Consider the following 57,671-nt stretch of genomic DNA (forward strand, 5'->3'; position numbering starts at 1 on the left):
TAAGATAATCAGAGCAGAAAGTAGACTTATTCGGAGAGATATGTTACCAGAACTGAAAGCACATATAAAAAATTTTTTATCAATCTTAGCGAAGTATTTTAGAAAATCTTAGAGCTCTTGATATGGTTAAAAGCCTAAATGGCTTTTAACGAGCGACTTATCAATGACAATTGATAAGTTGGTCTGTGCCTGAGGCACGAGTTTATCAAGAGTTCTTAGATTTTCAAAATACTGAGCTTTAGATTGATTAAAATTTTTTATAGTGCCGAAGTCTGGTAACATAGCTCGCAGAATAAGTCTACTTTCTGCCGTACTTACCTAAGTGCGACAGCCCCTTAGAACTTGCTTTTTTATAAATTGCCAATGTATCTTCAAGTCTTCGGATGACTTCTAATCTAATATTTTCTGGTTCTAGGCATTCACATTTATTACCAAAGTGAAGCAGAATGCTATACCAATAATCATCTTCTACAAATGGAAGGTAAGCTATAAATTTATTGTTTTTGAAAGGCTCAACATTTTCTTTGCCACAAAATTCTATCATTAAATCCTTTATTGATTCATCAATAAGAAGTTTAATTCTAATAATTTCTCTACCTGTCCATAGTGACTCTTGGATTGATTGATAATCAAACTCTCTTGAAGAAAATTTCTCATTAAGTAGTTCAAGTGATGACATATGGGATAGTCTAAAAATACTAAAATCTTCCCTAGTAGTGCAGTACCCATGAAGAAACCAATTTGAATTTTTAAAGAATAATTTATAGGGTTCGATTTTTTTTTGACTCTTGTTACCTACACGATCAAAATAATTAAAAGATATAAATTTATTTTCACGAATAGCAATTTTGATTTTTTGAACATATAGTTTTGTTGTTTTATTTTCAAACCAAGAGGTATGATCAATATCAATTTGATTTGATTTTGATTCAATATCTTTAATTTGTTCTACTGGAACTAGACCTTTCACTTTTGCAATTGTATTAATAATTTCTTCACTTGGAAGGAGTGAATGAACACTCCCGAGTCCTATTAATAATTCCGTGATATCTGAAATTGTAAAAATCTTTTTTTCTATCTTATATTCTTCCATAATACTAATACCGCCGTTAATACCAGGATAAGAAATAATCGGAATACCTGCTAAGTTTATTGTTTCTATATCTCTGTATATTGTTCGTGGTGTTACTTCAAACATCTCAGCAAGTTTTGTAGCACTGAGTTTTCTATGTTCAAGTAATACCATAATAATTGATATTAATCTGGCAATTTTCAATTATACCACCTCAAATAAGATATTTTTAATATCAATATAAAACCATGACATACTGTTGTCAAGGTTTTGTGTGTTATTATAAGCTTGACAAGATGATAATAAAAAATATTTAAATAGATGCTTATGCTTACCAAATTCAGCAGGCATCTACGAATAATAATCTTAGAAGGAGGAATAGATTAATTCAGTAGCCATAAACTCAAAGGTAATTTTTTTATATTAGTTTAATTAGATGATTGCAAAAATTCGCAAATTACTAACTTATATTTAAGCAAAAAAGGAGAAATGTTATACATGGAAATAAAAACAATTGCTCTTGAAGAGCATTATGCTACCCCTGATTTTATGAAAGGCCCTGGTAAGAAAGAAGGGGATATGGTTCTGGCTGCAAATGGGGCTGCGCAAGTAAAACCAAATTTAATTGATAAGTTATGTGATTTAGATAATATCAGAATCTCTGATATGGATACAGAAGGTGTTGATATACAAGTATTATCTCTAACTTCTCCTGGTACTGAACAGCTTGGTCCAGATGAAGCAATCGCACTATCACGTGAAACGAATGATTATCTTGCAGCAGCAATTAGAAAAAATCCTAAGCGATTTCTTGGACTTGCAACCTTACCAACCTCAGCGCCTGATGCTGCAGTCGATGAGCTGGAGCGTATGGTCTTGAAACACGGATTCAAAGGAGCAGTAATTAACGGACATGTCGGTGGACACTATCTAGACGATGAATTCTTTTGGCCAATACTTGAATGTGCAGAGAAACTTCGAGTTCCGATTTACTTGCATCCAACTCCACCACCACAATCAGTGATTGACACATATTATACAGGAAATTTTTCATCTCAGGTAACGACTGCTTTATCAGCTTTTGCTTGGGGATGGCATATTGAAACAGCTGTAAATGCGCTTCGCCTCATACTAAGCGGTGCATTGGATAGATATCCTAAACTTCAGATTGTAATTGGACATATGGGTGAAACTCTTCCGTTTATGATATCTAGGTTAGATCGCGGTTTACCAAAGGAAATGACAAAACTTAATCGATCCTTAAGTTCTTACCTCCGCGAGAACTTTTACTATACTTTTAGTGGCTTTAATTACACACAGACATTTCTTGACTTATTACTTCAGGTAGGTGTAGATAGAATTATGTTCTCAGCAGATTACCCATATGGATCAATGGCTGCAGCACGCACCTTCTTGGATCAGCTTCCAATAAGTCCAGCAGATAAAGAGCGTATCGCACATGGCAATGCAGAACATCTCCTTAGATTGTAATTTGTAAAACTGAAAAGAAAAAAGTGAATATTGATGTGTGTTTTATGTTCCCTCAGACTAAGTTTGGGGGATTTTTGTTTATGGGAGTTTTCACTTCTGGTTATATTTGATACTTTGGATTTAGTGTTTGAACTTGATTATAAATTATTTAGTTCTATATGGTCTGAAGAAGGCTCTAATTTCTTCAGCTAGAAGTTCAGGTTCTTCCATGGCAGTAAAATGTCCTCCGCTAAGCATTTTAGTAAAGCGGGTGATATTCAGATTGCGTTCAGCCCATTCTTTGGGTGGTAATAGTATATCAGCCGGGAAAAGAGCCATACCTGTTGGTACCTCTATACGCCCCATTGGTGGCAAAGAATGTATGTTTTCATAATATATACGCGCTGATGATCCTATGGAATTTGTAACCCAATAAATCATTATATTAGTTAGTAATTCATCCTCGCTAAATCTTTGCTGTAAATCACCACCACAATCGCTCCATGCACGAAATTTTTCAATAATCCAAGCAGCCAAACCCACTGGTGAGTCAGAAAGTCCATATGCAAGAGTTTGTGGCTTTGTCGATTGAATAGACATATAACCTCCCTCATTGGCAATCCATAAAGAGGCACTTTTCTTGTATTGCAATTCTTCTTCTGAAAGTCCTACATTATCCTGCGAAGTCATGAGATCTCTAATAATACCGATATCAGTTAGATGGATTCCAATTAGAAGCTCTGGATGGTTTAACGCCAGATATCTTGTAACACCGGAACCAACATCCCCGCCTGCTGCAGCAAATTTACTATAGCCAAGTTTTTCAGTCATTAGTTTTGTCCAAAGCTCAGAAACACGATAATTATTGACATCACTATGTTTAGGACGGCTAGAGAAGCCAAATCCGGGTAGTGAAGGGACAATTACGTCAAAAGAGTCTTCGAGATCGCCGCCGTGATTGGCAGGATCAGTAAGAAGGGGAATAATCTTTTGGTAGCGTATGTAACTATCAGGCCATCCATGAGTAAGAATAATTGGTATAGGACTAGGCCCATTACCACGCTCATGTACGAAGTGAATATCTATTCCATCCACGTTACAGCGAAACTGAGAAAAGCGGTTTAACTCAGTTTCTTGTGCACGCCAGTCAAATTGTTCCCGCCAATACGAAGCCAGCAATTGCAAATAATTTATATCAGTACCTCGTTTCCAAGTTGAGCCTTCTAACTGATCAGGCCAGCGGACATGTTCTAGCCTGTATTTTAAATCATCAAGTACTTCATCAGACACTTGGATATTGAAACGTTCAATAGACATAATGGTTCTCCTTTCAATAAGTTATAGCAAAATTTGTTAACCATAACTTTTCTTCAGTAATTATTAACAGTATATCATTTAAAAATTATGATACAATGTTATAAATGAAGCTTTAAACTATACTATTTGTTAATGGAGGAATATTTATGTCCCAGGTGGACCGTCATAAGAATAGAATTGTATATATTGAATTTATTGCAGATGAAAGTTTTAGTAATCTCCCATATAAAGAGAGATTCACTATAATTTTTGTTACAAGTGGAAGTATGAATTTACAGCTGAATGACTATCCTATAAAAGTTGTTGCTCCAAGTATTCTTTGTTTGTCTATGGAGGATACCATACAAGTTTCCGAAAAGCAAAATATATCTGCACAGAGCGATTCGCTTTGGGTGTGTAGAATAAAAAAGTATCTAATACAAATATTGGGATTGCTTGAAGAAATAAATCACCATATAGAGCAATCACCTGTTGGTTTAGTTTTGGAATACATGTATACAAATTATTCTGATAAAATAAGCTTAGAAGACTTAACAAGATGTGCTCATTTGAATCGTGTATCACTAAATAAAATGTTTCAGGATTTATGTGGATGTACAGCGATGGGATACTTGTTGTCATATCGTTTGAAAGTTGCAGAGAATCTTCTTACGCATACAGGTATGAGCTTGAACGAAATTGCACGTGCTGCTGGATTTGAGTATGATACGTACTTTATAAAACAATTTACTGTCAAAAGGGGCATGACTCCAACGGAATTTCGAAATACCTCCCGTGAGTTTGCATATTGCCAATAAAAATCAAAGTATCTGAGGTACAATCACCATTGAAGTATTCATTTTATACTGTCAAGCAGATTTATTTAATAGGGTCAGGAATATAATATATTTTAAAATCATATCTTATTTTTTATAAAAAATATAATTGAGAAAGAGGTATAAAGCATGATAAAACCAATTGTAAAAGATATATTGTTTTTAGGGCAAAAATCAAAAGAGGCAACTAAAAATGATATAGTAGTAATTGATGACTTAATAGATACATTAAGAGCAAACTTAGAACATTGTGTTGGATTGGCGGGTAATATGATTGGAGTAAAAAAGCGTATATTGGTATTTACTGTAGGCAACCTTATTGTGCCTATGATAAATCCAGTTATATTAAAGAAAGAAAAGCTTTATGAAACAAAAGAGAGTTGTTTATCTTTAATTGGCTTTAGAAAAACAAAGAGATATGAAATGATAGAGGTGGAATATCTTGATAGAGATTTTAAGAAGCAAAAGCAAGTGTTTACTGGATTTACAGCACAAATAATTCAACATGAAATGGATCATTTTGAAGGTATAATAATCTAGATACGTACCATTTGAACATCAATCAGGACTAACCTTTGTGAGTCCAGCAGTAAATAAAGGAATCTATGAAAAATTCCTATACGATGATCTAAAACAAAAGGGCATTTCAATAAAATTTGTAATTGCGGACATAGATGAAATTGAAAACCATGCTGCAAAAGGCATCAACGATGAAAATCTGCGATTTTTCCTTGGAAAAGAGGCCTTGAAAATAGGAGAGTACCTGTTAGAAGCAGGAGAAACAAAAGCTGATGTGATTTTTGACATAAAAGGAAGTTTGTGGTATTCGCTTAGAAGTGAGAAACTTATACTGGCTTTCTACTAAATAAGAACAAGAAAAAGAATATGATATGATAGGTAAAATAGATTTAGAGTTAAATCTAAAATTGTTTTGCGCCCCCTCTATAAAAACAACCCTCTTAAACCTAAAGGGGGTCTTGGGGGGGGCTAATCTCAATATTTCTGCGATTTAGTAGCATTATAAGTAGTTTAATAATTTAAATTTGTTACATATAATGCTTTTTTAAATCTGGGTAGAGGGAAAATTTCTTGCGCAAATTAATAAGATTTTTGCCAAAACTTTCTTCTAATAGTTCTCTATGTTCTTTCATGATTTCCAGTATATACAAATCATGAATTATAACTTCTGTAATAGGCATGACCAATCCCTGATGCATTGTCCACGCTGCTCTACTATCCTTGTCAAGTGATACAATACCTGCTACAACTTCTGAATTATCAGCACTAAATACAATCCAACGGCCACCGTACTCATCTGTAATTTCACTGTTCATATCATGTAAGTAAATATTGCCAAAATCAGATTCTATTTCTCCATAAGCAATAATAGTAATTAAGACACCTTTATCTGCAGCTTTTCTTAGTTCGGATTCAAACTCTTTAAACTCTTCTTTCCAAACTTCTATAAGGATTCTGTGTTTTGCTAAAAGTATACATTCCTTTACTTTATCCAATATTTCATTGCGACCGGTAATATTCCAGATATTCTCACGGTTCTTTGCAGAATTACTAAAATTTTTTAAAGATTCTTCTGCAAGTTGAAAATTTTCCTCAGCTTTTATTCGACGAGTTCTAATTAGTTCTTTTGCTGGAATAGGCGTATACTGTTGTGTGTTTCCGGGGCTAACCAGAATATCTCCACGTGTAACAAGGCTGTCTAAAACTTCATATATTTTCGAACGCGGTACACCAGAATTTTTTGCTACTGCATAGCCTGTAAGCGGAGATTCTTCTAATAAGGCAAGATATGCCTTAGCTTCATATTCTGTAAAATTCAGATTTTTTAATATTTCTAAAATATTTTCTTTCATAAATCCTCCAACGATAATTAGTTGCTACTTTAGTAACTAATATTATAGCTAAATCTCTTGACATATGCAAGCAAAGCTGATAATATTCTAATTATAGTAGATACAATAGTAGTCACTAATTTAAAAAATATTATTTGAGGCTCTATTCGGAAAGGAGAAAATTGAATGTATAACGAAAATAATGAATTCTTGACGGTTTTAGATGAAATTCCAACACGCTGTACTATTATAATGGACAGTGCTTTATCGGGTGGCTTACTTGCTAATGCAATTGCTGTTATTTCCCTCACAGCAGGTAAACGTCATCCTGTACTTCTTGGAGCAGATCTTGTGGATGCATCTGGTGAAACACATCCAGGACTCATTCCAACAGGTATACCAATGCTTTGCACCGATGGGGACAGTCTAAAAGAATTGAGAATTAAGGCAAAAGAAAAAGGCTGTGATGTGGTTGATTTTAGTGTAGAGGGTCAAAAAACAAAGAACTACCAGGAATATTTAGAGGTGACTTGCAGCATTCCTGCAGAACAAATGCAATATCTCGGCATTGCATTGATTGGTTCCAGGAATGTTATCAATAAATTAACAAAAAATTGTGAAATGATTAAATAGGGGGATATGCTTCAGTATCTAAGGAGTTAGAAGATAAAATAACCTCAAAGGGCATTAAAGTTACGCGACTTCAAGGGGAGGACAGATATGAACAGCTTAGCAGCAGAAAGTTGACTGTAGAAAGTCATATGTCCTATTATAATATTAGATTTTGTGCTAATATGTTGTTTGTATATTTATTTGTGGAGGGATAAAAAACAAATGAAAAAGCTTTTTCTTGATTTTGATTGTACTATCGCTGATTCAGTAAAAACATATTGTAATGTATACAATTCTATTTATAAAGATCAAGATGGATTCAAAGTGGCTGATCACAATAAAGTTAACAGGTATGATTTAAAGGATCAATGTCATTTGGTAGACCATCAAGAGACTATTTTTTCAAACGAAGAATTTTTTAAACATCTTGAATTCATGCCTGATGCTTTAAATGTGATTGAAAGGCTTGGAAGTAAATATGAATTGATAATCTGCTCTATAGGAACTTTAGATAACATTTCATATAAAGCTAAATGGATTAAAAATAATCTGTCTTGCATAAAGAATGTTATTTTAATTACTGCCGCTGTGGGCACTAATGGTATAAAAACGGACAAGAGTAGTATTAATATGAAAGAATCAATATTTATTGATGATCATTCAGATAATCTTTTAAGCACTAATGCTGAACATAAAATATGTTTTGGCAAGAAATATGCTTGGAATAAGAGTTGGACAGGACAAAGGTGTTTCAGCTGGAAAGAAGTTGAAAAGTTATTGCTATAATTCTGCAAAAGCATTTTATTTAAAGAGGTAATTACTAAAAAGTAACTACCTCTTTTATTTTGAATAAGTATAATATACCAAGTCAACTTTTTCTTGGATTATATCTGAGATTTCAAATTCAGTTAAAAGTATTTGTATCATATTTGTATCGTATTTGTAAAATCTATGTATCAAAGCTTTATTTAAGTATGATGTAAGTTATAATAAGGTGAAAAGGAGGGTGAAATATGGCTCAAAGAAGAATCTTAATTATTGAGGATGAAGAGTCTATATCGGATTTGATTTCATTTTATCTTGAAAAAGAAGGCTTTATTACTAAAGTATCTAATAGTGGTCAGAGCGGTATTGATCTTGTAGAGAAATTCAATCCGGATTTAATATTGCTCGATTTAATGCTTCCTGATATAAATGGTTTTGATGTATGCAAAAAAATATCAGGCAAATATAGTATTCCTATTATTATGCTTACAGCTAAATCTGACACCATAGACAAAATATTAGGTATGGAGCTTGGAGCGGATGACTATATAACAAAGCCTTTTGATATAAGAGAAGTAATTGTTAGAATAAAGACTATTTTTAGAAGGATAGAGCTAACATCAGATGCTGCTTGCGATAGTGATTCAAAGGTAATAAAATTGGATAACGGCACTGAAATATATGAAGAAAAACATGAAGTATTAAAAAATAATGAGAAGATAGAACTTACCAATAGGGAATATGAGTTATTGTTATTCTTGGCGAAAAACAAAGGTAGGGTAATTTCCAGGCAAGAACTTCTAGATAAGGTATGGGGATATGATTATATGGGAGACAGCAGAACAGTAGATATTCATGTCCAAAGGATAAGAAAAAAATTAGATGAAACCAAAGGGGAATCTCTTATTGAGACTGTCTTTGGAGTTGGATATAAACTTTTAGGATAAGGAAACAGTTATGAAGAATTCAATACAATCAAAAATCTTAATTTCATTTTCAATTATTATATATATTGGTCTTTCTGCACTACTTGTTGTTTCTTATAAGCTTACAGAACAAAATAATAATAATATAATTTATTCAGATATGGTTGAAGCTAAAAAAAACATGGATCAGTATTTAAAACAATATTTTTTAATTAATAATATTGTTTTAAATGAGGCCTCTCTCATAACAAATGCTGATGATATATCGAGGCAATTAAGTTCATCTTTTGAGGATAATGTAGATATTTATAATTTAAATGGAAATAAAATATCACATAACCTAGAACAAAATACTGCAGAGGATAAAAAAGAGGATTTAGCAAATGCAATGAAAGGCAAAATCAGCTATGCTACAACTTTTTACGGAAACAAAACTAAGATCAGTCTATCCTATCCTATAGAGGTAAACTCAAATTATATTGGAATTTTAAGATACACAAAAGATTATACACAGCTTTTTAATAATAGTAAAAGGTTCAGGGATGTTATAAGCATTTTTGCTATAGTTATTTTTAGCTTAGTATTCATAGTAGCCTCAATACTGTCAAGACAAATTACAAAGCCTATTAAAAGGCTTGAGGAGACTTCAGAAGAGGTGGCAAGTGGTAATTTTGATATTAGTATAGATGTAAATTCAGACGACGAAATAGGCGATTTGGCAAAAAGATTTGAAATGATGATAAAGAAAATAAAAGAGCAGATAAAAATAATTGAGGAAGATAGAGATATGCTAAAGGAGTCTGAGGCTCAGAATAAAATCTTCTTTGATAATGTAACGCACGAACTCAAGACCCCGATCACTGTAATTATGGGATATGCTCAAGCTATACAAGAAAATGATATCACTGATAAGAAATTATTTGATAAGTCCATTTCTTATATTTTTAATGAAAGTAAGAGGCTTAACAATATGGTGGTGGAGCTTCTGGAGCTTTCGAAAACTTCTTCAATGAATTTTACTTATAACTTTGAAAAAGTAGATATTGGTGAGCTTGTAAAAATGACTTCCGATGAAATGAATATTAAAGGAAAAAAATATAACATTGATATATGCTGCAATGCAATGGAAGGTCTTTACTTAAAAGGTGATAGAGATAGATTAAAGGAAGTTATAATCAACCTCATTGATAACTCGATAAAATATGGAAGTGTAAATTCTAAAATAGAGGTAAGCGTATATAAAGAGAATAATACTATTTTTATAAAGGTTAAAGATGAAGGAGAAGGAATTTTAGAGGAAAATATAAAGAAGCTCTTTGATCCTTTTTATAGAGCATCGAAAAAGGTTTCCAGAGAGTTAGGAAGTGCGGGACTTGGACTTACTATAGTAAAAAATATTGTTGAAAAACATGGAGGGAGCATTAAAATTAAGAGCAAGATAAACGAAGGAACGGAAGTAATTATCAGTTTTGAGGAGAACTATCTATGTTAAAGTTCAAGGATTTTAAAAAGTTTTTTACATTACTTGTAGCTTTATGTATTTTTATATCTGGCTTTTATATATTAGGGTATATTTGCCTAAAGAATAATAATACAGGTAATACAGTGATAATAGAAAAAGAAGTATTTGAGGATTCGAATTTAAAGAAGAGAGTGAAGGACTTTATAATAAGCCATGTTGAACAAATAAAAGTTTCTGATATTTATTATAACAAGTATGATTATATAGATAACCATTTAATAGAGGCTATGGTGTATAATCCCAAAACAGAAATGCCTGTATTAGGTATTTTCGATAAAAATAATAATGAGATTTCTTATTTGAACAAGGATTCAAGTCTTTCTTATATGGGGAAGATGAATGCTAGCTATCCTCAGCAGAAAATCCTGATGAACCTATATAGTAATACTAAAAGCAACTATGATGAATTTCATCAGGATATATCTCCTGATGGAAAGAAGATATTAGAAATATTTTCAGTTAGTGATTATTCTATTGGAAGCAAACTATATGATATTGATCTCCAAAAGGAAACAGCATCTTATAATGAAGCTTTTCCTGTGTGCTGGCTTCCTGACAGCAGTGGGTTTGTGGGGATGGATGATTACTTATTTATACAAAGTGTAAGAAGTGTAGAAAGAAAAAACTTACTAAAGACAGATGAAATTATAGGTAAGCTTTCTTTGAAGGAAGCGGAAAAGGAAGGCTTTGCTTTGCAAAATTTGATAAGTGGCATTGACCTTAAGGTGTCCAAAGATGGCCAGCAGGCATATATTTCTTATCAAAATACGGATAACAATGGTTTAACTACTCTATTCATTGTAAATCTGAAAGATGGAACTTTTACAAAAAATACTGTACAAGGGATCATTAACAATATGATGCCGCTATATCCGGATGTTCTGCTCATACAGGGCAAAATGAATGGGAAAACGGGAGGCTTTTTATATAATATTAAGAAAAATAACTTTAAAAATATTATCGATGAAAAAGCATTAAGTTTTCAGGTATCTCCTGATGGAGAAAAAATAGCTTATACCCTGCAGAACGGAAATGCATGTGATGTACATGTAGCTTATATAAATTCTGATAATATTAGTAATGATGAAGTGATTTATACGGATCGTAATAATATATCTACAGTAAGGTGGACGCGAGACAGCAGAAGGCTATCCTGTATAGTTAATGGTGTAATATATGAATTTTCCTTCAAAAATATGTGATACAGTAACAGGTAATAAAAAATTATACATTTTGTTTACAAGATCGAGATAACTTATGATTAATTTTGAAATATTTGAAGTTTATAATAAAAGTATAGAATAAATCTTAGCTTTTGGTCAAACAAAGTTAAAGAAAGATATCTTACATGTAAGAATTATATAAGGAAAATTAAGTTAAGATTATTCTAATAATAATATGAATATGAAGGAGACTATTATCATGAAAAGAACTATAATAGGAGCCGCTGTTATTGCGGTAATGGTTACTTCGATTACAACCTATGCAGCAACCAATTTTCAACAAGGAAATGCTTCAAATCAAGGTACACAGAACTTAGTAGCAGCAGGTACGAAACAGCAGGTAGCAGCTAAAGCTAATCAAGAAGAAGGAAGCATAGAATATTCAAAAATGACATATAGTACGGATAATGGTAGTTCAAAATCTATTACTGAAACCTGGTTAAATACAAAGACTCTTGATCTAAGAGAGGATATAAATAATTTTGGAGTTGCTGAAAGTGCAGACAAAGTTAAAAAAACTGGTGATCCGAAAAAAGATGAGAAAATTGCGGCAGCTATGAAGAATAGTCCCAAATATACAAGTACTTATAAAGAAGACATGGGAAAACATATTGTAAATATAATAAGAGATGATAAAGGTAATGCAGTAAATGGTAATGAATATGATGTAGCACAAGAAAATGCAAAGTCTGATGTACAAGACATACAGAAAAACCGAACTTTCGCAGCTATCAAAGCATCATATGCTGATCCATCAGTTTGGAAGGATGCAGGTACAGAGATCACATCAGATGGTAAAAAATTAAAGAAGGTACAATCCGGTGACATGAATGGAGAAGAAATGCATCTTCTTTATCTTAATGAAGATGGGCTTCCAGTTAAATCAGAAGTATATGTAAATGGAAAACTTTTTGGAGTAGCTACTACAGAGTACAAGAGTCTTCAAGATGATGGAAAGATTTTTGATACAAGTGGAGTAAAATTGCAGAAGCTTGAAATAAAATAGGGTAAATAATAGTGAGTATAATGAATTATGAACTGTTAAGTGATAATTATTCTATAATATTTATTAAGGGAAGTCTAAAAATGGCTTCCCTAAAAAATGCTTAAATATCAAAACTAATCTTATTAATATATCTTTTGTTTAAGCTTTTCTGCGGTAGAAGGCGAGGCAGTAAAAATCGATAATTTCAAATCAGGATAGTTTGATAGTTGAAGATTCACATGTTCAAACTCCAATTCTCCAATTCGAGAGTCATTCAATAACTTGTGACAATCATTAATAGTCTTAACTTCATGACGAGGCCACCATAAATTGAAGAATTCACTTTCTTGCCTAAATTTTTCAACCATTGCTGTTAACTTCTCATCTTGAGGATGCCGAGCGCAATCTGCCCTAAATGCCGCAATCATGCCTTTAGCTCGTTCTTCCCAATCTGCTTCAATTTCTTTTATATATGGATTAATTATAAAATGGTGTAATATATTTGTTTTTGGATTTATGCTTTCGGAATAGGGAGGGAATTGAAATAAAAATTCTGCTGCACGATTCCATAATAGTAAATCCCAGTATTTATCCATTATATATGCAGGATGAGGTTCCAGTGCGAAAACAGTTCTTTCTAATCCCGTACTAATTTCTTTATAAATTTTGGATTCTTCTATTTCATCTGACTTAGATAATAAAAAAAGATATTGGCGTTCATCATCAGATAATCTTAGCGCATCAGCCAAACTTTTCAATACTTGATGAGAAGGGTTTACGCTTTTTCCTTGTTCTATAGATGTATACCAAGAAACGCCGATATTTGCAAGCTGAGCGACTTCTTCGCGGCGAAGTCCAGGTGTGCGGCGGCGTCCATGTGAAGGCAATCCAACTTGTTCTGGTGTAAGGCGTTCTCTAGTTGCACGCAAAAATTCACCAAGTGACTGTTGTAATGTAATGTCTTTCATTTTTTTCCTCCTAATATATCCTACTACTCTCAATCGTATGATAACCACAATATGGTTGGACTATTTTAACTCTGATATATTAGAATATATCATAAAAATAAATGGCAAACAAAACTATTTGGATTGGAGTGAATTAATTATGGTATATTTAGGTGAAAACATTCCGAAATTAGGTTTCGGGTTTATGCGTCTTCCTATGATAGGTGAAGAAATTGATATTGAACAGACAAAGGAAATGGTTGATTTGTTTATATCTAAAGGATTTAGTTATTTTGATTCCTCATGGGGCTATAACGGTGGTAAATCAGAAGAAGCAATGAAAGCTGCAATCGTTGATCGTTATCCCCGTGAAAGCTTTCAAATTGCAACCAAATGCCCTGCTTGGATTGTTAAAACCGCAGAGGAGGCCAAGAATATGATCTGGACTTCACTGAAGCGCACCGGCTTGGAATATATAGATTTTTACTTGCTTCATAACTTGGGAGGAAGCCGTACAAAAGTATTTGATGACTTCGGTATGTGGGATTATCTTAAGGAGTTAAAGGAAAAAGGAATTGTACGACATATAGGTTTTTCAATCCATGACAATGCGGAGGCGTTGGATAAAGTTTTGACGGAGCACCCAGAGACGGAATTTGTTCAATTCCAGTTGAATTACGACGACTGGGAAAGTCCTACTATTCAGGCTCGAAAATGCTATGAAGTGGCACTGAAGCATCACAAACCCATCGTCGTAATGGAACCGGTAAAGGGTGGACTCTTGGCCAATCCTGTAAGTGGTGTCAGGAAAATATTCGAGGATGCAAATACTGATGTTTCCTTAGCTTCTTGGGCAATACGGTATGCGGCATCGCTGGATAATATCATTACAGTTCTGAGTGGTATGTCTACGCTTGATCAGGTTAGTGATAACGTTTCTTACATGGACAATTTTAAGCCATTGAGTCAAGAAGAGCGTGCTGTTATAGAAAAGGCTAGGAAAGTGCTGGGCGAAATTCCGAACATTCCGTGTACGGCCTGCGAATACTGTATTAAGGGCTGTCCGCAAAATATACGTATTCCACATATTTTCGCTGCATATAACCGAAAGATGACTTATAATGATGTAAAAGGTGCGAAGCTTAACTACTCGCTTGAAACCATGACAAGCGGTAAAGCCTCAGATTGCATTGCCTGTGGAAACTGCGAGAGGGTATGTCCTCAGCATATTAATATTATTGAGAACTTAAAAACTATAGCTGAAGAATTGGAAAAATAATATATATGAAGAAAAAAGTCGAGCCATTCCAAATAAAAAGGGTGTATACTTTTTAACCCAAAATCTTCTGCCATACCTTGCCGACAATGGTAGAATTATTAATTTTTCTTCCGGTCTGGCACGTTTTACTACACCTGGATGGAGTGCCTATGCGTCAATGAAAGGCGCAGTTGAAGTTATGACAAGATATATGGCAAAAGAACTTTGTAGCGATGAAATGGGGTGGATTACTGGAGAAAGAATTGAGGCTTCTGGCGGTATGCTATTGTAATTAACAAGTTATTATCATAGAAATTAATCTTTTTTGCTAAAATGGGGGCTGTTGCACTATAAAAATTATGCGAAGCAATAATTTTTATGAGAGGACAATAGACAGAGGACAGTGAAGGTTGCTTTTCTTCCGCTGACGCTACAGAAAATCCTCCTTAACTGTCCTCTGTCTATTGTCCTCTGTCCTCTAAAAAAATGATATTAGTAAGTTAGCTATTAGAATCTATAATTTCTTTTAAAGTTATATTTTCATTTTTAAACCGAGCATCAGGATTTTTTTCCTTTTTTAGTTTTATTGCTTTCTGCGGACATAGATTAATGCAGGCAAGGCAATACTCACAAGTATCCCCATATGTGGGCTTACTATTTTTAAGCTCTTTGTTTATAGAAAGGTTATTTCGAGGACAGACCTTGACACAGGTTCCACAACTAGTACATTTATCGTTAATTGAAAAGTTTTCTACCGAATTAAAGTTAGGAATTATCTTTAATAGACCCTGAAGTCCATTGGTCATAAAGGAATCTAGTAATGAGCCTTTATGAATATACTTTTTATTTTCAGAAACATCTATCAATAAACGATTCAAGTTTTCTTCTATATTTTTTTGTTTTAATTTCTGCTGTTCAATATCAAATACTGGTAAGTAATTGTCAATCATAAGTAAACTGTTTGCATAGTGTATAGTTATGTTATTCTTTTTCGCATATTCTGTAAACCATCCAACACCGTTTGCTATCGTATTTCCATATGTTAAGATAGCAAAGATATAAGGACTTTTTAAGGTTACCTTCTCCATAAATTCACGGACAATGCCTGGAGCAGCAAATCCATAGCAAGGGAATATGATACCTATTTTTTCGTCTTCATAACTGAGCTCATTAGTATTTAAAACCTTTGGTATGGAGTAAAGTTCACCTCCAAATCTTTTAGCAACATATAGACTATTTCCAGTAGCAGTAAAATAAAATATTTTCATAATGAACCTCCTTGATAATTAATTAGATTTAAAGTTTTATATTTCGAAAACTATCGAATTGTTGGATGAAAATTTAATAACATAATTATTATTTATTATAATTTAAACAACTTGCTGACTTCTTTGGCCAATTCCTGATTTGCTCTGCAAATTAGAAATTTACCTTTTTTTTCAGTAGTTATTAAACCAGCATTTGCTAGTTCCTTAATATGATGAGAGATAGTAGGTGCACCTATATTTAGGGAATGGATAATATCAGTAATAAAGCATTCGTTATTATTACAATAACCATCATCAGAAGCCTCTACTATTTTTAAGTATAATTCTAATCTGTTTTCATTAGATAGTGCCTTAAATATTTTTGCCATTTTTTGAGTATCCATAAGCAATCTCCAATTTCATGATATCAAATTTTGATAACTATCGAATTGATATTAACAAATAAATCGACTACTGTCAATATGCATTTAAATGAAAGGACTGGAGCAGAATAGTTTTGGACAAAAATATAGGAAATTATCACATGGTTATTTCTTAGCTTACAAGTTCATAATAAACAAGAATAGAATATTACACCATATGTTCATGCCTTCAGTCTATGGAAAGATACTAAAAGCAAAAAAGAATATAAAGCTGCACAGTATGTTGATAAACAAGTTATAAATGATATTTTTAACTGGATTCTTTGAAAAAAGAAGTATAGTTATTATGAATAACGGAGAGGTGATCAATTCATGATAGAGCTTAAGAATGTTAAGAAAAGCTATGAAAAAAATGTGGCTCTAAATCAAGTCAGTTTTACTATTAATGATGGAATTTGTTTTGGACTAATTGGACCAAATGGTGCCGGGAAATCAACACTAATGAAAGTTATAGCTGGGATAACCAGAAAATATGAAGGCAAAATCTTTTTTAATGGAAAATCAATTGAGAAAAGCCGAAATGAGGTGAAAAAGTCTATAGGCTATGTGCCTCAAGATCTTGTTCTCGAAAATACTTTGACGGCAAGAGATAACCTTGAGTTTTTTGGTGGTGTTTACGGAATACAAAGGAATGAGATAAAGGAAAAAGTTAATAAGACTTTGCAGGATATAGGCTTAGAGGACAGAGGGGATGAAGCTGTTAAAAATTACTCTGGCGGTATGAAGAGAAGGTTAAATATAGGCTGTGCTCTTATGCACAATCCACAGCTTGTAATTATGGATGAGCCAACAGTGGGTATTGACCCTCAATCCCGTAATTATATTTACTCTATAATCAAGAGATTAAAAAGCGAAGGGAAAACCGTAATTTATTCAAGCCATTACATGGAAGAAGTACAAAATTTATGCGAAGAAATGGTACTCATTGATCATGGTAATATTTTAGAAAGTGGAAGCGTCAATAAAATTATAGATAAACATTCAAAGCCTTCAATTTACATAGCAGGAGAAGATATTAAGTCAGAAGAGCTGCAGCAGTTTGGAAAAGTTAAAAAACTTGAAAATGGATATCAGATACTAAGTGAAGATGTATTAATGACAATAAAAAGCATAAGTAAATATTTACTTTCAAATAATAAACATGTAAGTCAGCTGGAGATTTACCGCATGAATCTGGAAGATATTTTCTTTATGCTAACAGGCAAAAATCTAAGAGATAAGTAGTAAGTCTAAGCAATTAGGGGTCTTTATGATAGCTAGATTGTAGTAATGGTTAAGATCAGGCTATATGCTATGACAAATTAAGTGAGGTGGAAGTATGTTTTCATTAATAATAAAGGAGTTTAAATTGAGAATAAAAGAAAGAAGAACTTACATGCTTATGTTTATAATGCCAATGGTTTTCATTTTATTGATTGGCAGTGTAAGCAGTACAAAGAATATAGCATTTAATATTCATTATACAGATTTGGATCAGACTCAAATGTCAAAGCAGCTTATTAGCTCATTTGGGAATTCTAAAGGGTTCAGGATGATAAATGAAAGTGATGTGCAGAGTGCCATTAACTATGTTGAAAATAATAAATACCCGATTTACTTTATAATTCCAAAGGGATTTCAAAAAGAAACTCAAGCTGGAAAGCAGCCTCAGATAGATGTACATTTTGATCCATCTTCGGATATAAGCAAAGCATTCTTATCAGCCCTGGAGGGTACAGCACAAAGTATAGAGCAACAGCAGATAAAGCAATATATTAAGGCAAAGGCTGGAAATAGTGCTGATAAAATTCTCACGCCACCTTTTTCAGTGAAGAGAAATGAGATAGCTTCTTCACAAAGCATGGGAATTGCTCAGGTACTTCCTGGTTATACAGTAATGTTTGCATTTTTTATAATAACAATAATGGCCCAGTCGTTCTTTAGAGATAAAGAATCCGGTATGCTTGCTAGGCTTATGGCCACACCTATCGAAAAATATGGATATATGATTGGAATGTGGATACCTAATTTTATAGTTGTTTTAATTCAAGTTACGGCATTATATACCTTCGGACATTTATATTTTAAATTTTCCCTAGGAAACGTACCTGCACTGATTATAGTTACACTTTTGCTGGCTTTTGTAGGAACGGCGCTGGGATTGTTTCTTACTTTCATATCTGATAATCAACAGACAGTTATGATATTTGTTCAACTTATAGTAATAGGAGGGTCTGCCCTGGGAGGATTATGGTTTCCAATAGAAATATTACCTTCGGTAATACAAAAGTTAGCTATGATTTTTCCTCAATATTGGATACAAAGGAGTTATGTTTCGATTTTTGGACACGGAGGTACCTTGATGAGCATATGGCCAAATGTTGTAGTTCTGTGTGGCATGGGGATAGTCTTTTTTATTCTGGCATATTTTAGATACAACAAATTTTACGATAAAGCAACCAATTAAAAGCATGGATATCTAAAATGAAAATTGAGACAGCCTCATCAGTTATGACTTACCTTTGTACACTCTATTACTCCAGTTATGCAAACAGAAATGGGAATGACAGATTAAAAGAACTGTGCTCGTTGTATAATTACAATTAACGTAACTTGAAACCTAAAACTAGCAGTGGTATAATTAAAAAATCAAATAAGAAATAATCTCAATTAAATTCAAGACTATAATAATTTTTTTAATATTGTTATTAAAGTATTCTATGAATATTAGAACTTTGAACGATGAATTGCATATTGATGTCTTTACAAGAGACTAGAAAAAACTGTTCTTGGGTATAGATTTTAAAAACTACTACTGCTTTGTATAAGAGGTGATGACTTTGGATAAGATTTCGTTAGATAAAGAAATAATACTCAATGCAACAGAAGAAGTTATTCGCCGTTTCGGACCAGAAAAAGCGAATATTTCTGACGTAGCAAAATCATTAAAAGTTAGCCATGCTGCACTTTATAGATATTATAATGGAAAAGCTGACCTTTGGAATGCTGTTACAGAACGATGGCTTTCAAATTTGCATGCTTCTTCAAAGGATATTTTAAAGGAAGATAATTCTGCTGATATTAAACTTTTTCGTTTACTTGAGGATTTTGCAGAAGCAAAGCGTCGAAGCTCCGTTAATGATCCTGAAATGTTTGCTAATTATCTTAAACTTGCTCAAAGCTCAATGGATGTAATAGAAAAAAGTATAGAAGATGGAATTAATAGCATTAAAGAGATTATAGTTCAAGGAATCACAGAGGGTATATTTTTTGAAGAATTTCCTCATAAAGCTGCAATAGCTGTATATCTTGCAACTAGTGCTTTTATACATCCAAACTCATTTGAAGCCGTTAATCGAAAGCAAAATATAGAATCTGTTATAAATCTTTTGATAAGAGGACTTAAAAATCCTAATAAATGAATCAAAAACTCCAAATACGATGAGCTAAAATTTTTTAGCCCTTGACTTTCTTAATAGGATTGTTGAGGGCGTTATTTATTTGTATTCTAAGACTCTGGCTAGACATTAAAAAAGCATTATCAAACTGAAAGAGGGAACAACATTTTTATAAAATTAATGACAAGTTACATATTTAATATATTGTAATTTGTAGTGTGATGTGATATTATTTATGTTACAAGTTACAAATTATAATAAATGTAATTTATAATATTAGTTCAGAACTTTTAAGGAGGATTTTTTATGCGTGTTTTTGTAACAGGAGCAACAGGGTATATCGGTTCTGAGGTTGTCCGGGAACTCATCCATGCTGGACATAAAGTTATTGGTTTAACACGTTCGGATGATGGTGCGTTAAAATTAAAGGAAGCTGGAGCGGTCGTGCACCAAGGTTCACTTGATAACCTGGATAGCCTTCGTAGTGGTGCTGCTATTGCAGATGGCGTTATTCATCTGGCATTTAAGCACGATTTCTCGGATTTTGCTGGTTCACTTGTCACAGATTTACAAGCAATCGAGGCCATGGGGGAAGTACTTGAGGGCACTGGCAAGCCATTTTTGACTACAGCTCATGCAAATGGTACAGCATCAGATAACGCCACTTTGGCGCTTGCAAAGCGTGGCGTACGGGCATCGGTTGTGGCGCTTTCAACGTCTGTGCATGGGGATGACGATAAGGGTTTTGTTCCACGATTAATCAATATCGCCCGTGAAAAAGGTTTCTCGGCATACATCGGCAATGGGTCAAATCGCTGGCCGGCTGTACATCGTATCGATGCGGCACGCCTTTTCCGTTTGGCGCTGGAGAATGCTCCAGCAGGATCAAAGCTGGACGGAGTTGGAGATGAGGGTATACCGTTCCGTGATATCGCTAATGTAATCGGCCGTCATCTGAACTTACCTGTAGTCAGTATTACACGCGAAGAGGCAGAGGCTCACTTTGGTTTTCTAGGTCCTATTGCAGCTCTTGACATACCAAGATCGAGTTCACAGACTCAAGAGCTCCTGAACTGGAGGCCAGTGCATCCTACCCTGATCTTGGATCTCGAACAGGGGGATTACTTTAAAAAATGATTTTAGTGTTGATTTTATCAAAAACTTTCAAGCTTGAAACAGTAAAATATTAATTATCATAGTATAAGTCTACTTTCGGCTGTTAAGTGCGACAGCCCCGTTTTTTATACTTAATAAAAAATGAGCATAGACCTGATTTTTCAGAAATCCATGCTCTTCTTTTTTAATAGTATTTAAGGCTAGAGATTTTCCAAGTATTATCTGTCCAGCTTAAAGTTACTGATATATTATCCATTACCTTATCTAGGTCATGCCTAGTATAACTAACTTGAATAGTATTATTATCAATATTTTCCCTAGAGTTAAGGGTCCATACACCCTCACTGAAGGATACTCCCAAATTACCGCCAGGAGGAGATACTAGTTTTCCATCTACAGTTGTTAACTGTGAAAAATCCTTCATAATAGTTGTAACACAATCATCTGTATAATAATTTGAAAGAAAATCCTTAATTTTTTCATAGCTATCATACTGCTTAGGCATAGGGATTTTTTCATCCTTTGATGATTTGCACTCTACTGATAGGATAATATCTTCTTCTGCTAATCGAGAATTTTCTAATAGTTGATAAATTTGATTATCAGAAATATCTTTAGTGTTTCCCAGGTTCTTTATATAATTCTCTATTGAATCACTTACAGCACCTGTTCCACCAAATATGAATGCATGTTTTACATTGTTATTTATAGTATAATTAAATTCATCGCCTACAAGTAACATGTTATATCCATTTTTAGCAGTTAATATGGAGGCGGAGAGTGCATCTGGAAACATCTTATCACTTACAACGGATATTCCTTTATTATTGATTCCACTAATATTAACAAAATTAGAGGCTATACTTTGAGGTGTATTTCCATTTACTCTAAAAGGCTTAATACCTAAATCACTTAGCTGCTCAGATACACTATATGCAATTATGCCAGATGAGCCTACTATTGATACATCTTTAACTCCTAATTTTACAATTTCATTTTTAGTTGTACTATCAAGATTTTTTCCGTCTGTAAATAGTATTACAGCTCTTTCGCTGGCTGCATAGGGTGCTGCAATTAAAGGATATTGAAATGTATATCCAGAGGCAATATATATTTTAGTTACCTTAGAATTAGAATTTAGAATATCAGCTGCTTTACATGCTGTATCAAATCTATCCATCCCGGCTATTCGTACTGTGTTATAGCCCTTAGCTTTAAAAGCATCTTCCTGAGATTTTGAAATAACCCCAGTTCCTCCTAATATATAAATATTTTTTACTCCTAATTTGCTAATTTCATCTTTTACTATATCAGGTGTACTATTTATTTTAGTTAAAAGTATCGGACAATCTAAATAATAGGCAAGAGATGTACCTGTTATAGCATCCGCAAAATCGTTATCTCCTTCAGCTTCTGCTATTACAATGTCTTTTGAATTAGTCCAACCATGCTTTGCTACTTCCACAGATGTTTCAAATCTGTCGGCGCCGCCTATTCTTAATACATCCTGAATTTGATTTTCACTAGCTTTAACTTTATCAAATTGTAATATACCAAATGGAGATAGCGAAATAAACAATGCTAAAGCCGCAGTTAATAATTTTCTAGTTCTCATAAGCCAATATTTCCTCCTTATTATTTACATTTAACAAATTTATTGGGTATAAAAACTTGAGAAATAGCTTTACTTGTTTAAATTATTTTTTAGTTTATGAAGAGCACCTAAATGGATTTTATTTGTTTAAATCCCTCATTGGTAATTATATCATAAAATTCTAGTGTGTTACAACTATTGCAAAAAATAGAGTTGAATTTGCATTTTAGATTGCATAGTTCTATCCTTAATAAGTACCATTTATATTTTTATTTTTTTAAGCTATTTTGTAAATAATTAATTTAGTGCAATAAATAAATTGGATGGTATTTTAAAAGCTTAAATTGGAGGTTTATTATTTAAATTAAAATGATATAATACATTAAGGACAAACTTAGCTAAGTGAGTGATTATATGAGGATTAATATTAATAGAAATGATAAAGTTGCTTTATATATTCAGATAAAAAATCAAATAAGAGACATGATTTATTCTAAGAGACTTCCTCTAGATTATGTGCTGCCATCTGAAAGAGAACTTGCAAAGATGTTAAAGGTTAACAGAAGTACAGTTAACAAAGCTTATGAAGAACTTAAGGCTGAAGGCCTTATTAATTCAGATGTTGGCAGGGGAACTTATGTTGCTTTTTGTAATGAAGACGAATTGATTGACAAATCAAATAATTGCAAAAAGCATTTGTATTGGGATGAGATATATAATGAAAGCTCTAAAAACAATTATGATGACGTTATGAGTAAAATAATGAAAACTAAGGATAATGGTAAAATGATTTCTTTTGCGGGTGGAATTCCTTCACCTAGTTCATTTCCAAAGGATGAATTTGAAAGGGTTCAGATTAATTTATCCAAAAGTAAATTGGAAGATATGTTTTTACATAGTCCAGTTGATGGAAATATTGAGCTAAAAAAAGAAATCAAAAAGCTAATGTTAAATAGAGAAGTTAGAGTAGCAACTAGTAATATAATGATTACTTCAGGTTCTCAACAGGGTTTAGACTTAGTTGCAAGAACTTTTGTAAATTCTAATGATGTAATTTTAGTGGAAGAACCTACATTTTTTGGCGCTATTCAATTATTTCAAACCTTAGGGGCTAAGGTTGTAGGAGTACCTATTGATGAAGCTGGAATTCGTGTTGATGTATTAGAATACTTAATAAATAAACTTAAACCTAAGTTTATTTATAGCATTCCTAATTTTCAAAATCCAACTGGAATTACAATGAGCTTAGAAAGAAGATACGAGCTTATGAAAATTGTTGAAAAGCATGGTATACCTATAATTGAGGATGATCCTTATGGTGAAATAAGATATGAGGGAGATGAATTACCCTCCTTAAAAGCCTTAGATAAAAATGGGTATGTGGTCTATTTAAGTACCTTTTCAAAGGTTATTTCCTTAGGTCTAAGAGTTGGATGGATAGTTGCACCAGAAAGAGTAATTAATAAATTGAGTTTATTTAAACAACTAACGGATTTACATGTAAATACTCTAAGTCAGCATATGATATGTGAATTTTTAAGGCAAGGTTATTATGAAAGTCATATTAAAAAAATTAGAAAAGAATATCTTTTGAAAAGAGATTTAATGATAAAAGAATTAGAAAAAAATTTTAAAGAGATAGAATTTTATAAACCGCAAGGAGGCTTTTACTTGTGGTGTAAATTTCCAGATAGTATTGATTTGAATTTATTATTAGAAAAATCAATTAAAAATGGAGTGAATTATATCCCATCAAATTTCTTTTTTACTAAAAATGATATGAAAAGTAAATTTATTAGGTTAAATTTCACTTACCCTGGAAATGAAGAGATAATTATAGGCATGAATAGACTAAGAAAAAGTCTAGATGAAATATATAGATTATAATCAAACTTTAGGAGGAATAGTTCATGGATAGAAATGATGCACGTTATCAAGCATTTTTGCAAATATTAAAGGAAGAATTGGTTCCAGCAATGGGATGTACTGAGCCTATAGCTATAGCTTATGGTGCTGCTAAGGCAAGAGAAATATTAGGTGAAATTCCAGACAAAGTAATAGTTGAAGCTAGCGCAAATATTATTAAAAATGTAAAAAGCGTAGTTGTTCCTAATACAAATGGGTTAAAGGGAATAGAAGCAGCAGCTGCAGTTGGTATTATAGCAGGTAAAGCAGACAAAGTATTAGAGGTTGTTTCAAAGGTAAGTGAAGAAGAGAAAAAGCTTACAAAGGAATATTTGGACAGAGGCTGCATAGAAGTAAAATTAGCAGATACAGGTATAGTATTTGATATTATAATCACTATGCATTATAAAGAAGCCTATGTAAAATTACGTATATCAGAATATCATGTGAATATTGTACACGTAGAGAAAAATGGAGAAGTTTTACTTAGTCAAGGAAGCGTAGTAGAAGGTAAAGAAAAAGGCCTTACTGACAGAAGCTTATTGAATGTAAAAGATATTATTGAATTTGCTGACACTGTGCTTATAGAAGATGTGAAGGAAACTTTATCAAGACAAATAGAATATAATTCAGCTATAGCAAAGGCAGGAATTGAAGGAAACTATGGTGCAAATGTAGGAAGTGTTCTTTTAAAGACTTATGGAAATGATGTAAAGATTCGTGCAAAGGCTATGGCAGCAGCAGGTTCTGATGCAAGAATGAGTGGTTGTGAATTACCAGTTATTATTAACTCAGGAAGTGGTAATCAAGGCATGACAACATCGCTGCCAGTTATAGAATATGCAAAAGAATTAAAGGTTAGCGAAGAAAAGCTATATAGAGCCTTAGTTATATCTAATCTTATAACTCTTCATTTAAAAACAGGTATCGGACGTTTATCTGCATTTTGTGGAGTAATATGTGCAGGTTGTGGAAGTGGAGCAGGTATTGCATATTTATATGGTGATGGTTATGAAGAAATTGCACATACAATAGTAAATGCAGTTGCAATTGTTTCAGGGATTGTTTGTGATGGAGCTAAACCATCTTGTGCAGGAAAAATAGCTTCAGCTGTTGATGCCGGTATTTTAGGTTATTTCATGTATAAAGAAGGACAACAATTCAGGGGCGGAGATGGTATTATTGCAAAGGGAGTAGAAAATACAATTGCAAATATAGGTCATCTGGGAAAAGTTGGTATGAAGGAAACAGACAAAGAAATAATTAATATCATGCTTACTAGATGTTAATTTTAAGATAGATGGGGCTGTCGCACTATAGAGAAGAACCACCGAAAGTTAACTTATACTCCGTGAGATGTTTCCAAGCTTCAGCACTATAAAAACTTTTAGTCAATCTAAAACTCAACATTTTGAAAATCTAAGAAGCTTTTATAAACTCGTACCTCAAACATATAAAAACTCCTAAGATTTTCTAAAATGTTTTGTTAAGATTGACTAAAAAGTTTTTATATGTGCTTTCAGCTTAGGAAACATCTCCCTGCGTATAAGTTAACTTTCTGGTGTAGTTCTTTATAGTGCTATAGCCCCTTAATAATTGTTTTGCCAATTTATTGTGCAGGAGTAAACCAAGTTGATAGATCATAAAGTCCAGATTCAATAAGCTCTCCATGAGGTGAGGATAACTTAATATAGCAAGTAGCGCCTGGATACATCATTGTTGCAAAGGATGTTACTCCGTTGTACTTAGCTGGAGTACTGTATATAGTTTTGCCATTGACATCCATTAAAGTTACCACAGCGTTCTTACCTATGCTAGGGGAAACAAATGTAATGTTTAAATAACCTGAAGTGCTAGCTGTAATCTTAAAGAAATCCACATCATCTTTTTCAAGTCGGCCTCGTATTGGAGCTGCATTACCGTAGTTTTGTGAAGAATTAAGTTCCATAGCTGAAGCAAATGTATCATTTGATTCCTTTTCACTGATTATGGTTGATATAAATCTAGAATTTGAAGTACCATCCAGTCTTATCATAAAATTTCCGTCACTATAATCCATAGCCTGGTAGAAAACTAGTCCTCCAATTATTGAGATTACCTCAGACCTAATACTTGTCAGTTGAGTTTTATTAGAACCATCTACTCGTATTTTATATAGGTTATCTCCATCTAAACGGCTTCTATAATAAATCCATCCATTATAGACAATCATACTTGCAGGAAAGTCATCAGAAATTTTGGTTCTTTCTGTTCCATCAGTTTTAATTTTGTAAAGTTTATATCCAGGGCCTTTCTCAGTGAAGGTGCCATCAGCAGCTTCATAGTATATCCAGCCATCTTCAAGGTTAATAGAAGTTGATGAATCACTGCATAGTTTAGTTTTTCCACTTCCATCAATTTTCATCTTGTAGATAGAGTCGTTATCATTTGAGTTAGCATAATAAATATAATTGTCTGCTATACTCATGGAGTAATAAGTGTAATCATTGCTTAATTTAGTATTGTTAGAGCCATCGGTATTTATTCTGTAAAATCCAGATTCTTGCTGGTTTTTATAACTATAATATATATAGTTTTTAACTACAGTAAAAACAGAATACTTATCTATTATTTTTGTTTTATCCGATCCATCAAGATTCATCCTGTATATTTTACCTGAATCTGATGAATTACTGTAATAAATATGATTATCTGCAATATTAATATTTAAGGCATAGTCATCACTTATCTTTGTAAGTTCAGTGCCATCATCTTTAATTCTATATACCTTGTTGCCGTCTTTTGAAGTAGAATAATACAGATAACCTTTATAATAGGCAACATTTGTACCATTACCAATATTACGAGTTGAACCATCAGTGTCTGCTACTACGTTTAAGTTCAATTTGACTTTTCCATCATAGCCTGATACAGTACCTTCAAACTGATAGGCAGCTGCTTTGGAGGTATCTACTTTTTTTGAATTCCACAATACAGGAACAAACTTTGTAGATCCATCCTCAAAGCTTGCAATTGCCTTAGGTGGAAAGTGATAGTCTTCATTAATAAAGGCTATATCTGATATATCATCAACTCTAACAATATTTGAATATTTAACCATGTTCGTTAAATTATATTCTGCAATAGCATCTACTGCTCCAGTGCCGCCAAGAATGTTAACTGTCTTGCAGTTTTGTTGTTTTAGGAAATCATAAGTTGCCTGTCCAAATGCATTGTCTACAAGTACTATTGGAGCATTATAGTTGGAAGCAAGAACACTACCAGACAAAGCATCTGGAAAGTTATTAGCGGAGGCAACAAACATTGAAGTAAGATCTAAGGAGTCTTGGAATTCATTTAAAACCCTTATATTTGTTTCATACCTATCCATACCGCTTAAACGCTTTGGATTCTTTAAAGATGATTTTATATCAGAACTTAGAACACCTACACCGCCAACAACATAGGAAACTGGTATATTTTTATCCTCTAGATATGTGCTAACTTTGTTAGGCAGCGAGTCTTTTGAGGATAACAAAATAGGCATGTCCATCTTAGCTGCTATAGGGGCAATGCTTAATGCATCTGGAAAATTCTCTCCTGAAGCTATTGCAATGCCATTCTCTGTAGTCAGCTGTTCTGCAACTTTTACAGAGGTTTCAAATCTATCTTCACCAGCAAGTCTTGTACAAGTTATACCAAGCTCTTTTAGCTGATTTTCTATACTAGAAGATATTACTCCAGTTCCCCCTATTATATACACATTCTTAGTTTTAAGCTTGGCAAGTTCCTCCAAGGCTGAACTATTGAGTTTGTCTTTGGATGTAAGAATTATTGGGGCATTCTTAGATTTTGCTAGTGGTGCAGCACAAAGTGCATCAGGAAAGTTTTCACCGTTAGCTATTATTACATTGGGTGCTTCTGCCCAACCTTTTTTTACTATTGATAGGTTTGTTTCATACCTATCTAAGCCAGATATTCTAGTGACATCAGGAGAAGCTGCTTGAGTTTTGCTTGTAAAGGTTAAGGTAGCCAATAGTATCGTAAATAAACACAATATAGATGAAGCTTTTCTATTTTCCATATTTTCCTCCAAATATTAATAAGTTGTTAACACCATTTTAACTTTTTTGATACTAGTAAGCTACTGGAAATGTATTCAATGCTTCTGCAAATTCTTTTTTATAGAATATTATAAAAAAGTTCTGTAAAATAGAAAAAGAGGTGAGAGTATGCTATATAAAAATATTAATAATTCAGAGTTAAAAGTTTCATCCATATGTTTAGGTTCTGCTTTTATGGGAAGTTCAACAATCCCTAAGAAAGAGTCCCACGGGCTTTTAGATCTTTTTGAAGCTGAAGGTGGCAACTTCATTGACACTGCTCATATATATTCAGATTGGCTTCCGGGGGAAAAGAGTATAAGTGAAAAGACTATAGGAGAATGGCTTAAAATAAAGAAAAATAGACATAACATGATTATTGGAACGAAAGGTGCTCATCCTGACTTTGGAGCTATGAATGTATCTCGTTTATCAAAAAAAGAAGTTTTGTCAGATTTGGAAGGAAGTCTGCAAGCTCTTAAAACTGACTATATAGATATTTATTGGCTTCATCGTGATGATGAAAACCGCCCAGTGGAAGAAATAATTGACTATTTAAATGAATTTGTTAAAAGTGGTAAAATATTAAACTTTGGATGTTCTAATTGGAAGGCATATAGAATGAAAGAAGCTTTAGACTATGCAGCAAAGAAAAAAATTAATGGGTTTGTAGCTAATCAAAATATGTGGAGTTATGCAGAACTCAACGTTGAAAATCTAGAAGATAAAACCTTAGTAGTCATGGATAAGGAAGCTAGAGAAATTCATAATACATATTCTTTAGCAGCCATACCCTACTCTTCACAAGCTAATGGCTTTTTCACTAAGTTAAGCCAGAATAGATTGTCTGATGCTGTGAAAAAGTTGTATTTTAATAATGAGAATTTGGATGGCTATGAAAGAGTAAAAAAAGTTGCAAAGGAGAAGGGGATGACCATAAGTGATGTGGTTCTAACATATTTAACTTCTCAGCCTTTTGTAACTGTTCCGGTAGTAGGCTGTAGAAATGAGGAGCAGCTTAAGGATAGTTTAAAGGCTTCAGACCTTAAATTTAATAGAGAGATTTTAGAGTATCTGGAGTATAGAGAAAACAAATAATATATTTTATTAAATAGATTGGATGCTTTTATAAAAAGTTGAATTGGAGGTTTTTTAAATTAATCCAATTGGTATAATTTAATTATCCTATAAAATAATTATAGGAATAAAAAGATTAAAAGATAATTTAAAAAGGAGATGTCTTAAGTGAAAAAAATTGGGTTAATAGGTGGAATGAGCTGGGAATCGTCACTTGAATATTATAGAATTATAAATGAAACTGCTAAATTAAAATTAGGAGGACTTCATTCTGCAGAGTGTATTATGTATTCAGTGGATTTTGAAGAAATAGAAGCATTGCAGCACCAAAATAAGTGGAAAGAACTAACTAAGATCATGGTTAATACTGCTGAAAGTCTTAAAAAAGCAGGTGCTGATTTTATTGTAATATGTACAAATACAATGCATAAAATGGCAAGTGATATAGAAAATGAAGTAGGAATAAAAGTTTTGCATATAGCGGAAGTAACAGGTGAAAAAATAATTAAAAAAGAAATGAAGAAGGTTGGATTGCTTGGAACTAAATTTACTATGGAAGGAGATTTCTATAAAAAAGTATTGAAAGATAAATTTAATATTGATGTGGTTATTCCAGATGAAGCTGATAGAGATATTGTCCACCAGGTTATTTATGAGGAACTATGTAAAGGAATTATAAATGAGGCTTCAAGAGAAAAATATAAAAGAATAATAGAGCAGTTAGCATCAAAGGGTGCAGAGGGAATAGTACTTGGATGTACAGAAATACCTTTATTAATAAAGCAAGAGGATGTTAATATTCCAATTTTTGATACAACAACAATACATGCTGTTTCTGCTGTTGAATTTGCTTTGGATAAAGTAAGTAGCAAGTGATTTAGATTTAAAGAATTTTATGTTTTTTTATTAGGAATGTTCTCTAAATTTCTAATTATAATAAATCATAAGCGATTTTAAATAACTTCTTTTCAAGCAGTTTCTGGTGGCTTCCACTATAGGTTTATTATAATTTGCTCTCTTAAAAATATAATGCAATAGTATAAGACTAATATTTTACTTGTTAGTTTACAAATAATCAATAGGTATTGTGAAAAATAGCAAACTCAACCTTTTCAAGTTTCGCAAGTATCCCAGAAGTGTAAAATTTGATGATAATTAAAACAAAATGAGCTTGAGGATATATTACAATAAAAGTTGTCAATTAATTTATCCTATGCTATGCTACTTTTATCGAAATACACAGAGATTTGTATTAAATTTACACTTTCAAAGGGAGAATTAGAACTATGAATTTATTAATTGTTGGTCATCCCCTTCGTTTCGATAAAATTAAAAACGAGCTAAAAAATAACTTTAATGAAATTGAAGCGGAATATATAGAGTATTGGAATTATTCTAGTACAGATGATTTATTAAAATATATTAGAAACAATGAAGGTTCTATAGATGCTTTGCTATTTACAGGAGAACTAGCTTTTAACTGGTTTAATGCTAGTATGTTCCCTGATATTATTTCAGATTATATATATAAGGATTCTGGTTCTCTTTTAAAAATGTTATTACATGCTTTGTTTAAAGGACTTGATATTTCTAAGATTAGCATTGACAGCTATAGTAAGGATTTAATATATGAAGCATATGAAGAAATTGAATTGAATAAAGATAGCCAAAACATATATATTTGTCCTAAATATACATATCAGGAAAATACTTACTCAGAAGAGGTATATTTTTTTCACAAGAAAAATTTTTACGAAAAGAAAGTTTCTTGCTGCTTTACAGCAATATCCCCTGTTTATGAAAAACTTTCTAATGATAATATTCCTTGTTTTTTGTTTCAACCTACAAGAGACGTTATAAGAAACACATTATTAAAACTTCAATTAAAACATTCAATAAAAGTTAATGAATACAGCCAAATAGTTGCTATTTCTCTAGAAATAGATTTACCAGATGAAGAATCTATAATTAATAAAGATGAGTATCAAATAATTCTAGAAAATATGAACGTTTCTAAACAAGTCTATATATTTGCTCAAAAAATTGAAGCTGCAGTACAAGAAGTTAACTTTAGAGGATTTATGCTATTTTCTACAAAGAAAATTTTAGAAACTGAAACAGATAACCTCCAAAAATTTGATATATTTAAAATGGTAAATGAAAATACTTTGAGTACAATAAGCGTAGGTGTAGGATATGGCAAAACAGCAAGAGAATCTAGATATTATGCCAACTTAGGTTTGATAAAAGCTAAAAAACATGGTGGAAATAAAGCATTTATTTTATACGATATAAAAACAATAGTTGGACCTATCGATTATTTAAAAAAATCTAAAGCTAAGATAAGTTCTAATAAAATTGATGGAAAGCTTTTAAAAATTGCCGAAAAATGTGAAATAAGCATAAATACAATATTCAAGCTGTATACTATTGTGCAGCAGCAAAAAAAAGATTGTTTCACTTCTCACGAATTAGCTAAATATTTTGGTACCACACCAAGAACAATGTACAGAATAGTTAATAAATTAGAACAAAATGGTTTTGCTGAATTTGTTGGTAAAAAAATAGTATCTGATACAGGTAGACCAAGCAGATTAATAAAAATATGTATTTATTAAAATTTTAAAGTCTCTGGATTTATAAAAATTATTAATCCAGAGACTTATTTTTATGTGTTTTAACAATATAATTTTGATCTACTGAACAATGTTTTAGATTAAATATATCTTAATTTTAAAAATAATAAGTATATTTAGGTTAATGACAACTTAAAGACAATATACAGTCAAAAACATAATTAGTATAATTACATTAACCTAAATAGCTATTATGGTATAAATATACAAAATTTAGAAGTTTAAAACTTAGCTTAATTATAATGAATGTAAAATTTATTATAACTTAAATGAGCATAAATGGAGGAATTTAGATGATACTAGAACAAAAAAAGAAAGCTTTTGAATTTATAGATTTTCATAAAAATGAAATGTTAGCTTTATGGGAAGAGCTTGTAAATACAGAAAGTGGTGCTAGAGATAAGGAATCAGTAGATAATTTGGCTGTGAAATTAAAAAATATAATTGAAAATATAGGAATGAATACAAAAATAGTTGAGTACAAAAATGCGGGAAATTCTATCGTAGCAGAATTTGGAACAGATAGGCGTAAAAAAGGAATTGTTTTTTCAGGTCATATGGATACTGTTTTCAAAAAAGATACAGCTAAAAATAATCCTTTTAGAATTGAAAATGGTAAAGCTTATGGTCCAGGAGTTTTAGATATGAAAGGTGGTATTGTTATTGCTCTTTATGCCATTAAAGCTCTAAATTCAGTGGGATACAATGAAAGACCTATAAAATTAATTATTTCTGGGGATGAAGAAACAGGTCATAGCAATAATCCAGCAGGTGCTGAGTTATTTATTAATGAAGCTAAAGGTTTCACAGCTGCATTCAATTTTGAAACTGGTTTTACTGATAACGGAATTATAGTAGGACGTAAAGGAGTTGCTCAATATACTTTAGAAGTGGAAGGAGTTTCTGCTCACGCAGGTAATGCACCAGAAAAAGGAAGAAGTGCAATAGAAGAAATCGCTCATAAAGTACTTGATATACAAAACTTAACTAATTGGGAAGAAGGTATTAACTTTAACGCAGGAACTATTCAAGGTGGTACTGTATCAAATGCAATTCCAGACTATGCTAAGGTAGAAATTGATGTACGATATACAAAGGTTAGTAAAAAAGCTGAAATCACAAAGAGCCTGGAAGAAATTGCAGCTAAAACATACGTAGAAGGTACAAAAACTAAGCTGACAGTTAAAAATTTTATGTATCCTATGGAAACTACTGATGGCGTGATGAATCTATTTGAACTTGCTAAAAATACTTCTATAGAAATAGGCTTTGGAGAAGTGTATCCAAAAACAACTGGAGGCGGATCAGATGCATCCAACACTGTTATTGCAGGTGTCCCAACAATTTGTGCTGTGGGAGTTAAGGGTGAGTGGAATCATACGTCTAGAGAATATGCTGAGGTAGAATCTTTATTTGAAAGAACAAAATTTGTAATTGCTTGTGTAATGAATCTAAAAGATGATTTAGTATAAACTTTATGAGGAGGAGTAAAAATGTCTAATGAAAATAAAAAGGTAACATTAAAAGGCTGGATATCCTTAGCAGTGCTAATAATAGTATTTTCTGGTGTATTTAAAGACTTTAACGGCCCACTTAAAGCACTTGATTTTGAAAACCTCTGCGGCAACTTTGGCTTAATTGCTGGAAAAATGAATTTTCGTGGCCAAAATGGAACTGGAATTAGGGAAGGGTTTTTATTCGCATTAACTCTTATACCTTCAGTAATGTTTGCAATGGGTCTCATTAATGTAGCTGAAGCTACAGGTGCATTCAAAGCTGCTGAAAAATTATTCACACCGCTTCTAAGGCCAATACTTGGAGTTCCCGGTTCTGCAGGATTAGCTTTTGTAAGCTCCTTCACAAGCTCAGATGTTTGTGCTGTATTAACAAAGGAATTAGCAGAAGAGAAGTTAATTACTGATAATGAACGTACAATCTTTGTATCCTTCCAATATGCGGCTTCAGCAGTAATAATGAACACAATTACCTGCGGCGCTCCATTAATCCCTATATCAAAACTATCAATTGGGATAATATTAGCAATTCAAATTATTGTTAAAATATTTGGAGCAAATATAGTAAGATTTGTATTATACTATACAGCTAAAAAGAATAATGGAAATAGCGAAAGGAGTGTTGAAAATGCAGTCTAATGTCCAACAAAATTCAAATAATCTTGCAGCTAAAAAAAATATTATAGAAACTTTTATGGCAGGCGCTAAAAAAGGTTTTTACATTGGAGTAGAACTCATTACTCCTGCAATGATATTAGGCTATGCAATAATTCAATTCCTTCAAATAACTGGTTTATTAGATATAGTTGGTAAATTGCTTAATCCTGTAATGATGGTATTTGGTTTACCAGGTAAAGCAAGTGTAGCTTTAATAGCAGCATTCTTTGCAAAAACTGCTGGAGCAGCGGCAGCGGCAACATTGTATACAAATGGCGCAATCAATGCTGTACAAGCAACTATACTATTCCCAGCAACAATTCTTATGGGAACCTTAGTTGGCCATTATGTTAGAATTGTTATTGTTGCCAATACAAATAAAAAGTGGCATCCCTTACTCATTGCAGTTCCTATTATTGATGCAGTAATAGCTATGCTGATAACAAGAGCTATTTTAAGCTTTATGTAATAATTTTATAAATATGATTTTAACCTTCTTTAACCTTTAGGTGATACAAAAAAGGAGATGCTTAAAACTAAGTTAGTTTCATTATATCTAGTTCTTTTTTCATCAACATTAACACTTGCTGTGCTTTTAGGAATGAGTAATTTCTACGTTATTTCTTTAAGGGTTATTAATGAAGAAGAATATATGGTATTTAAAATTCCAAACTCAACTAAAAATATGTAGACAACCCACATGTTCTTATGATATACTGATAAAGTTACATAAGAATGCGCCTTATGGTGTGAAACAATTTTATCAATAAAATTAAGATATTATTCGACTTTTGTGATTTTTATTGCGAAAGTCTTTTGTTTTTTTATGGAAACGGAAATTAGGAGGAAAAATGGAAATTTTAATAGTATTTTTACTGAAACTGATCGACAACACTCTGGGCACAATGAAGAACATATATATAACTCGTGAGAAGTTCTTTTTTTCAAGCTTACTAGCAGCGTTGTCTACAACTGTATACATGATTGCTGTTGTGAGGATGGCAAAGTCAGACGGCATACTCAGCATCATGGCGATATGTGCCGCAACATTTATTGGGACTCTGGTTCCGGGACTTGTCGTTAAAAAGTCTGAGAAGGAGAAGCTTTATATCTTTGATATCACAGCAGACAACATGGACAATGGTAAAGAGTTTGCAGATATTTTAAGAAACGCGAATATTGCTACAAAAACCAGCGTTGTCTATGATACGATGATGATAAAGACACTTTCCATAAAGGCATACTGTGCCAATAAGGCGGAAAGCAAAATGGTAAATGAAGTCATATACCCGACTTTCAAATATAATGTTTATGCACCAATGAGCTTGGATTAAACTTGCCTCTGGTACATCTTGGAAAAATATATATAAAGCAATTTTTTAAAAAAAGTTATCACAGGGAAATCTTTCTGTGATAACTTTTTTACTTTTGACTACCTACATTTCCTTGAGCTGTATATATATTAAGTGAAAGGGGTTGATAAATATGGCTGCAACAGCAACAAAACTGCAGACTGCACTAGTAATTAAATATAAGGATGGTGTGGATGCCAAAGGTAAGGAAAAAATTAAATCAATGAAGTTTTCAAAGGTGAAAACTTCAGCAAAAGATCAAGACATATATGATGTGTCTATTGAGCTTGGCAAGCTTCTTGGAAAAACTTTAGACGAAGTAGTAAGAGAAGACCAAAGCGGAATAGTTAACGCGTAAGGGGGGGAAGATAAATGAGTAAAACATTAGTAATGAATTTTTTAAACGAAGCAGGTAAAAAGGCTGCTATAAGGGTGAACAATGTGAAGGAGGATGTGACTGAAGCAGAAGTAAAGAATGCTATGGATGTAATACTCGCTAAGGGTATATTTACAACTAGCGGGGGAGACTTAAAGGCAAAGGATTCGGCAGAAGTTACTGATAAAAACAGCACTGATTTATCAGTTAAATAAGCTTAAAGGAAGATAGCTTATGAATGATCTGTTAAACATTATAGGTAATGTTGGCTTTCCCATAGCAGTCTCTGTATATCTGCTTGTACGGCTAGAAGGCAAGCTTGAGGTGTTAACACAGAGCATAAATAATCTTTCCAATGTTATAAATAAATCTAATCCAGCTTAAAAAGGGGCAGTCGCACTCAGATAATCAAAGCAGAAAGTAGACTTATTCGGAGAGATATGTTACCAGAACTGAAAGCATTTTCATAGTGCCGAAGTCTGGTAACATAGCTCGCAGAATAAGTCTACTTTTTGCCGTACTTACCTAAGTGCGACAGCCTCTTTTTTATTTGAATTAGATTTATTTATTACATTGGAAAGATTTTATAAGTTACAACTTTGAAACAACTGGATAAAATTTTGAAATAATTTTATGTTAAACTATAAAATAGAATTTATAGTTTTAAAGAGTATTAGGTTGTGGTAGAAAGTTCTATTGATTTTACAACTCTGTGACAACTGAAAGATAGTCTGTACATATTTCTAGTATATACTAAAGGAGTAGTAAGGTTTAGTGCACAAACCAATTAAATACAATTTGGAGGAGTTTGGTATGAATAGAAAAAGAATATTAGTTTTTACATTAGCATTATTAGTAGTAGGCTCTGCTTCAATAACTACCTATGCAGCCAGTAAAAGTACATCAGTTTTAAATAAAAATGTGGTTGTAACAGTAGATAGTAAAGATGGTAATACTAATGTGGTTACCAAAGATAATATAAGTGATGAAGAAGCAGTTAAAATGGCTACTAAAGCTATGAAAGATTATTTAGGACTAGATGCAAATTATTTTGGTGAAGCTCATGTTACTAGAACTAATGCTAAGGATGATTTTGAATTCTTTAAAGATATATATCCCCAAAAAGATGCAGAAGTTTTAGCGGAAAATTCCAAAAAGTCTACAGCAAATGTTATAGATGTTCAGTTTATTCCTGCATCAGACTTAAAACAACCTGGTCCTGCTCGAGACTTGGTTGTAATAGATGAAGAGAATGGTGAAATAGTCTCCATAACTGGAATGAGCAACATAGATCAGAATTTTAAGGCAGAGATTGACGATACAAAAGTTAAAGAATCTATTTTAAATTTTTTTAGTAAGGTAGGAAAAAATATTCAGAGTAATACTATAAAAGTTAGTAAAACTGCTAATTCCGGTGTAATAAGAATATTATGCAATCTGGAAGATGGAAGAGATGCAAAAATGATGATTAATTTAAAGGATTATTCTGTAATGAACTACGAAGTAAACTATGATAACCTTATAACGTTACCTTCAGTTCAGAAAGATCATGAGGAGAATTTCAGAGATCTGCAGATTAAACAATAAAATAAAAGTAAAAGGTTTTTATGAAAAATGTTGAGTCAGATGGGTTTTTTATCCCATCTGACAAATATAAACGGAGGAGGAAGAATTGCACAAAATGATAAATATACTAGTTGTTGAAGATGATTTACCTATTTCAAATTTAATAAAATTAAATCTGAAGATGGCTAATTATAGAAGTGAAGTAGTTTTTGATGGAGAAGATGCACTAAGAGTACTTGAAGAAAGTAGTTTTGATTTGATACTTTTAGATGTGATGTTACCTAAAATTGATGGATTTGCTTTGTTTGAGAAGATTAAACATTTAGGTATTCCAGTAATTTTTTTGACTGCTAGAAGTTCAGTTTCAGATAAAGTTTATGGTTTAAGATCAGGGGCAGACGACTACATAACAAAACCTTTTGAAGGAGTAGAATTACTGGCTAGGATTGACAATGTACTAAGGCACTACAACAAAAAGACTAATATAATAAATTTTGAAGATTTAGAAATACATTTAGAAGAAATGGTTGTTAAAAAAGGTGGAGAAAACATTGAACTTACTTTAAAAGAATTTGAATTGTTAATATTTTTGGTACAAAATAAAAATGTTGTGCTAACGAGAGATAAGTTAATAGAGAAAATTTGGGGATATGATTATATTGGAGAAAGTAGGACTATAGATAATCATATACAAAAGCTAAGAAAGAAGCTTGATTTGAAAGATAAAATTAAAACTGTGTTTAAACTAGGATACAGGTTGGAGGAATAAATGAAATTTTGGGAAAAGATATTTTTGTGCATATTAATTATATTTGAAATATTTTTTATTCCTGCATCTATATATTTGATAAATAGTAATTTTAAATTAAATTTTAATACAGAAGTTGATTCTGGAATAAGTGAACAAGGCAGACTTTGCTCAGCTATAGAATCAAATCTATTTTTACTTAGAATCCAAAAAGCTTCAAATGCCTATAAAACTGAGATTGATAAGCAAAATATAGATTCAATGATTAATACATATTTAAATAACTTTGGAGAACATGAAATATATTTAGAGGTAATAGATGAAAGTAATAAGGTCATTTTTAGTAATTTAAAAATTGGTATATCTGATAAAAGGAAGGAATTAAATATATCACAAGGTAAAGTGAATTATATAATACGGGATGTAAATAAAAAAAGCTATCTATTTATAACAAAAAAAATTAATTTAGATAACAATTACTATAAGGTTTCTTATGTTAAGGATATTTCAAAGGTTTACAACAATAGTAAATATCTATTTAATCTTCTTCTGAAGTTAAATATATTTATATCTGTAATTATAGTTATAGTGGCCATAACATTAAGTAAATTTATAGTAAATCCTATAAATAAACTAATGAAGTCTACTAAAATAATATCTTCTGGAAATTTTAGTGAGAGAGTAAAGCTGGTATCAGATGATGAAATTGGTCAATTGTCAAAAAATTTTAATGAGATGGCTGATGTAATAGAAGATAAAATAAAGGAACTTGAAAGAAGCTCAGAGGATAAACAGAGATTTATTGATAATTTGGCTCATGAACTTAGAACTCCATTAACTTCAATAATAGGTTATGCTGAATTTCTTAGAACTAATAAGTATGAGGAAGAAACTTTTATAGATTCATTAAGTTATATATATGAAGAAGGGAAAAGATTAGAGAAATTATCTACTAAGTTAATGGATTTAATTATTTTGAGAAAAGAAGACTTTAATATGAGACTGGAAAGAATTGAAGATCTTTTAACAGATATTAAAAATTCCTTAGCTCCCAAATTAAAATCGAAAAATATTCATTTAGAAATTTCAGCAGAAAATTTAAGTTTATTAATGGATAGAGATTTAATAAAAGTACTAATTATAAATCTTATTGATAATTCTATTAAAGCATCGAAATATGGTGATAAGGTTTTTTTAAATGTATATCGAGACATGCAATCAAATTTAATAATAGAAGTTAAAGATAATGGGCATGGTATTCCGAAAGAAGATATACCTAAGGTATTTGAACCATTCTTTATGGCTGATAAATCTAGAGCAAGAGATAATAATGGGGTAGGACTTGGACTTTCTTTATGTGCTGAAATTGCTAAAATTCACAATGCCGAAATTTATATACAAAGTGAAATAAATAAAGGTACGACACTTAAAGTACTGTTTAGTAATAGCTGTGTTTAAACTTTTTTTAAGGGGGACATAAATAATAGAAGTAAAAGATATATTAGATAATAAAGGGAAAAATGATGGGGAAAAAATAGTTTTTCTTACTTTTGATGATGGTCCATCTGTAACGGTGACACCCAAAATATTAGATGTATTAAAGAATTATAATGTTAAAGCTACCTTTTGTTTAATTGGGAAAGAGATAAATGCTAGTGAGGGAAGTAAGAATTTGGTGAAGAGAATTTTCAAAGAAGGACATGCATTGGCCAATCATACTTATTCTCACAATTTAAAAAGCCTATATCCTCAAAATAAGACGGATGTAGAATATTTTATGGAAGAAGTAGAGAAAACTAACTCTGCAATTAAAAGTATAGTTGGACAAGACTTTAATACAAGGGTATTAAGAATGCCGGGAGGTTATATGTCAAGAAAATATTATAGCGATCCTAATTTAGAAGAATTTAATGCTAAGTTAGAGGAAAAAGGAATGTACAGCATAGATTGGAATGCTTACGATTTTGATTCAGAAGGCAGTAAAAAGTATGCAGCGGAACTTTTGAATGAAGTGATAAAAAGCGTTGGAGCAAAAGAGAAGGTGGTACTATTAATGCATGATACATATGGTAAAGAGGAAACCGCTAAAGCACTGCCTCAAATAATAGAGTACTTAAAAAGGCAAGGGTATGAATTTAGAACGTTGTCTTAGACTAATCTTAAAAAATATCATATGAGCTATAGGAGTAAATAATTTTGCTAAAGTAATAATATAGTTTAGAAGTGTTGATATTAACCTTAGATAACTAGCCTTGATTTATATTTTAGGGTAATTAATATTTAAACGATAGAGAAGAAATGTCGGAAGGTAATGAATGTTGATTGAATTGTTTTTCTGCTCATAGTAATATTAATATATGTCTGATTTATAGACAAGAATAATTAAGAGAGGTTTTACATAAGGAAAAATAAGTGCCATACAAGACGCTCGAGCGGTTAGTGAGCAAAAATTGAAATAGAATTCTAAAAAGAAGGAGGGCAATATTGTGCAAAAGATAATTCCACATTTATGGTTTGACAAGGAAGCTGCTCAGGCAGCCCAATGGTACGTCAGTTTGTTTGAGAATTCGAGAATAATTAACGTCGCTACGATTCCAGATACCCCATCGGGAGATGCGGAGCTTATTGATTTTCAACTTGCTAATCTTAGATTTTCAGCAATCAGTGCAGGGCCGTATTTTACATTTACCCCATCGGTTTCTTTAATGGTAGCTTGTGATACTATCGAAGAGGTGAATAGATTACATGCTAATCTGTCTTCTGGTGGCACAGAACTTATGGCTTTAGGCGAGTATCCCTTCAGTAAACGATATGCATGGGTACAGGATAGGTATGGCTTAAGCTGGCAGCTCATGCTAGTTGAAAATATGGAAGAGTATCAGAAAATACGTCCAACATTACTATTTGCTGGAGATGCATGTGGTAAGGCTGAAGATGCCATTGACTATTATGTTTCGACTTTTGAAGAATCCAAAAAAGGGTTTATAAACCATTATGCAGCAGAAGAAGCAATGGATGCAAGGGCAAAAATAAACTATGGAGAGGTAAATATCTGGGAAACCCAGTTAATAGCTATGGATCATGGCTTTGGCGGGGACTTTACCTTTAATGAAGCTTTTTCTTTCATGGTACTTTGTGAAAATCAAGAGGAAATAGATTATTTTTGGCATAAACTTTCTTTTGTATCAGAGGCTGAACAGTGTGGATGGGTCAAAGATCAATTTGGAGTATCCTGGCAGATTGTACCTGCTAGTATGAATGAAATGCTCATGAAAGGCACAAAAGAAGAAGTAAAACGTGTAACAGAGGCATTTCTAAAAATGAAGAAGTTTGATATAGCTACCCTTGAAAAGGCGCGATTAGGGTAAATGTTAATCTATATAAAGATATAATATATACTTCTATAGATAAATTTTTATTATTGACATAATGTTGTCAACAATAATGTGTTATATGGCAGAGGGACTTATTGAAGCTTATGTAAATAATTTTGCTTATAGAATTTTATAAAAAACTCCTCCTTAGTAAGAGCTTTAAATAGTGCTAAGGAGGAGTTTTTTACGGGGGTAGTATGAAAATTACTTACGGACTTCCTTATTTTCATACATTAACAAATGGAAAGTAAGCTATAAACTTATTATTTAGAATCAGTGGCATTCATTCTTCTGTATGTTTCAAATATCGAACCAACTCTATCCTTTAGATCAAAGTACCCTGAACCCATCATTATTGTTGGTTTAACTTTCAGAGCATTGGGTTTTTCATCTTCCAAGCAGTCTTCATTTGCATATACTGCAATAATTTCTCCAATAAACATCGTAAAATCAAATATAGGAATTGTCTGTATTACCTTACAAAGATAATTTACAGGACATTCTTTTATCATTGGCGCATTTCCAGCATCATCATAAAAGGAATCAAAAACATTCGATTTATCTTCTTTATTACCAGAGACGCACCCACAAAAATCAGTCTTATCAATAGATTTAGAGGATGGTATGTTTACACTAAAGAATCCATTTTCCACTACGCCCGCAGTTGTATAGTGGGAATTTTTCAATGAAATATACAATACAGGCTTCTCACTTACAACACCATATGCACCTAGTGTGGCATAGTTTGGCTTTCCATTAACCATTGCCCCTGCTAAAACTGTAATAAATGGTCCAAAAGGGATATTTGCTATTTTCTTCTTTATCATATTCTTTCTCCAATCAAATTGTTTATTTGTTGCAACAATAATAATTATATGGATAAATTGAAAAAAATATAGACTGTTTCTTTTCTATGAGTTATCATATAGATAGATCACGCCCCAAAATAAATAATCTTAATCTTGAAAACCAGCTAAGACATCTGATGTGAACTCTTTTATTTTTTCTATTTGATCATCAGTTAGATGACCACCTTCGCGCCCAAACGTTCCATGACCCTGCATTCCTAATTTTAGGCATAGTTGTTTATCATTTACCTTTATTCCGGCTTTGTAAGCGTATTCAGTTATTCTGCTTATTGCTTTCTTCATAGCGCCAGTTGTAGAAAAAGCTACAATTTCACCGATTTTCTTAGAGTCCAATTTCCCTAAATATTCTTTTAGTTGCGGGTCAGCATCCCATCCATAAACAGCGCCGCCTAAAAATAGTAAATCAACCGTTTCATCTAACGGGCTATCAATCGGCGCTGATTTTATTTCCAAAGTTTTAGCAATGACCTCTGCCACTGCACGCGTATTGCCACCTCTGGACTGATATCTAACGGCTATTTTCATTCTAATTCCACCTTTCTAAAGCACCATTTCTAATATTATCTTGACTATAAGAACGTGTTGTATAATTATTATATAGACTTAATTTGTCTTTATCAACCAACTAGTTTATAAATTTAATCTTGTATCTTGCTTAAGAGTAATGAATTAGAAGATTCTTAATTATATAATACAGTATGAAAAAAAGACGACATAACTACTGAAACTGAAAATTGAATAAATGCGGTGCTTGAAAAAAAGAAATACTTATTTCTTTATTACAAATTTTCGTGTAATAATATTACAAATATGCTATAATTTATACAAGTTTAGGCCGAAGTTGTAATTGATTATGACAAAATTTGTATTATGGTGGTGATTAAAATTTGAAAAGGAAATGTATAGTAATCATATTAATATGCTTTGTTCTTATAATACTTAATATTGGATTTGATATCTTTACTCATTCAACTGTTGAAAGAGTTATAAGAGCGGACTTGTTCTTTCGAGGTTATTTTGTAAAAGCATTTAAAACAGAGATTTCTAAAAGGCCAATTCCTGATTCACAATATGGTACTATGTACATTTGTAGAAATCCTGGCATTGGTCCAGACTCGTATCACCTTGAAAAGAAGTATAAGTATTTTGGAGAATTTGAATATTGGTATGTTGATATTAATGGTACTGGTGGTGGCTAAATATAATGATAAAAAATATTCTTATGAAGTGACGCAACTGTAAAAAACGAATAATTTACTGGAACACCGCATTATTCAGGTTAGAATTTTGGGGTGTTTTTAGTTAATTTTTCAAGGAATTAAATTTGATTATCTGTATATAAAATATATAGATGGATACGTAATCCCAAAAGATGGTTTATACCAGTGGATTTGCGAAAAGGCAGGCAAGCTTGGTGTACTAGGTATATGTAAGGATTTCGGCAAAGATGAGTTTAATTATATGATAGGAGTCGAGGAAATCAAAGATAACCTTCCGGAAGGATACGTTTCGGCAATTATACCAGCAGCAACTTGGGCTGTATTTGAATCAGTTGGGGCACTGCCAGAAGCTATACAAGATCTTACAAGAAGAATATTTACAGAGTGGTTGCCGTCTACAGGATATCAGCATGATTGCGCACCAGAACTTGAGGTTTATCCTTTAGGAGATTCGACTTTGCCCGATTACAGATGTTAAATTTGGATTCCTATTAAGAAGTAAAAGGAATTAAAATAACAAATGATATAAAATCAGAAGAAGTAGAAACATTAGATAATTTACCAGATTTCGAGATAAATGAAATTAAATTATTTGATAATATTCCAGATGATTTAACTTATCCCTTAATTCAACCATTTTTATATAAGAAAGTATTAGAATATCTTAAAAAAGGTGGGTGCAAGAATTAAAAAATTCTTGTACCCACCTTTTGCTTAATTTTAATACGAAATTTTCGAGTAATAATTTTTATTAATAAACGATTTTATTACGGCCAGTTTTTTTGGCAGAATACATCCTTAAATCCGCAGTTTCAATTATATCTTCAATGATTGGATTTGTATCCTGTACTTCAGATGCGTCCGAAATTCCACAGCTAAATGTAAAATTAATTTGTTTTTTATTATAAATAAATACTTTTTTCCTTATATCGTTTAATATTCTTTGTATAATTACAGAGGCCTGTTCCTTATTAATATCTGTGAATATTAATATAAATTCTTCTCCGCCATATCTACCAAGCAAATCATAGACTCTAATGCTGTTTTCAAGAATAGTAACAAATTCCTTAAGTATATAATCACCGCCAAGATGTCCATAGGTATCGTTTATTTTTTTAAAGTGATCTATGTCTACAATTGCGACTGAAAATATACTTCCGTCTCTAATGTGTTTACTCATCATATCTTGCAGTCTTTCAAAGATATATCGTCTATTATAAATGTTTGTTAATGGATCCCGGATACAAGTTTCTTGTATCTTTTCTTCTAGTAATTTTCGTCTCGTTATATCTTCAGCAATTCCAACCCTACGAATTAAAGTGTTATCTTTATCTTTTACAACAAATGAACGAGACCATATCCAGCGAATATTTTCATCGTCACGTATTATTCTGTATTCTAAGTTGAAATTGTCAGCATTATTTTTAAGTTCCTCTAATACTAGTTCCTTATCATCAGGATAGATACTGTCAAGAAATGAATTAGGATTCTCATATAGACTTTCACAGCTGCGATTCCATATACTTTCATATCCAGGGCTTATATAAAGCATTTCTTTATCAGTACGTATCCAAAATACTTCATCGATATTTTCTGCAAGTTGTCTAAACTTTTCTTCACTTTCTTCCAATGCCTGATGTTGTAATACTTGCTCCGTTACATCAATAAAAATAAGCATTACATGAGGTTTATTATGAATTGTAATTGGAACAAAAGCTGTATCAAGCCATATTGATTTATTGAACGATGATATCACATTTATATTTTTATAGATTGTTGTCCAATTTTTTAAAGCAGCTTCAGCAGAATCCACAAGTCCACTTCTATGCCAACTTGGAATCAGTTTGAAATTTTGATTTAACACATTTTCAATATTCGGAGCTCCAATAATTGAGACACTAGATTGATTTGCCATGACTGCCTTGCCATTTTCCTCATAAACTATAATACCAAAGGGGGAATTATTTATAATTAAATTGTTGAAATTATTGAGATCTTTTAATTCCTCTTGTAATTTTATTTGATTAGTGATATCTCTTGCTGCAGCATAAATAAAATTTCCAGAAGTATCTGCTATGCAGAGTAAATCAAGATTCACCGTGAAAAATTTGTCCAGCAGAGATAGTTGCTCCATTTCTTTGGTTATATCAGTAAAAAAAGTTATAAAAAACTTTTCTTTAGGTGAATAAACATTTATTCTGTACCAGCGTTGAAATCGTTCAGAAAATCGTTCTATTTCCTTCTCACCGCCGTTTAAGGCAATATCACCATAGAAACTAATCCAATCAAATAAATCATTATGGATCTCAGGTAGTGCATGTGTGATTCTTTTATTTAGTATATCCGAGCTATTTAATCCAGTAAATTTTTCAAAGGCCTTATTTACTTCTATAAATTTGTAATCACAAGGTTTTCCACTCTCGTCAAGAATAATTTCATGGTAGGCATATCCAAAAGGAGAATTCATTAAAACACTCTTATACAAATCAAAATTCATTTGTTTGACCTCCTTTTAAATGTTGTAGAGTTTTAGAATGGAGAAAATTTCTGTTCTGACCACCATTCTTCCAATAAGTTTTCATATTCTTTAGAAAATTTTTCTACATGGTTTCTTTCCCAATTTGCTAAAATACTATATAATTCTTTAGCCTTTTTCAATTCAGTATTCTTTGCAGCATCTTCATAGAATTCAACGGCGGTCTTCTCAGACTGTAGTGCAATACCTAAAACTGCTACAGCAATATTAGCACTTTTTCTATCTAGCTTATCCCAAGTAAAAATCTTAGGTGAAGGTAGTGGGTCAATCATAGCTAGGTTAAATTCATCTTCTTTATCATTCTTAATTTTATCAAATAGCGCTTTAAGCCATTCGATATGTTTCAGTTCCTCTTCTGATAAGTGTAAAAATTCATTTTTAACTTCTTCTGAAACTCCTTCTTTTTCGGCTGCTAGTTTGTAAAATTCAGCACCTTCAATTTCATTGATGATAGCTTGTTTTATCAATTGAATTTCTTTTTTATTCATATAAAAACCTCCTAAACAATAAGAATTATTTTAAAAAAATTATTATTGTTTAGATTATATCATTATATGTTGGAATTTTCAAATAATTTTATAATAAATAAAAATGCAACTACCTATATCCACAAGAACTGTATATATATTAAGTGAAAGGGGTTGATAAGTATGGCTGCAACAGCAACAAAACTGCAGACTGCACTAGTAATTAAATATAAGGATGGTGTGGATGCCAAGGGAAAAGAAATAATAAAATCACAGAGGTTTTCAAAGGTGAAAACCACAGCAACAGAACAGGACATATATGATGTATCTGTAGAGGTTGGCAAGCTTCTTGGAAAAACTTTAGATGAAGTTGTAAGAGAAGATCAAAGCGGAATAGTTAACGCGTAATTTAGAATTGGTGATTATAGGGGAGCACCACCGATATTTAACTTATGCTCCGGTATATGTTAAATATCTGGTGCAGTTCTCTATATAGATCATTAATTTTAGAGCTAGATTTAGGCAGTTTACTATTTGAGTAAGTTAATGATCCATATGTAGATAAGTATGAGCAAAAGATATCTATATATGTAAATTCCAGGTTAAAATAAGGGGGAGAAAAGATGAGTAAAACATTAGTAATGAATTTTTTAAACGAGTCCGGTAAAAAGACTGCTATAAGGGTGAACAATGTGAAGGAGGATGTGACTGAAGCAGAAGTAAAGAATGCTATGGATGTAATACTCGCTAAGGGTATATTTACAACCAGCGGGGGAGACTTAAAGGCAAAGGATTCAGCAGAAGTTACTGATAAGAACAGCACTGATTTATCAGTTAAATAAGCTTAAAGGAAGATAGCTTATGAATGATCTGTTAAACATTATAGGTAATGTTGGATTTCCGATAGCAGTTTCTGTATATCTGCTTGTAAGATTAGAGGGCAGACTTGAAGTGTTAACGCAGAGTATAAACAATCTTTCCAATGTAATAAATAGATCCAGTGAAAATTAAGAATCAGGCATAGGAACAAGATTATTCCTATGCCTGTATTTTTTAAAAATTTAGTCCATGTATTGTTTGGCTTTTTCAAGCCTTTCTTTTAATTGTTGGATTTTTTCACTTTCACTTCTACCCGTTGTGAGCTGTCAATAATACTGTTAGTATACTTACTCATATCCTGGATAGATTTTTGAATCTGACTTTTATGCAAATTGTAGTCTCTCATTTTGTTATTTTACTCTAAAATTAAGTATCAATCTGTACTTTTGTTGCTCCGTTTGCTCCATAGTAGTAAACCCATCCAGGAACAACGAAAACATAACCTGCATTTTCACCAGAAATCTTTGTTATATTACTGCCATCCAAATTCATTCTATACATTCCAGTGTTAGCTGCATCCCCAGGAGCCGTAACTGTGTAATATATATGATCGTTAAATACATTGATGCTGTAAACTCCGCCATTCGTATAGCTGATTGAAGCTAGCAAAGTATCTTCACTTCCATCATCTTTCATTCTATGAATACCACTAGGATCACTATAGTAAATATAATTGTCTACCGGTTGGAATTTCTGCAGAGAAGTTTTTAACATAATAGGCAGTATTTCCAACTACATTTAAGGCTTTAGCTGAGGTTTCAGCGACTTTTTTTACAGTTCCATTAGTACTTAACTGATTAAATGCAGCTTTCTTTACATTGTAATAATATGTGTTGCCGTTATCATAGATTACAGTTCCACCATTAATTACGTTGCCGGTGAAATCAAGATCCTTTGTTGTAAGTTGCTTTACAACATTGTCTGATACTACACCTGTTCCCCCTAAAATTATTACATTGTTTGTATCTGGAGTCTTCTTAGAAACATTGTAAACAAGGCTTCTTGCTGCCTTTTCAGGAGAAGTTGAAGTTAGAACAATGAAGGAAGAATCTTTTCCCGCAAGAGCCGCACCAGATAGAGCATCTGGGAAGTTCTCACCAGAGGCTACATAAACTTTATTGGCTTCAGTTCCATTAAACCGATTTATAACGTTTAGGTTTGTTTCATATCTATCTATTCCCCAAACTCTTTCTGGAGAAGGGTAGTTCTTAGCAACATTGTCACTTATAACCCCTGAACCACCTATAATATAAGCTTTTTCAATGCTATTATCACTTAAGAATTTCTTAGTATCCTCTGAGAAAGTATCTTTATCTGTTAGTAGAATTGGCATATTCTTTTGAGCTGCTATTGGAGCAATGGATATTGAATCTGCAAAGCCTAAACCTATAGATTATGCCCCAAAATAAATGCTCTTGTGATTTAGATTTATTACTTACTTTTTATAAAAAAGCTATTTAAGCAATGGAATACATTTTAAGCAGTTATCTATTTCACACTGTATTGTCCATAACTTAGAGTCCAATATTATTCTTTCTACCTCCTCTGAGGTCATATGATGTGTGCTAATAAATAAAGTACCATCTTTCTTAATAAGGCGATATAATTCTTTTAGAAATACATTTTTATCCTGAACCATATGAAACATGTCTATAGCAATTATTACATCTGATGCAGTATCTCTTATTTCATTAATATTCTTTACTAACACTGTTTCTACATTTGTAAGTTGGTATTTATTAATTTTCTTCTTTACTGATTCTATTGCTAGCTCATGAATATCAACAGCATAAACCTTGCCATTTTCACCAAGCAATTCTGATATTTTTTTAGTGTACCCACCTGATCCGCAGCCATAGTCAATTACAATATCTCCGGTTTTAATATTAAATTTATTACACTCTTCGTTGATTGGAGCAGTTATATCTCGCTGTTCCAGCATAGAAATCATAGTTTCCACTGTGAAATTATTTTCATGCATAAAGTTAATCCTCCTTATTTAATTTAAGTTTCTTAAGTTCTTAGATAGTAAATATTTTCTTTTCTTATAAAGTACATTAAGGATGTTTTATATCCTTAATTAGAATAACAAACCCTATTAAGATTAATTTCTGAGTTTTTAGATAGTGAATATTTTACTTTTTTATAAAATACATTAAAGATGTTTTATGTCTGTAATTAAAGTATCAAGCCCTATTAGGACTTAATCGAAGTAATATAAATGACTATTCTTCATTAATTTCAAAGTTTTCTTCGTGAGCTAGTTCATATATTTTTTTGCTTTGCAGATAACCTTCCATTAGTTTCTCAGCATCTGCCATTACTTTATGAATAGGACATTTACTTTCGTTAAATTCACATTTAAATAAAGCAAAGTTTCCTTCCACTGCATTGATAATATCCATAAAAGAAATTTCTTCTACTTTCTTACTAAAAAAATATCCACCATTTGCTCCTGAAGTTGAATCTATTATACCAGCTTTAACTAACTGAGTTAGTATCTTAGAAAGATATGTATCAGATACGTTAAAGTGCTTTGCAAGAGTATATACACTAAGTTTTTCACTTTGAGCATGTTCAATCATGAATAGAATTGTGTGCAAAGCATAATTAGTTGCTTTCGTATATTTCAAATAATCACCACCTAAAATACATTAAAGAGCTTTTATGTCTATGATTATAGTGTCAACTATGGATCTTGTCAACAACTAAATTTATCTATAACAAGTGTTTTGTTTTTGATGGGTGGAAACCTATAAGTGCATATACAAAAACAAGTGAAAAATATATTTTAACTAATACTTAAAACCTAAGAATAAGTTATTTCCGTAAAAGTTAAAATAGCCATAAGACATAAAATAGCAAATTGTATCTTATGACTATTTTTATACGTTGCGATATCATGTATTAGTTTTATAATATATGATTTCATTTGCTTTGCTCCAGACGGCAGGATGTTGTTCTTACTCAAGTGAGTAAGAAGAAAGAATTATGTATATCTTCAAAGATGTTGAATACCATTTAAAGTTACGTTGACTTATTAATGGTATCTTTATAATGGAGTCCATCAGTAACAATTGATATCAATTTATTGAATCGACTGATATCCAGATTATCTCTACGTTGTTCTACAGCGTGCAGAAAGCCCATCATAATATTAATTAAATCCTTTATATCTATATCTTCCCGTACCACCTTGGCCTGCTGGGCTCGGATAAGAAGAGCAGCAAATGCCGACTGAAAATCATGTAGCACATCAGAGTTTGTCATCTTGGTATTTAAGGCATCTTTTAAAGCCTTGTTGTTAAAACCATCTTCCATAATGCCTATAAAGAAATCAAAAAATGCTTTACCTGGATCCGTATTATTCACAAGGGATTTAGCTTCTTCTGTAAGCTGCTGCTTATAACTAAGATAGACTGCCTCAAGCAATGCTTCTTTGCTCGGAAAATGGCGGTATACGGTACCGATGCCTACGCCAGCTTCACGGGCAATTTCACTTATAGGAATTGACAGACCCTTTTCTACAAAAATCTTATACGCCGCGTCTAGTATCTGCTCTCTATTCTGTTTTGCATCCGCCCGCAATGATTTTGAGTTATTGACAAGACTAGAATTACTAGGCTGTAGAGTAGTATATGCCTTGTTCACAGAGTGCTCTTTATCTATCATTGAGATAACCACCTTTCTTTTTCAATTTTACTTGAAAAATTGAATATTGACAACGGAATTATGATTCCGTATAATATCAACATAAGCGGAATTATAGTTCCGTTTATGTTAATCTAATTTTTAAAGGCGGTGTTTACTATGAATGAAAAAAATAAAAATATGAGAAGTCCAAGAGAAATCTTTGAACTTGCACAATCTATGTTTTTAAGCAAAGACTTGAGCAGTTTTTCTGATCTATTTGCAACTGACGCTATATTTGAATTGCCATTTCATACGCAAAAATCAATGAGGTTAGTTCAGGGGAGAGAGAATATCCACAATTATCTTGCGACGGTGCCGGTTACGCTTTTTAAACCAATAGGATATAAATCAATGACAATATATGAGACAACCGACCCTGAAGTTATTATAGCTGAGTATGACATGTATGGTGAAGTTATAGCTAACGGTAAGCCTTTTCAGAGGAGGTATCTCCAAATGTTTAAGGTTCATAATGGCGAAATTGTAACTTTGCATGACTACTGGAATCCTATTGATACCTTCGAAATACTCGATCGCTTGCCAGAACTTTGTACTATGCTCACACAGAAATAAAAGTAATCATTCTGAAAGATAATAGCATCTTTTTTAATGACTCAGAAGGAGATATATATTACTGACTATAATTAAGCTACTCAATAAATAGTTAACTTGAATTAAGAAAACTTTGTATTTAAAAGGAGAGATATAAGATGTCAAAAGTTGTTATTTTCAACGGTAGTCCAAGAAAAAGTGGGTATACTACAAAATTGTTAGAACAAGTGGCAAAAGGAGCGAAATCTAAAGGTGCTGAAATAATTGAATTTGATTTGAATGATTCTAGAATTCGTGGTTGTCAAGGATGTTTCTATTGCCGTACACATGATGGTTGTGCGGTTAAAGATTATTTGCAGCCAATGTATGAGGCTATTACCGAAGCAGATGCTATTGTATTTGGTTCTCCAAATTATGGTTATCAAATTACAGGTCAAGCAAAAATTTGGTTAGATCGTACATTTCCAATGGTTGGGGAAAATTTTATGCCGAGACATCCCGGCAAAAAGGTAGTATCGATATTTGTTCAAGGTAGCCCAAATCCTGAAATGGGCGCAGAGGGAATTAAAGCTGTTAATAATATTTTTGCAAGATATGGTTGGGAATTAGAAGATAGTATTCTTTGCTGTGGGACTACTGATTTTCATTCAGAAAAGCTTGAGAGGTTTAATTCTAATATAGAACAGTTTGAGGAGTTATCTTTGAGAGCACTTAAGGATGGGGAAAATCTAGTTAGATAAATTTCTAACATGCCACTACTTAAAGTTAAACTTACACCAAGAAAAACTGAACTTGTAAGCATGCATTATAAATAAATCTAATGCAGTTTAAAAAGATGGGTACAAGAATTAAAAAATTCTTGTACCCATCTTTTTGTTTGAGTTATCTTCAAAAATCCTACGACAAAATGGAAATTATATCTGTGAAAAAATTAAAGAAAAAAATAGTTTAATTTGTAATTATATACCAGCATGTAGCTTTAAATAGGTGAATTATTACGAAATGGAATAAAATCGAAATTTAATATCACAAATTGTATAATCATAAAAGAATTTGCTTTAAAAATCGTGTCCGAATTCCAGTAAAAAATGTGCCCTGTATAAATAGAGAGGTTTTTAAAAACAATTGGTATAAAATATTTCTTTCTAAAAAAATAAATAAAGAAGGAAAGATAGACAAAATTAAAGTGCAAAGGAGTAAAAAAATGAAAATTAAAGTTTTAACTGAAACAGAAAAGGATCAAATATTGAACTGGATCAAAAGTAAAAAGTTTTATAATCTGGATAACTTAATATTAGCTTTTAAGGAATTTATCAGAGATCTGTACAGAAAATACATTAAGGACGAGTACAGATTATTAATGGAGGATTTTATATCCGAATGTAATTTAATGATTCTAAGTTGCGCGAGAAGATTTAAAGGGCGCACCTTTGGCGAGTTAGTTAACTTTATTACAGAAACAGTAAGCAAAAGAGTAATTAGAATTAGTAAAAAGCATAGAAAGCTCTGTAAAGAAGATATTCTTGAAGATTTTGAAGATAACTTAGCTTATAAGAATTACCTTTTTCTTGTAGATTTTGAAGAGCAGCTGCTGAGTACCATGACTCTGGAAAGCAATTGTGATAGGTACTTATGTGGAAAAATATCTGAATATGAAATAGAGCTATTGAAGGAATTTATCTATGGCAGAGATTTAAAAGCTTTTGCTGAGCGTAGAGGAGTTAAGTACGAAAGTGTTAAGAGAGCACTAATAAGGGCTAAAGAAAAAGTTAAGAAGATAATGGAAGCTTTACATATTAACAGTGCTTATGATGATTATGTTTTACCTTAATTTATAGATAAACACGGCCGAAAGTAGACTCACACTCCGGTATATGTTTCCAAGCTTCAGCACTATAAAAAATTTTTATCAATCTAAAGCTTAGTATTTTGAAAATCTAAGAACATCTGATAAACTCGTACCTCAAACATATCAGAAGTCCTAAGATTTTCTAAAATACTTCGCTAACATTGATTAAAAAGTTTTTATATGTGCCTTCAGCTTTGGAAGCATATACCTGCGTATAAGTCAACTTTCTGGTGTGAATATCTATGTAAGGGAGGGGATTGAAATTAATGGTGATGAAATAATTGGGTTGCTTCTTAAGGCAAAAGAAGGGGATAGGACTGCTATGGAAGAGGTAATAAAGAGGTATACGCCTTTTGTTATTAAAACTGCCAGGAGTATATATGTAAAAGGCCAAGAGGTGGAAGATCTTATTCAGATAGGACAAGCATCAATAATCAAGGCTGTAAACATGTATGACACAGAAAGAGAAAATGCTTTTACTACCTATGTATTCAATACAATAAGGAGAACTTTGTATTTACTTATAAGGAGCAGTGTAAAAGATGCAAAATGCTGCAGTCTAAATACTTCTAATAATGAGGGCTGCGAGCTTATAGATGTTTTAGCAGGGGATGAAGATATTGAAGAAGAGATGATTAAAAAAGAAGAAAAGGCTATGCTTGCTAAAGCCTTAAGAAAACTTAATGAACAGGAAAAAGAGATTATCTACTGGTTTTATTTTGAAAAGAGAAGTCTAAGAGAGTATGCAAGTTTAAAGGGGATATATTATAAGACAGCTGGAGATAGAAAGAAAAAAGCACTTAGGAAGCTTAAAAAATGTTTAGAGGGGATGGATTTTAATGGCAATATATAGACAACTTCAAACAAATCTTTGGCAGGATGAATTTATACTGGAACTTGAAGCACTTGAAAAGTATGTGTATACATATTTGATGACAAACCCAAGAACCACTCAATGTGGTATATACAGATTAGTAAAGAAGCTTATGGAGTTAGAACTTGGATTAGAATGGGAAACCATATATAAAATATTAAAAAAGCTTATGGATAACAACAAAATTGCTTATTGTGAAGAAACTGGTGAAATAATGCTAATAAACTGGAGCAAATATAATTTTATAAACAGCAGAAATACAATTCTATGTATCAATAAAGAACTAAAGGAAGTTAAAAATAAAGAATTTATAGGCAGACTATATACAATATGTTTGGAAAGAAACTATCCTGTAAAAGACATTTTTAATGGAGTTGTAGTTGATGGTTTAAAAATTGAAAATAAAGAGGAGGAGGATTTTTTAGAAGCTGAAGGTGAAGAAGTGGATTCTTTAAAAGCAGATAAAGAGGGCCTTTCAAGCCCTTTTGAAGCCCCTTATAAGGCCCTAGGGGAAGAAGAAATAAAAGAAGAATATATAAATAAATCTTATAATAAACAAAAAGTAACGAATAAAAGTATAAGCAGAATTCTTTTAGAGTTTAGCAAAAATATTAAGAAAGCCTCTAAAGATGAAATAGAAAAATTTATTGAATGGAGAAAGACTTTCGAAGAGGAATTTATAATAAAAGCTATTAAACAAGCAGTTAAGTATAAAGCAAAGCATATTGGATACATTGAAAGCATTATAAAAAATTGGGCAGCAGAGGGCATTACCACAATGAAGGAGCTTATGAAAAAATTTAAAAGAAATAAGCCTAGAGTCAATTCTGAAGCCTATAGATATCTGGATTAGGGGGTGGCATTTTGAATATAGAAAAAATGTACAATCTTGACGCGGAAAAAAATGTGCTGGCATCTATATTTATGTATAATGACAGCTTATGTGAAGTGATGGATCTGATAAAAGCTAAGGATTTTTATAGCTCAAAGAATAAAATAATATATAAAAATTTAATGGAAATGCACGACAAAAGGATACCTATTGATATCGTGACTTTTTGTGATAGAATGGGCGAAGCTTTAAAGGAAATAGGCGGAGTAAGCTATATAACTGAGATTATAAATTCTAGTGTTACAGCCACAAATATAAAGAGATATGGACAGATCGTAAAGGAAAAATCAAACTACAGAGAGCTTATGAAAATTCTTGAAAGTTCTCTGGATAAACTCAAAAAAGCTGAAGATTCCACGGAAGATATAATAGATTACGCTCAGAATTCCCTTATGAAACTAGATGCATCAGAAACAAAAGACACTGGAGAAATGCTGCCTATTATGGACAAATATATGGACACTCTGCAGGCCAGATATGAAAAAGGTGGAGCTATCCAGGGTATAAAAACAGGTTACAAAATTTTAGATAAAACCCTTGGAGGACTGCAAAAGGAGGAGCTAGTAATACTGGCAGGAAGACCTTCTATGGGAAAGACTGCTACAGTTCTTAATATAATTTTAAATTCTGTTTTTAAAGAAGAGGCAAAAGTGGCATTCTTTAATTTAGAGATGGGACCAGTACAAGTTATAGATAGGGTACTAGCCATATATACGGGAATTTTCATGGATAAAATAAAAAATGCAGAGTTAACGGACAGGCAGTGGTGTGCGGTAACAAAAGCTGCATCAGTTTTTGCAGGTTCCAATATGAAAATCTATAATAAAATTTTTAAATTAAGTCTTATAAAAAGTGAGTGCAGAAAGCTGAAGATAAAAAGAGGACTGGACATAGTTGTAATAGACCATCTCCAGCTTATTGAAGGTGTGAAGGCTGCGGAAAATAGAAATGTTGAGATTGCTAAAATTACAAGAGAACTGAAGCTTATGGCAAAGGAACTTGAGGTAACGGTAATTTTGGTTTCTCAGCTTTCTAGGGCACCGGAGGCCAGGAGCGATCATAGGCCTATACTTTCTGATTTGAGGGAGTCAGGGAGTATAGAGCAAGATGCCGACGTCGTTATGCTCTTGTATCGGGATGAGTATTATGATAGGGATTCTGAGGAGAAGGGGATTATTGAGTGTATTGTGGGGAAGAACAGGAATGGAGAGACAGGAGTGGTGAGGTTTAGGTGGGTGCCGGAGGTGCAGAGGATTTGGTAGGCATTGAACACTTAGCGAAACCGAGCGTCAGCGAAGGTTGAGCTTAGTGTGAAAGTCCGCATTACGTAGTGTAGCGGAGTAATGTGTTCCTTAATTTAAGTAAACATTGGAATTTTATCATTTTAGGTACTTATATGGATTAAAATGTAATATTATGTTATGATTATAATGGAAAAGTAGGGAGATTATAACTGACAAAGTAGATTTATATAACATGGTGGCATAGGTTGATAGGTAAAGAGCCAAGCTTGTGAAATATAAATTTTTCATTAAACTCATAGAAAAAGCACAATATATCTCACTGAAAGGATGATCAAAAATGATTTCATTACAAGAAGAACCTGTAGGTGAAACCTATAAAAAGTTAATTGAATATGCAGCAAGACAGAGTTTGCAGTTTGTACTTGCAGTTGATTTAAATTATCTTGAGGTTGAAGAAAGTTGTTCTAAAGCTTTAGCTCAGCTAGAGCCTTATTTAATTAAAAAAATCAAGCATAATAGCTGGCCTGGAACTAGGAGTTGTGGAGGCTGTTCAATGATATACTATTTTCAATGTAACAGCCACACAGTTTCCATATTGCAAAACACAGTTAATTCCCTTTATGCATGGCTCCATCCAAAGTTGCCAATGGATTTAAGCTTTATAGATGAAAAAAATCATGAATGGTTTGTTAGTACTGCTCATGAAGAAATGTCTTGGTTTGATGTATGTGATGAGGAAAAGCAGAATATTTTAGACTATGTTCCTAACT

Annotated in this window: 63 protein-coding genes (1 of these 63 running past the window's edge); 46 read left to right on the forward strand and 17 right to left on the reverse strand. The window is 32.2% G+C overall.

From position 1 onward, the window contains the following. Positions 1-298 precede the first annotated feature (298 nt). Entirely contained in the window at positions 299-1,276 is a 978-nt protein-coding gene (locus I6U48_RS00545; protein WP_218318449.1) for a helix-turn-helix transcriptional regulator, read from the reverse strand. Positions 1,277-1,570: 294 nt separating this feature from the next. On the opposite strand from I6U48_RS00545, the gene I6U48_RS00550 reads away from it, so the two are divergent. Beyond that, positions 1,571-2,563 (forward strand): amidohydrolase family protein, encoded by a 993-nt coding sequence (locus I6U48_RS00550; RefSeq protein WP_218318450.1) that lies wholly within the window; start codon positions 1,571-1,573, stop codon positions 2,561-2,563. A gap of 144 nt (positions 2,564-2,707) precedes the next feature. On the opposite strand, the gene I6U48_RS00555 is transcribed toward I6U48_RS00550, so the two are convergent. Continuing rightward, complete coding sequence (locus I6U48_RS00555) at positions 2,708-3,859, reverse strand: epoxide hydrolase family protein (protein WP_218318451.1); 1,152 nt, start codon at positions 3,857-3,859, stop codon at positions 2,708-2,710. A gap of 146 nt (positions 3,860-4,005) precedes the next feature. Between I6U48_RS00555 and I6U48_RS00560 the strand changes: the two genes are divergently transcribed. From I6U48_RS00560 to I6U48_RS00570, 3 genes are all read left to right on the forward strand, one after another. Next, complete coding sequence (locus tag I6U48_RS00560) at positions 4,006-4,656, forward strand: helix-turn-helix domain-containing protein (protein WP_218318452.1); 651 nt, start codon at positions 4,006-4,008, stop codon at positions 4,654-4,656. 147 nt (positions 4,657-4,803) lie between these two features. Beyond that, entirely contained in the window at positions 4,804-5,214 is a 411-nt protein-coding gene (locus I6U48_RS00565; RefSeq protein ID WP_218318453.1) for a peptide deformylase, read from the forward strand. Positions 5,215-5,251: 37 nt separating this feature from the next. After that, a complete protein-coding gene (locus I6U48_RS00570) occupies positions 5,252-5,539 on the forward strand; it encodes a hypothetical protein (RefSeq protein WP_218318454.1) in 288 nt (95 codons plus the stop codon). A gap of 181 nt (positions 5,540-5,720) precedes the next feature. On the opposite strand, the gene I6U48_RS00575 is transcribed toward I6U48_RS00570, so the two are convergent. Further along, positions 5,721-6,545 carry a TrmB family transcriptional regulator gene (locus I6U48_RS00575; RefSeq protein ID WP_246615145.1) on the reverse strand — a complete coding sequence of 275 codons (825 nt, stop codon included), beginning with the start codon at positions 6,543-6,545 and terminating at the stop codon, positions 5,721-5,723. Between the two features lie 165 nt (positions 6,546-6,710). Here I6U48_RS00575 and I6U48_RS00580 point away from each other — a divergent pair, with 165 nt between their 5' ends. The 6 genes from I6U48_RS00580 to I6U48_RS00605 all read left to right on the forward strand — a co-directional run bounded on the left by I6U48_RS00580 (position 6,711) and on the right by I6U48_RS00605 (position 12,578). Further along, on the forward strand, positions 6,711-7,157 hold the full coding sequence (locus I6U48_RS00580) for a DUF2000 domain-containing protein (protein WP_218318455.1): 447 nt from the start codon (positions 6,711-6,713) through the stop codon (positions 7,155-7,157). Positions 7,158-7,358: 201 nt separating this feature from the next. Continuing rightward, positions 7,359-7,922 carry a 5' nucleotidase, NT5C type gene (locus tag I6U48_RS00585; protein WP_218318456.1) on the forward strand — a complete coding sequence of 188 codons (564 nt, stop codon included), beginning with the start codon at positions 7,359-7,361 and terminating at the stop codon, positions 7,920-7,922. A 227-nt stretch (positions 7,923-8,149) separates the two neighbouring features. Continuing rightward, positions 8,150-8,848: a response regulator transcription factor gene (locus tag I6U48_RS00590; RefSeq protein WP_218318457.1), complete on the forward strand. Its 699-nt coding sequence runs from the start codon at positions 8,150-8,152 to the stop codon at positions 8,846-8,848. Between the two features lie 10 nt (positions 8,849-8,858). After that, a complete protein-coding gene (locus I6U48_RS00595; protein ID WP_218318458.1) occupies positions 8,859-10,319 on the forward strand; it encodes a sensor histidine kinase in 1,461 nt (486 codons plus the stop codon). Beyond that, a complete protein-coding gene (locus tag I6U48_RS00600; protein WP_218318459.1) occupies positions 10,313-11,551 on the forward strand; it encodes a hypothetical protein in 1,239 nt (412 codons plus the stop codon). Before I6U48_RS00595 ends, I6U48_RS00600 begins: the two co-directional genes overlap by 7 nt. A 220-nt stretch (positions 11,552-11,771) precedes the next feature. Beyond that, positions 11,772-12,578 (forward strand): hypothetical protein, encoded by an 807-nt coding sequence (locus I6U48_RS00605; protein WP_218318460.1) that lies wholly within the window; start codon positions 11,772-11,774, stop codon positions 12,576-12,578. 122 nt (positions 12,579-12,700) lie between these two features. Here I6U48_RS00605 and I6U48_RS00610 read toward each other — a convergent pair whose 3' ends face one another. After that, positions 12,701-13,525 carry a helix-turn-helix transcriptional regulator gene (locus I6U48_RS00610; protein WP_218318461.1) on the reverse strand — a complete coding sequence of 275 codons (825 nt, stop codon included), beginning with the start codon at positions 13,523-13,525 and terminating at the stop codon, positions 12,701-12,703. A 139-nt stretch (positions 13,526-13,664) separates the two neighbouring features. Between I6U48_RS00610 and I6U48_RS00615 the strand changes: the two genes are divergently transcribed. After that, positions 13,665-14,783 (forward strand): aldo/keto reductase, encoded by a 1,119-nt coding sequence (locus I6U48_RS00615; RefSeq protein ID WP_218318462.1) that lies wholly within the window; start codon positions 13,665-13,667, stop codon positions 14,781-14,783. A gap of 25 nt (positions 14,784-14,808) precedes the next feature. Beyond that, positions 14,809-15,054 carry an SDR family oxidoreductase gene (locus I6U48_RS29980; RefSeq protein WP_312890831.1) on the forward strand — a complete coding sequence of 82 codons (246 nt, stop codon included), beginning with the start codon at positions 14,809-14,811 and terminating at the stop codon, positions 15,052-15,054. Positions 15,055-15,262: 208 nt separating this feature from the next. On the opposite strand, the gene I6U48_RS00625 is transcribed toward I6U48_RS29980, so the two are convergent. After that, on the reverse strand, positions 15,263-16,030 hold the full coding sequence (locus I6U48_RS00625; RefSeq protein ID WP_218318463.1) for an EFR1 family ferrodoxin: 768 nt from the start codon (positions 16,028-16,030) through the stop codon (positions 15,263-15,265). 95 nt (positions 16,031-16,125) lie between these two features. Then, positions 16,126-16,413 (reverse strand): ArsR/SmtB family transcription factor, encoded by a 288-nt coding sequence (locus tag I6U48_RS00630; protein WP_218318464.1) that lies wholly within the window; start codon positions 16,411-16,413, stop codon positions 16,126-16,128. 351 nt (positions 16,414-16,764) lie between these two features. Between I6U48_RS00630 and I6U48_RS00635 the strand changes: the two genes are divergently transcribed. The 4 genes from I6U48_RS00635 to I6U48_RS00650 all read left to right on the forward strand — a co-directional run bounded on the left by I6U48_RS00635 (position 16,765) and on the right by I6U48_RS00650 (position 20,966). Then, on the forward strand, positions 16,765-17,676 hold the full coding sequence (locus tag I6U48_RS00635) for an ABC transporter ATP-binding protein (protein ID WP_218318465.1): 912 nt from the start codon (positions 16,765-16,767) through the stop codon (positions 17,674-17,676). Between the two features lie 94 nt (positions 17,677-17,770). Next, the gene (locus I6U48_RS00640) at positions 17,771-18,898 is read left to right on the forward strand and encodes an ABC transporter permease (protein ID WP_218318466.1); all 1,128 of its coding nucleotides are present in this window, start codon (positions 17,771-17,773) and stop codon (positions 18,896-18,898) included. A gap of 367 nt (positions 18,899-19,265) precedes the next feature. Continuing rightward, positions 19,266-19,853 (forward strand): TetR/AcrR family transcriptional regulator, encoded by a 588-nt coding sequence (locus tag I6U48_RS00645; protein ID WP_218318467.1) that lies wholly within the window; start codon positions 19,266-19,268, stop codon positions 19,851-19,853. A 282-nt stretch (positions 19,854-20,135) separates the two neighbouring features. Further along, entirely contained in the window at positions 20,136-20,966 is an 831-nt protein-coding gene (locus I6U48_RS00650; RefSeq protein WP_218318468.1) for an SDR family oxidoreductase, read from the forward strand. Between the two features lie 163 nt (positions 20,967-21,129). On the opposite strand, the gene I6U48_RS00655 is transcribed toward I6U48_RS00650, so the two are convergent. Then, the gene (locus tag I6U48_RS00655; protein ID WP_218318469.1) at positions 21,130-22,560 is read right to left on the reverse strand and encodes a cell wall-binding repeat-containing protein; all 1,431 of its coding nucleotides are present in this window, start codon (positions 22,558-22,560) and stop codon (positions 21,130-21,132) included. Positions 22,561-22,953: 393 nt separating this feature from the next. Here I6U48_RS00655 and pdxR point away from each other — a divergent pair, with 393 nt between their 5' ends. Both pdxR and I6U48_RS00665 read left to right on the forward strand, forming a co-directional pair. Further along, the gene (gene pdxR, locus I6U48_RS00660) at positions 22,954-24,426 is read left to right on the forward strand and encodes a MocR-like pyridoxine biosynthesis transcription factor PdxR (protein ID WP_218318470.1); all 1,473 of its coding nucleotides are present in this window, start codon (positions 22,954-22,956) and stop codon (positions 24,424-24,426) included. A 23-nt stretch (positions 24,427-24,449) separates the two neighbouring features. Beyond that, a complete protein-coding gene (locus I6U48_RS00665; RefSeq protein WP_218318471.1) occupies positions 24,450-25,733 on the forward strand; it encodes an L-cysteine desulfidase family protein in 1,284 nt (427 codons plus the stop codon). A gap of 320 nt (positions 25,734-26,053) precedes the next feature. Here I6U48_RS00665 and I6U48_RS00670 read toward each other — a convergent pair whose 3' ends face one another. Beyond that, a complete protein-coding gene (locus I6U48_RS00670; protein WP_218318472.1) occupies positions 26,054-28,507 on the reverse strand; it encodes a DUF5050 domain-containing protein in 2,454 nt (817 codons plus the stop codon). A gap of 148 nt (positions 28,508-28,655) precedes the next feature. Between I6U48_RS00670 and I6U48_RS00675 the strand changes: the two genes are divergently transcribed. The 16 genes from I6U48_RS00675 to I6U48_RS00750 all read left to right on the forward strand — a co-directional run bounded on the left by I6U48_RS00675 (position 28,656) and on the right by I6U48_RS00750 (position 41,820). Beyond that, a complete protein-coding gene (locus I6U48_RS00675; RefSeq protein WP_218318473.1) occupies positions 28,656-29,624 on the forward strand; it encodes an aldo/keto reductase in 969 nt (322 codons plus the stop codon). Positions 29,625-29,771: 147 nt separating this feature from the next. Next, complete coding sequence (locus I6U48_RS00680) at positions 29,772-30,479, forward strand: aspartate/glutamate racemase family protein (RefSeq protein ID WP_218318474.1); 708 nt, start codon at positions 29,772-29,774, stop codon at positions 30,477-30,479. 410 nt (positions 30,480-30,889) lie between these two features. Further along, positions 30,890-32,221 carry a hypothetical protein gene (locus I6U48_RS00685; protein WP_218318475.1) on the forward strand — a complete coding sequence of 444 codons (1,332 nt, stop codon included), beginning with the start codon at positions 30,890-30,892 and terminating at the stop codon, positions 32,219-32,221. Between the two features lie 311 nt (positions 32,222-32,532). After that, the gene (locus tag I6U48_RS00690; protein ID WP_218318476.1) at positions 32,533-33,711 is read left to right on the forward strand and encodes a M20 family metallopeptidase; all 1,179 of its coding nucleotides are present in this window, start codon (positions 32,533-32,535) and stop codon (positions 33,709-33,711) included. Positions 33,712-33,732: 21 nt separating this feature from the next. After that, positions 33,733-34,392: a nucleoside recognition domain-containing protein gene (locus tag I6U48_RS00695; RefSeq protein ID WP_218318477.1), complete on the forward strand. Its 660-nt coding sequence runs from the start codon at positions 33,733-33,735 to the stop codon at positions 34,390-34,392. Further along, positions 34,382-34,879 carry a nucleoside recognition domain-containing protein gene (locus I6U48_RS00700; RefSeq protein ID WP_218318478.1) on the forward strand — a complete coding sequence of 166 codons (498 nt, stop codon included), beginning with the start codon at positions 34,382-34,384 and terminating at the stop codon, positions 34,877-34,879. Before I6U48_RS00695 ends, I6U48_RS00700 begins: the two co-directional genes overlap by 11 nt. Before the next feature lie 57 nt (positions 34,880-34,936). After that, on the forward strand, positions 34,937-35,101 hold the full coding sequence (locus tag I6U48_RS00705) for a hypothetical protein (protein WP_218318479.1): 165 nt from the start codon (positions 34,937-34,939) through the stop codon (positions 35,099-35,101). Positions 35,102-35,261: 160 nt separating this feature from the next. Next, positions 35,262-35,744 carry a hypothetical protein gene (locus tag I6U48_RS00710; RefSeq protein WP_218318480.1) on the forward strand — a complete coding sequence of 161 codons (483 nt, stop codon included), beginning with the start codon at positions 35,262-35,264 and terminating at the stop codon, positions 35,742-35,744. A 151-nt stretch (positions 35,745-35,895) separates the two neighbouring features. Then, on the forward strand, positions 35,896-36,120 hold the full coding sequence (locus I6U48_RS00715) for a DUF1659 domain-containing protein (RefSeq protein WP_218318481.1): 225 nt from the start codon (positions 35,896-35,898) through the stop codon (positions 36,118-36,120). A gap of 14 nt (positions 36,121-36,134) precedes the next feature. Beyond that, a complete protein-coding gene (locus tag I6U48_RS00720; protein ID WP_218318482.1) occupies positions 36,135-36,353 on the forward strand; it encodes a DUF2922 domain-containing protein in 219 nt (72 codons plus the stop codon). 19 nt (positions 36,354-36,372) lie between these two features. Next, complete coding sequence (locus I6U48_RS00725; RefSeq protein WP_218318483.1) at positions 36,373-36,522, forward strand: YvrJ family protein; 150 nt, start codon at positions 36,373-36,375, stop codon at positions 36,520-36,522. 429 nt (positions 36,523-36,951) lie between these two features. After that, the gene (locus I6U48_RS00730) at positions 36,952-37,725 is read left to right on the forward strand and encodes a hypothetical protein (RefSeq protein ID WP_218318484.1); all 774 of its coding nucleotides are present in this window, start codon (positions 36,952-36,954) and stop codon (positions 37,723-37,725) included. 94 nt (positions 37,726-37,819) lie between these two features. Continuing rightward, entirely contained in the window at positions 37,820-38,473 is a 654-nt protein-coding gene (locus tag I6U48_RS00735; RefSeq protein WP_218318485.1) for a response regulator transcription factor, read from the forward strand. Continuing rightward, positions 38,474-39,910 carry a HAMP domain-containing sensor histidine kinase gene (locus I6U48_RS00740; protein WP_218318486.1) on the forward strand — a complete coding sequence of 479 codons (1,437 nt, stop codon included), beginning with the start codon at positions 38,474-38,476 and terminating at the stop codon, positions 39,908-39,910. Between the two features lie 40 nt (positions 39,911-39,950). After that, complete coding sequence (locus tag I6U48_RS00745) at positions 39,951-40,604, forward strand: polysaccharide deacetylase family protein (RefSeq protein WP_312890832.1); 654 nt, start codon at positions 39,951-39,953, stop codon at positions 40,602-40,604. 334 nt (positions 40,605-40,938) lie between these two features. After that, the gene (locus I6U48_RS00750; RefSeq protein ID WP_218318487.1) at positions 40,939-41,820 is read left to right on the forward strand and encodes a VOC family protein; all 882 of its coding nucleotides are present in this window, start codon (positions 40,939-40,941) and stop codon (positions 41,818-41,820) included. A gap of 269 nt (positions 41,821-42,089) precedes the next feature. Here I6U48_RS00750 and I6U48_RS00755 read toward each other — a convergent pair whose 3' ends face one another. After that, entirely contained in the window at positions 42,090-42,653 is a 564-nt protein-coding gene (locus tag I6U48_RS00755) for a flavin reductase family protein (RefSeq protein WP_218318488.1), read from the reverse strand. Between the two features lie 129 nt (positions 42,654-42,782). Continuing rightward, positions 42,783-43,220 carry a flavodoxin family protein gene (locus I6U48_RS00760; RefSeq protein WP_218318489.1) on the reverse strand — a complete coding sequence of 146 codons (438 nt, stop codon included), beginning with the start codon at positions 43,218-43,220 and terminating at the stop codon, positions 42,783-42,785. Between the two features lie 362 nt (positions 43,221-43,582). Here I6U48_RS00760 and I6U48_RS00765 point away from each other — a divergent pair, with 362 nt between their 5' ends. Then, on the forward strand, positions 43,583-43,894 hold the full coding sequence (locus I6U48_RS00765) for a YjcN family protein (protein ID WP_218318490.1): 312 nt from the start codon (positions 43,583-43,585) through the stop codon (positions 43,892-43,894). Positions 43,895-44,084: 190 nt separating this feature from the next. After that, positions 44,085-44,393, forward strand: coding sequence for a GyrI-like domain-containing protein (locus I6U48_RS29985; RefSeq protein WP_376774500.1), 309 nt, complete (start codon positions 44,085-44,087; stop codon positions 44,391-44,393). A 273-nt stretch (positions 44,394-44,666) separates the two neighbouring features. On the opposite strand, the gene I6U48_RS00775 is transcribed toward I6U48_RS29985, so the two are convergent. After that, on the reverse strand, positions 44,667-46,412 hold the full coding sequence (locus I6U48_RS00775) for a diguanylate cyclase (RefSeq protein WP_218318491.1): 1,746 nt from the start codon (positions 46,410-46,412) through the stop codon (positions 44,667-44,669). Between the two features lie 32 nt (positions 46,413-46,444). After that, complete coding sequence (locus I6U48_RS00780) at positions 46,445-46,939, reverse strand: ferritin family protein (protein WP_218318492.1); 495 nt, start codon at positions 46,937-46,939, stop codon at positions 46,445-46,447. A 162-nt stretch (positions 46,940-47,101) separates the two neighbouring features. Here I6U48_RS00780 and I6U48_RS00785 point away from each other — a divergent pair, with 162 nt between their 5' ends. The 3 genes from I6U48_RS00785 (at position 47,102) to I6U48_RS00795 (ending at position 47,929) form a co-directional block, all read left to right on the forward strand. After that, positions 47,102-47,326 (forward strand): DUF1659 domain-containing protein, encoded by a 225-nt coding sequence (locus I6U48_RS00785; protein ID WP_218318493.1) that lies wholly within the window; start codon positions 47,102-47,104, stop codon positions 47,324-47,326. A 215-nt stretch (positions 47,327-47,541) separates the two neighbouring features. Continuing rightward, on the forward strand, positions 47,542-47,760 hold the full coding sequence (locus tag I6U48_RS00790; protein ID WP_218318494.1) for a DUF2922 domain-containing protein: 219 nt from the start codon (positions 47,542-47,544) through the stop codon (positions 47,758-47,760). A gap of 19 nt (positions 47,761-47,779) precedes the next feature. Beyond that, positions 47,780-47,929, forward strand: a complete 150-nt coding sequence (locus tag I6U48_RS00795) for a YvrJ family protein (RefSeq protein WP_218318495.1) — start codon at positions 47,780-47,782, stop codon at positions 47,927-47,929. A 234-nt stretch (positions 47,930-48,163) separates the two neighbouring features. On the opposite strand, the gene I6U48_RS00800 is transcribed toward I6U48_RS00795, so the two are convergent. The 5 genes from I6U48_RS00800 to I6U48_RS00820 all read right to left on the reverse strand — a co-directional run bounded on the left by I6U48_RS00800 (position 48,164) and on the right by I6U48_RS00820 (position 51,469). Then, positions 48,164-48,511: a DUF5050 domain-containing protein gene (locus I6U48_RS00800; protein WP_218318496.1), complete on the reverse strand. Its 348-nt coding sequence runs from the start codon at positions 48,509-48,511 to the stop codon at positions 48,164-48,166. Beyond that, on the reverse strand, positions 48,456-49,187 hold the full coding sequence (locus I6U48_RS00805) for a cell wall-binding repeat-containing protein (RefSeq protein ID WP_312890834.1): 732 nt from the start codon (positions 49,185-49,187) through the stop codon (positions 48,456-48,458). Before I6U48_RS00805 ends, I6U48_RS00800 begins: the two co-directional genes overlap by 56 nt. Positions 49,188-49,250: 63 nt before the next feature. Continuing rightward, positions 49,251-49,778: a class I SAM-dependent methyltransferase gene (locus I6U48_RS00810; protein ID WP_218318498.1), complete on the reverse strand. Its 528-nt coding sequence runs from the start codon at positions 49,776-49,778 to the stop codon at positions 49,251-49,253. 244 nt (positions 49,779-50,022) lie between these two features. After that, positions 50,023-50,430 (reverse strand): RrF2 family transcriptional regulator, encoded by a 408-nt coding sequence (locus I6U48_RS00815; RefSeq protein WP_218318499.1) that lies wholly within the window; start codon positions 50,428-50,430, stop codon positions 50,023-50,025. A gap of 394 nt (positions 50,431-50,824) precedes the next feature. Further along, complete coding sequence (locus tag I6U48_RS00820; protein WP_218318500.1) at positions 50,825-51,469, reverse strand: TetR/AcrR family transcriptional regulator; 645 nt, start codon at positions 51,467-51,469, stop codon at positions 50,825-50,827. A 159-nt stretch (positions 51,470-51,628) separates the two neighbouring features. On the opposite strand from I6U48_RS00820, the gene I6U48_RS00825 reads away from it, so the two are divergent. From I6U48_RS00825 to I6U48_RS00855, 7 genes are all read left to right on the forward strand, one after another. Further along, positions 51,629-52,063 carry a nuclear transport factor 2 family protein gene (locus tag I6U48_RS00825; RefSeq protein WP_218318501.1) on the forward strand — a complete coding sequence of 145 codons (435 nt, stop codon included), beginning with the start codon at positions 51,629-51,631 and terminating at the stop codon, positions 52,061-52,063. Between the two features lie 137 nt (positions 52,064-52,200). Beyond that, the gene (locus I6U48_RS00830; RefSeq protein WP_218318502.1) at positions 52,201-52,782 is read left to right on the forward strand and encodes a flavodoxin family protein; all 582 of its coding nucleotides are present in this window, start codon (positions 52,201-52,203) and stop codon (positions 52,780-52,782) included. Positions 52,783-53,246: 464 nt separating this feature from the next. Next, positions 53,247-53,873, forward strand: coding sequence for a sigma-70 RNA polymerase sigma factor region 4 domain-containing protein (locus tag I6U48_RS00835; protein WP_218318503.1), 627 nt, complete (start codon positions 53,247-53,249; stop codon positions 53,871-53,873). A 250-nt stretch (positions 53,874-54,123) separates the two neighbouring features. After that, on the forward strand, positions 54,124-54,744 hold the full coding sequence (locus tag I6U48_RS00840) for a sigma-70 family RNA polymerase sigma factor (protein ID WP_312890827.1): 621 nt from the start codon (positions 54,124-54,126) through the stop codon (positions 54,742-54,744). Then, a complete protein-coding gene (locus I6U48_RS00845; protein WP_218318505.1) occupies positions 54,731-55,618 on the forward strand; it encodes a DnaD domain protein in 888 nt (295 codons plus the stop codon). The genes I6U48_RS00840 and I6U48_RS00845 overlap by 14 nt, the downstream gene beginning before the upstream one ends. An 11-nt stretch (positions 55,619-55,629) precedes the next feature. Beyond that, entirely contained in the window at positions 55,630-56,919 is a 1,290-nt protein-coding gene (gene dnaB, locus I6U48_RS00850) for a replicative DNA helicase (protein WP_218318506.1), read from the forward strand. Between the two features lie 319 nt (positions 56,920-57,238). Next, on the forward strand, positions 57,239-57,671 hold the 5' portion of the coding sequence (locus tag I6U48_RS00855; RefSeq protein WP_218318507.1) for a hypothetical protein. It continues 200 nt past the right edge of the window; the window shows 433 of its 633 coding nt (coding positions 1-433); it begins with the start codon at positions 57,239-57,241; its stop codon lies off the right edge, out of view.

Source organism: Clostridium thailandense (assembly GCF_019207025.1).
Taxonomy (GTDB): Bacteria; Bacillota; Clostridia; order Clostridiales; family Clostridiaceae; genus Clostridium_AM; species Clostridium_AM thailandense.

Bases quoted from the DNA above. Each gene is read 5' to 3' on its own strand.
- I6U48_RS00550 (WP_218318450.1), top strand. From the start codon at position 1,571: ATGGAAATAAAAACAATTGCTCTTGAAGAGCATTATGCTACCCCTGAT.
- I6U48_RS00555 (WP_218318451.1), bottom strand. From the start codon at position 3,859: ATGTCTATTGAACGTTTCAATATCCAAGTGTCTGATGAAGTACTTGAT.
- I6U48_RS00560 (WP_218318452.1), top strand. From the start codon at position 4,006: ATGTCCCAGGTGGACCGTCATAAGAATAGAATTGTATATATTGAATTT.
- I6U48_RS00565 (WP_218318453.1), top strand. From the start codon at position 4,804: ATGATAAAACCAATTGTAAAAGATATATTGTTTTTAGGGCAAAAATCA.
- I6U48_RS00575 (WP_246615145.1), bottom strand. From the start codon at position 6,545: ATGAAAGAAAATATTTTAGAAATATTAAAAAATCTGAATTTTACAGAA.
- I6U48_RS00580 (WP_218318455.1), top strand. From the start codon at position 6,711: ATGTATAACGAAAATAATGAATTCTTGACGGTTTTAGATGAAATTCCA.
- I6U48_RS00585 (WP_218318456.1), top strand. From the start codon at position 7,359: ATGAAAAAGCTTTTTCTTGATTTTGATTGTACTATCGCTGATTCAGTA.
- I6U48_RS00590 (WP_218318457.1), top strand. From the start codon at position 8,150: ATGGCTCAAAGAAGAATCTTAATTATTGAGGATGAAGAGTCTATATCG.
- I6U48_RS00595 (WP_218318458.1), top strand. From the start codon at position 8,859: ATGAAGAATTCAATACAATCAAAAATCTTAATTTCATTTTCAATTATT.
- I6U48_RS00600 (WP_218318459.1), top strand. From the start codon at position 10,313: ATGTTAAAGTTCAAGGATTTTAAAAAGTTTTTTACATTACTTGTAGCT.
- I6U48_RS00605 (WP_218318460.1), top strand. From the start codon at position 11,772: ATGAAAAGAACTATAATAGGAGCCGCTGTTATTGCGGTAATGGTTACT.
- I6U48_RS00610 (WP_218318461.1), bottom strand. From the start codon at position 13,525: ATGAAAGACATTACATTACAACAGTCACTTGGTGAATTTTTGCGTGCA.
- I6U48_RS00615 (WP_218318462.1), top strand. From the start codon at position 13,665: ATGGTATATTTAGGTGAAAACATTCCGAAATTAGGTTTCGGGTTTATG.
- I6U48_RS00625 (WP_218318463.1), bottom strand. From the start codon at position 16,030: ATGAAAATATTTTATTTTACTGCTACTGGAAATAGTCTATATGTTGCT.
- I6U48_RS00630 (WP_218318464.1), bottom strand. From the start codon at position 16,413: ATGGATACTCAAAAAATGGCAAAAATATTTAAGGCACTATCTAATGAA.
- I6U48_RS00635 (WP_218318465.1), top strand. From the start codon at position 16,765: ATGATAGAGCTTAAGAATGTTAAGAAAAGCTATGAAAAAAATGTGGCT.
- I6U48_RS00640 (WP_218318466.1), top strand. From the start codon at position 17,771: ATGTTTTCATTAATAATAAAGGAGTTTAAATTGAGAATAAAAGAAAGA.
- I6U48_RS00645 (WP_218318467.1), top strand. From the start codon at position 19,266: ATGACTTTGGATAAGATTTCGTTAGATAAAGAAATAATACTCAATGCA.
- I6U48_RS00650 (WP_218318468.1), top strand. From the start codon at position 20,136: ATGCGTGTTTTTGTAACAGGAGCAACAGGGTATATCGGTTCTGAGGTT.
- I6U48_RS00655 (WP_218318469.1), bottom strand. From the start codon at position 22,560: ATGAGAACTAGAAAATTATTAACTGCGGCTTTAGCATTGTTTATTTCG.
- pdxR (WP_218318470.1), top strand. From the start codon at position 22,954: ATGAGGATTAATATTAATAGAAATGATAAAGTTGCTTTATATATTCAG.
- I6U48_RS00665 (WP_218318471.1), top strand. From the start codon at position 24,450: ATGGATAGAAATGATGCACGTTATCAAGCATTTTTGCAAATATTAAAG.
- I6U48_RS00670 (WP_218318472.1), bottom strand. From the start codon at position 28,507: ATGGAAAATAGAAAAGCTTCATCTATATTGTGTTTATTTACGATACTA.
- I6U48_RS00675 (WP_218318473.1), top strand. From the start codon at position 28,656: ATGCTATATAAAAATATTAATAATTCAGAGTTAAAAGTTTCATCCATA.
- I6U48_RS00685 (WP_218318475.1), top strand. From the start codon at position 30,890: ATGAATTTATTAATTGTTGGTCATCCCCTTCGTTTCGATAAAATTAAA.
- I6U48_RS00690 (WP_218318476.1), top strand. From the start codon at position 32,533: ATGATACTAGAACAAAAAAAGAAAGCTTTTGAATTTATAGATTTTCAT.
- I6U48_RS00695 (WP_218318477.1), top strand. From the start codon at position 33,733: ATGTCTAATGAAAATAAAAAGGTAACATTAAAAGGCTGGATATCCTTA.
- I6U48_RS00700 (WP_218318478.1), top strand. From the start codon at position 34,382: ATGCAGTCTAATGTCCAACAAAATTCAAATAATCTTGCAGCTAAAAAA.
- I6U48_RS00705 (WP_218318479.1), top strand. From the start codon at position 34,937: ATGCTTAAAACTAAGTTAGTTTCATTATATCTAGTTCTTTTTTCATCA.
- I6U48_RS00710 (WP_218318480.1), top strand. From the start codon at position 35,262: ATGGAAATTTTAATAGTATTTTTACTGAAACTGATCGACAACACTCTG.
- I6U48_RS00715 (WP_218318481.1), top strand. From the start codon at position 35,896: ATGGCTGCAACAGCAACAAAACTGCAGACTGCACTAGTAATTAAATAT.
- I6U48_RS00720 (WP_218318482.1), top strand. From the start codon at position 36,135: ATGAGTAAAACATTAGTAATGAATTTTTTAAACGAAGCAGGTAAAAAG.
- I6U48_RS00725 (WP_218318483.1), top strand. From the start codon at position 36,373: ATGAATGATCTGTTAAACATTATAGGTAATGTTGGCTTTCCCATAGCA.
- I6U48_RS00730 (WP_218318484.1), top strand. From the start codon at position 36,952: ATGAATAGAAAAAGAATATTAGTTTTTACATTAGCATTATTAGTAGTA.
- I6U48_RS00735 (WP_218318485.1), top strand. From the start codon at position 37,820: ATGATAAATATACTAGTTGTTGAAGATGATTTACCTATTTCAAATTTA.
- I6U48_RS00740 (WP_218318486.1), top strand. From the start codon at position 38,474: ATGAAATTTTGGGAAAAGATATTTTTGTGCATATTAATTATATTTGAA.
- I6U48_RS00755 (WP_218318488.1), bottom strand. From the start codon at position 42,653: ATGATAAAGAAGAAAATAGCAAATATCCCTTTTGGACCATTTATTACA.
- I6U48_RS00760 (WP_218318489.1), bottom strand. From the start codon at position 43,220: ATGAAAATAGCCGTTAGATATCAGTCCAGAGGTGGCAATACGCGTGCA.
- I6U48_RS00775 (WP_218318491.1), bottom strand. From the start codon at position 46,412: ATGAATTTTGATTTGTATAAGAGTGTTTTAATGAATTCTCCTTTTGGA.
- I6U48_RS00780 (WP_218318492.1), bottom strand. From the start codon at position 46,939: ATGAATAAAAAAGAAATTCAATTGATAAAACAAGCTATCATCAATGAA.
- I6U48_RS00785 (WP_218318493.1), top strand. From the start codon at position 47,102: ATGGCTGCAACAGCAACAAAACTGCAGACTGCACTAGTAATTAAATAT.
- I6U48_RS00790 (WP_218318494.1), top strand. From the start codon at position 47,542: ATGAGTAAAACATTAGTAATGAATTTTTTAAACGAGTCCGGTAAAAAG.
- I6U48_RS00795 (WP_218318495.1), top strand. From the start codon at position 47,780: ATGAATGATCTGTTAAACATTATAGGTAATGTTGGATTTCCGATAGCA.
- I6U48_RS00800 (WP_218318496.1), bottom strand. From the start codon at position 48,511: ATGTTAAAAACTTCTCTGCAGAAATTCCAACCGGTAGACAATTATATT.
- I6U48_RS00810 (WP_218318498.1), bottom strand. From the start codon at position 49,778: ATGCATGAAAATAATTTCACAGTGGAAACTATGATTTCTATGCTGGAA.
- I6U48_RS00820 (WP_218318500.1), bottom strand. From the start codon at position 51,469: ATGATAGATAAAGAGCACTCTGTGAACAAGGCATATACTACTCTACAG.
- I6U48_RS00825 (WP_218318501.1), top strand. From the start codon at position 51,629: ATGAGAAGTCCAAGAGAAATCTTTGAACTTGCACAATCTATGTTTTTA.
- I6U48_RS00830 (WP_218318502.1), top strand. From the start codon at position 52,201: ATGTCAAAAGTTGTTATTTTCAACGGTAGTCCAAGAAAAAGTGGGTAT.
- I6U48_RS00835 (WP_218318503.1), top strand. From the start codon at position 53,247: ATGAAAATTAAAGTTTTAACTGAAACAGAAAAGGATCAAATATTGAAC.
- I6U48_RS00845 (WP_218318505.1), top strand. From the start codon at position 54,731: ATGGCAATATATAGACAACTTCAAACAAATCTTTGGCAGGATGAATTT.